Here is a 57112-nt window from a genome sequence, read left to right on the forward strand (position 1 = left end):
GCCAGGGCCAGGAAGGGGTCCCAGATCGTCCAGGCATCGATGTCGCCGCGCCCGAAGGCGGCCGCCGCATCCGCCGGCGGCAGCAGCACCGGGGTGATGTCGCCATAGGCGAGACCGGCCTTCTCCAGCGCCGCGACGGTGAGGTTGTGCGAGCTGGAACCGCGCGTGAAGCCGACGCGCCGGCCCTTCAGCTCCGCCAGCGAGCGGATCGGCGAGGATTCGCGCACAATGATGGCCTCGCCCAGCCGGGTGGGCGGGGTGGCGGCGACATAGACCAGCTCGGCCCCGGCGGATTGCGCGAAGATCGGCGGCGCGTCGCCGGTATAGCCGAAATCGATGCTGCCGGCGTTCAGCGCCTCCAGCAGCGGCGGCCCGGCGGCGAATTCGGACCAGGTAACGGGAATCCTCGGCTCGGCCAGCCGCTGCTCGATCAGGTGCTGTTGCCGCGCGACGACGAGGAGGCCGATCTTCTGGTAGCCGATATGGAATCCGGCGGGCGGCGCGGCCTGGGCATGGCGTGGCAGGGCGGCCAGGCCCGCGCAGCCGAGCGCGGCCAGGGAAAGAAGCGTATGGCGGCGTGTCGGCTGCATGGCGGAACCCTTGTCGGAACGCCGGGGTGGCCTGTCAGGCCGCGCCCGTTTCTGCCGCCGATGAAGCACGCGGTCGGAACGTTGGTCAATTTTATGCACGTAGTCAATTCGTGCAATCTTTCGCCGGCTGGGAGAATAAACATCTCCATCTTTCGCAACGGATGACGCCGCGGTCATGGACAGCGGGGCGGGCGGGTGATGCACTCGCACCGCTGGACGAACCGCCTGGACCCCGCCGATGACCCTTTCCCGCCGTGCCGCCGCCCTGCTGGCCGCAGCGCCCCTGGCCCTTTCCCTGGCCTTTCCCGCCGATGCCCAAACCGGGGGAGCCCAGGGCGCGTCCGACAAGGTGCTGCGCGTGGCGCCGCATGCCGACCTGCGCACGCTGGACCCGGTGGTGGCCTCGATCCTCATCACCCGCATCCACGGGACGATGATCTACGAGACCCTCTTCTCCTGGGATTCGCAGCTCCAGCCGAAGCCGCAGATGGTGGACCGGTTCGAGACCTCGGCGGACAACCTGACCTGGAGCTTCCATCTCCGCGACGGGCTGAAGTTCCATGATGGGCAGCCGGTGACCTCGCGCGACGTGGTGGCCTCGCTGAACCGCTGGATGACGCGCGACACGGCCGGCGCCAAGCTGCGCGAGTACACCGCCTCGCTGGAGGTGGTGGACGACCGCAGCTTCACGCTGAAGCTGAACAAGCCGACCGGCAGCGTGCCCTTCATGCTGGGCTCCGCGGTCGGGCAGATCCCCGCGATCATGCGGGAGGCGGATGCGAAGACCGACCCCACCACGCCGGTCACCACCGCCATCGGCTCCGGCCCCTTCCGCTTCAACAAGGAGGCGTGGCGGCCCGGCGCGCTGGTCGTCTACGACCGCAATCCGGACTATGTGCCGCGCGCCGAGCCGCCGGACGGGCTGGCCGGCGGAAGGGTGGTGAAGGTGGACCGCGTCGAGTGGCACATCATGCCCGACCCGGCCACGGCGGCCTCGGCCCTGCAGACGGGCGAGATCGATGTCTGGGAGCAGCCGGCGCAGGACCTGCTGCCGATGCTGCAGGGCGCCCGGGGGATCGTGGTGGACAAGTACACCACCAACCAGGCGATGCTGCGGCCGAATCACCTCTTCCCGCCCTTCAACGATCCGCGGGCGCGGCTGGCCATGGCCTATCTGGTGAACCAGGAGGACGCGCTGGCCGCCGGGGTGGGCGACGAGAAGTGGTGGAAGACCTGTGGCAGCTATTTCGTCTGCGGCAGCCCGAACGGCACGGAGGCCGGTTCCGAGGGCTATGCCAGGCCGAACGTCGCGCGGGCGAAGCAGCTCCTGGCCGAGGCCGGCTACAAGGGGGAGAAGGTGGTGCTGATCACCACCAACGACATCCCCGCCATCGGCCGCATGGCCGAGGTCGCCGCCGCCAACCTCAAGGAAGGCGGGATGAACGTGGATGTCCAGTTCCAGGACTGGGGCACCGTGACCTCCCGCCAGCCGAAGAAGGATCCGCCGGACCAGGGTGGCTGGAACCTCTTCGTGACCTTCGCCTCCGCCGCCACCATGCAGTCGCCGATCACCAATATCGGCACCAACATGGCCTGCGACCGCGCCTGGGCCGGCTGGCCCTGCGACGCGGAGGCCGAGCGCCTGCGCAACGCCTATGTCGAGGCGATCGGGCCGGAGGCGCAGCAGAAGGCGGTCGTCGCCCTGCACAAGCGGCTGACGGAGGTGCAGCCCTACCGGCTGCTCGGCCAGTTCGACCAGCCCTATGCCCGCCGCAGCAATGTCACCGGCTTCGTGCCGGGGCCGGTGCTGACCTTCTGGAACGTCGAGAAGAAATAAGGCCGGCCGTCACCGGGAATCCGGGTCCGCCGCCTCCGCCGGGGCGGCCCGGAGCGGGGCGAGCAGGGCCTCCACCCGCCGCGTTTCCGGAGCGAGGTCGTGGCGCTCCAGCGGGGTGCGGTGCCGCAGCACCGGGCTGGCCGCGGCCACGGCCTCCCAGGCCCGGCCGAAATCCGGCTGCGCCAGCAGGGCCGCCAGGGCAGGGCCTTCCAGCCCGAATCCGTCGGCCTCCACCGCGGCGTCCTCCACCGGGGCGCGGAACAACCGCCGCGCCAGTGCCCGCAGCCGGTAGCGCCGGGCGGCGTCCAGGGCCGGTTCCAGCCGCCCCTCGATCGGGGCGTCGGTGGCGCCGATCAGGAAGCGCATCGTATCCGCCATGCCCCCCTGGGCACGGCCATGGAGGCGGCAGGACACCTCCACCACCACCTCCGGCGCGTGGCGCAGGCGCGCATCGATCCGCCGCAGCGCGTCGCAGAAGGCCCGGTCCTCGCCCAGCGCCTGGGAGGGCAGGCCGCCGGCGCGGCGATAGGCGGCCAGGGTCACCGCCATGCTGGCCCCCGATTCGCAGTCGTGCCGGGGCCAGGGATCGGCCGGGTCGGGGTCCAGCCGCGCTGCCAGCTCCACCAGCAGGGCGTCGTAGCGCTCCTCCTCCGCGCTGCGCTGCCGCAGGGCGGCGGGGAGGGCGCGCTCATGCTCCTCCGGGTCCACGGTGATCAGGCCCAGCACCGCATCGGCCCCGGCCTCCAGCGCCAGGAGGTTGCGCGCCACCCAGTCCCGCGCCGGGCGGCCATCGGCATCCGTGGTCAGCAGCACGGCACCCGGCACGGCATCCCGTTCCAGCCAGAGGGCGGCCGCTTCCATGGCACGGCGCCGTGCCTCGCCCGCATGGGCCAGTTCGGGCGGCAGGCTTTCCTCCAGCACTAGCAGCGGGAAGGGCAGGCGCCCCGCCATGTCCCGCGCCAGGGCGGCGGTGCCGTCGCTGGTGTTGTTGACCAGCAGCACCACGCCGAAGCGCCCCGGGGCCAGCGGGGAGCCGCCGGGCACAGACTGGGCGGCCAGGGCGGCGAGACAGAGGGGGACGGCCTCGGCCTCGTCGCGGGCCGGGATGGCGACCAGGGCGGCAGGGGGCGGACCGGGCGGCAGGCGAAGCCGCAGGCTCTCGCGGAAGGCAGGCAAGGGTTGGTCCCCGACAGTGGCGGGCGCGGAACGCCCGGGTTTTCCGCTGCGTTTCATGACCGATGCGACAGGCGCCGGAAAGCGCCTTTCCGCCGTTGCGGAAGGGGGCCCGGGTGCGGTCATGCCGCGGGGCGGATCGCGGTCATGGGCCAGGGTGATTGGCGCGGGCCGGACAGGGAGCCTAACCTATCCCGCAGCGCCGTTGCCCGGCCACCTGCCCCGATCGCGCGATCCCGGCCCGTCCCTGCCGGCGGTCGCCCTGCCCTGGAGTGACATATGCCCGATACGATCGACACCGCCGCGCTGGACCGGCTCTTCCGCGCCGCCCGTTCGCAGAACAAGTGGCAGGACCGCCCCGTTTCCGAGGCGCAGCTGCGCGAGATCTATGACCTGCTGAAGCTGGGGCCGACCGCCGGCAACAGCTCGCCCGCCCGCTTCGTCTTCGTCACCTCCCCGGAAGGCAAGGAGAAGCTGCGCCCCGCCCTTTCGAGCGGCAACCTGGAGAAGACGATGAGCGCCCCGGTCGTGGCCATCGCCGCCTATGACCTGGACTTCACCGAGCAACTGCCGAAGCTGTTCCCGCACATGGATGCGCGCCCCTGGTATGCGGACCCCGAGGTGCGGCAGGTCAATGCCTTCCGCAACGGCAGCCTCCAGGCCGCCTATCTGATCATGGCGGCGCGCGCCGTCGGGCTGGATGCAGGGCCGATGAGCGGCTTCGACAACGCCCTGGTGGACGAAGCCTTCTTCGCCGGCACGCGGATCAGGTCCAACATGCTGGTGAACCTGGGCTATGGCGACCCCGCCGGGGTGCGGGAGCGCCTGCCGCGCCTGAGCTTCGAGGAAGCCTGCCGCATCGCCTGATGCTGCGGCGGGGGAGGGGTCCGGCCCTTCCCTCGCCCGGCTCCGCCACTGGCCCCTTGGAGGCTGGCGGGCGGGGCAGGGGGCCGAGGCAGGATGGCCGGGCTTCCGGCCACCCCCACCCGGGATCAGGCCGCGAGGCGCCCCGCGGCCGGGTCGAGGCGGTAGCCGCCGCCCTCGGTCAGCAGCAGGGAGGCATTGGCCGGGTCCTGCTCGATCTTCTGGCGGAGGCGGTAGATATGGGTTTCCAGCGTGTGCGTGGTCACCGCCGCGTTGTAGCCCCAGACCTCGTTCAGCAGCACCTGCCGCGCCACCGGACGGCCGCCGGCGCGGTAGAGGAACTTCAGGATCGAGCATTCCTTCTCGGTCAGCCGGATGCGGCGGTTCTTCACCGTGTCCTGCAGCACCTTGGCGGCCGGGCGGAAGGTATAGGGGCCGACCACAAAGACCGCGTCCTCGCTGTTGTCGAAGACCCGGAGCTGGGCCCGGAGACGGGCCAGCAACTCGTTGATCCGGAAGGGCTTCGCGATGTAGTCGTTGGCCCCCGCATCCAGGCCGCGCACCACGTCGCTCTCCCCGTCCGCGCCGGTCAGCATGATGATGGGCACGCGCACCCCATCACGCCGCAGCTTGGCGCAGAGGTCGCGGCCATTGCCATCCGGCAAGCCGATATCGAGCAGCACCGCGTCATAGCGCGCGCTGGGCTCCAGCAGGGCATGCTCCGCCTGCTCGGCCGTCCCGGCCTCATGCACCGCGAACTCCCCGTCGAGGGATAATTGTTCGCTCAGGGTGGCGCGCAGCGCCGGGTCATCATCCACGATCAGGACAGGCCGGGGGCCGGACATGCCATCCTCATTGTCGCAACTGTCAAGATTCCCAAGATGCTACAACCGCAGCGTTCCTGGATTGTGCCGACCGGGAACCGGCCATGCAAGACTTCGCCTCGCGATTTCGTGGCTATTGGAAGATTGGCAAGACCGCAAGGACCGCCATTTTGTCATCACCCGGGCACGCTGTGTCCATTCCGCATCAGGTCCTCTTTTCATTCCGGCCGAACAAGAGAAGCGACAGACCCATGGATCCCTTGCCCCGGCCTGCTCCGGGACGCCCTGACGCCGCCACAGAGAGCGGGGCTGGCACGGCTCTGCACGTCCAGGCTTTGCGCGGCGTGCACCGTGCCCTGGGGGAGCTCCGGCGCGGGACGCCCGTCCTGCTGCGCGGGCCGGATGGAGACGGCCTGCTGGTCGGAGCGGCCGAAACGCTCTCGGGCCGGGGCCTGACGGAATTCGCGCCGGACCAGCGGGCAGGGGAGCGGACCGGGGGCGGGGAGCCGCCGGTCCTGTTGCTGGAGGCGACGCGCGCCGCCGCCATCCTGGCCAGCGGTTCCGGTTCCGCCCTGGCGGCCGGGCCCGTCGCCCTGCGGACCTCGCCCGCCCTGATGAATCCGGCCGCTCTCCGTCACCTCGCGGACCCGACGGCGGAGCGCCTGCTGCCCATGCCGGCCGAGCCGGTGCCGGTGCCCCCGCTGGCCAGGGCCGCGCTGGCCCTGGCCAAGCTGGGGCGGCTGCTGCCCGCCCTGCTCGCCATGCCGTGCCGGACCCTGCCGGACGGGCTGCTCGAGGTGCCGGCGGCGGATGTCGTCGCCTATCCGGAGACGGCCGCCACCACCCTGACCCCCGTGGCGGAGGCCCGCGTGCCGCTGGAGGATTCGGCCGAGACGCGGATCGTCGCCTTTCGCCCGGCGGATGGAGGGATCGAGCACCTCGCCATCCTGGTGGGGGAGCCCGAGGCCCTGGCCGCCCGCGGCGGGGCGCCGCTGACCCGGGTGCATTCGGAATGCTTCACCGGCGACCTGCTCGGCAGCCTGCGCTGCGATTGCGGCCCACAGCTGCGCGGCGCCATCGCCCGCATGGCGGCGGAAGGCAGCGGCGTGCTGCTCTACCTCGCCCAGGAAGGGCGCGGCATCGGGCTGGTGAACAAGCTGCGCGCCTATGCGCTGCAGGATGGCGGGCTCGACACGCTCGATGCCAACCGGGCCCTGGGCTATGGCGCCGACGAGCGGAACTTCCTGGTCGCGGCGGAGATGCTGCGGGCCCTGCACATCCCCCGCGTGCGGCTGCTGACCAACAACCCGGAAAAGATCGCCGGCCTCGCCGCCTGCGGCATCGAGGTGGTGGACCGGGTGCGGCATGCCTTCGTGGCCAATGGGGTCAATGACGGCTATCTGGAAACCAAGGCGCTGCGCTTCGGCCATCTGCTGAAGTAGCCGGCGCGACCAACCGATCTGAGGAATGCCCCCGACGTGATGGGCCTCGTCCTGCCGGATGGCCGAACCACCGGCCATCTGATCCTCGGCCGCGACCGCTGGCCCTGCGCCCTGGGCAAGGGCGGCATCCGCGCCGACAAGGCGGAAGGCGACGGCGCCACGCCGGCCGGCCCCCTGCCGCTGCGCCGTGTCCTCTACCGCGCCGACCGGCTGCATCCGCCGGCCTGCGCCGTGCCGGTGGAGCCGATCGCGCCGCAGGACGGCTGGTGCGACGATCCGGGGCACGCGGACTACAACCGGCCCGTCGCCCTGCCGCATCCAGCCCGGCACGAGGAACTGTGGCGGCAGGACGGGCTTTACGACGTGGTCGGCGTGCTGGGCTGGAACGACGACCCGGTGGTGCGGGGGCGCGGCAGCGCCATCTTCCTGCATGTCGCCCGGCCGAACTTCGCGCCCACCGAGGGCTGCGTCGCCCTGCCCCTCCCCGACCTGCTTTTCGTGCTGTCGAAGGGGCTGACCGGGATCGAGGTCCGTCCCGGCTGAGCCATGCTCCTCTCGCCCGCCGCCTGAACCCCCGGGCGGCATCACGTCCTTGCGGCGGGCGATTGCGCCGGGCCGGTTTCGGGGCCATTCAGGGTTCCGGCGGCCGCTGCGGCCCCTGTCCTTTCAACCCTCTGTCTTTCATGGCTGGCAACTGCCCATGGCCCGACGCCCCCGTGGGCTGAGCGATGCCGACCGCCGCCTGTGGCGGGCCTGGGTCGCGATCAACCATGTCGCGGCCCTGCCCGGGCACGCGCCGCCACCGGCCGAACCCGCGTCACCGCCCGCCCCGGCCGAAACGGCCGCCGCGCCGCCTCCGGAACCCGCCGCCAGGCCGGCCGCGAAGCCCGCGCGCCCGACCATGCCGGAGCTGCAGATCGGCCAGCCCGGCCCGGGATTGGACGCGAAGCGGTGGAAGGAGCTCCGGAAGGGCCGCATCAAGCCCGAGCGGGTGCTGGACCTGCATGGGCGCCGGGTGCAGGACGCCCATGCCGCCGTGCTGTCCTTCATCCTGGCCGCGCATGCCGACGACCTGCGCTGTGTCGCCATCGTCACCGGCAAGGGCTCGGGCGAGGGGGGCGTGCTGCGCCGGGAACTGCCGCACTGGCTGAACCTGCCGCCCCTGAGGCCGCTGCTGCTCGGCATCAGCCATGCCCATGCGGCGAATACCGGCGCCGTGCATCTCCTGCTGCGGCGGCGGGAACGGGTGAGGGGATTCAGGTAGCGCCGCTGCTGTGGCCAGCCCCGGGCTGAGGCTCCGCCTCCCCCGGTCCCCCTCCGCTGGGGAGATGGTATCTCCCCAGACCCCGCCTTTCGTTGGCACTGGTGGGCAAGGTCAGTCCCGGACCCGATCCCTGAGCGCAGGTGGATCGGCGGGGCTCCCAGCGGACCGAAGGACCCCAAAGAAAAACGCCCGCCGCATTGCCGCGGCGGGCGCCTGTTTTCCGATGGGGCGGGGAAAGCCGCTGCGTCAGCGGTTCACCAGCTTGGCCGGAACCATCAGCACGATGGCCGCGCCGAGCACCAGGAAGCCCGCCAGCACGTACATGCCCATGGCCGAGGACTGGGTCATGTCACGCAGCGTGCCGATCAGGTAAGGGCTGGCGAAGCCCGCCAGATTGGCCACCGAGTTGATGAGGGCGATGCCCGAGGCCGCCGCCGCGCCGGACAGGAAGGCGGTGGGCAGCGACCAGAAGAGCGGCGCGCAGGCCAGCACGCCCGCCGCGGCCATCGAGAGGAAGATGATCGCGATGGTGGTGCTGGACGCCGTCGCCGCGATGATGAAGCCTACGGCCCCCAGCAGTGCCGGGACCACCAGGTGCCAGCGGCGCTCGCGCCGCGCATCGGCGCTGCGGCTGAAGCCCACCATGGCGATGATGGCGCAGATGAAGGGGATGGCGCTGAGCAGGCCGATGTTGAAGTCGCCCGACACGCCGGAGGCCTTCACCAGCGTCGGCATCCAGAAGGTCAGCCCGTACTGGCCCATGACGAAGCTGAAGTAGATCAGGCACATCACCCAGATGCGCGGGTCGCGCAGCACGACGAAGACGGACTGGTGCTCATCCTTGCCGCTGCCATCGGCCGCGATGTTGCGGGCGAGGATGTCCTTCTCGTCCTCGTCCAGCCACTTCGCGCTCTTCACGCCATTGTCGAGATAGGCGAGCAGGACGAGGCCCAGTACGACGGCGGGCACGGCCTCGATCAGGAACATCCACTGCCAGCCGCTCCAGCCCTTGATGCCGTCGAAGCTCTGCATGATCCAGCCGGAGAGCGGGTTGCCGAGGATGCCGGCGGCCGGGCTGCCCGCCTGGAAGATGGCGAACATCTTGGCGCGGCGGTTCGAGGGGAACCAGTAGGTGAGGTAGAGGATGACGCCCGGATAGAAGCCGGCCTCCGCCACGCCGAGCAGGAAGCGCAGCACATAGAATTGCCAGGCATTCTCCACGAACATGAAGAGCGCGGAGAGGATGCCCCAGGTGATCATGATGCGCGCCATCCAGATGCGCGCCCCCACCTTGTGCAGGATGATGTTGCTCGGCACCTCGAAGAAGAAATAGCCGAGGAAGAAGATGCCGGCGCCCAGGCCGAAGACGGTCTCGCTGAAACCCAGTTCCTGCGACATCTGCAGCTTGGCGAAGCCGACATTGACGCGGTCCAGATAGGCCACGACGTAGCAGAGCATCAGCAGAGGCATGATGCGGAAGGCGACCTTGCGGTACAGGCCGTCCTCCGTCGCCGCCGGAGCAAGGCTCGCGGCGCCGGCATGTGCGCTCATAGTGTTCCTCCAGATCGGCCGCGCCGGTGCAACGGGGGCGCGGCGGACCGTGTCTCTCTCAGTTGAAGGTGCGGAGAAGATCCTCGACCTGCTCCGTGGACAGTTCCCTGGCCCCGCGCCCCTGCAGGAGCAGCGCGAGCTTGGCCGATTCCTCCAGCTCCTCCGCGGCATAGACCGCGTCGGTCAGTGTCTTGCCGGACACCACTGGCCCGTGATTGGCGAGCAGCACCGCGCGGGCCTCGCGGGCGGCTTCGTGGATCTCCCGCTCCATCGCCGCGTCGCCGGGGCGGTAGTAGCGGATCACCGGCAGCACCCGGCCCACGCGCATGACGAAATAGGGCGTCAGCGGCGGGATCGGCGCCGTATCCTCCGGCCCGGCGAGGCAGCCGATGGCGGTGGCGTAGGTGGAGTGCAGATGCACCACCGCCCCCGCCTCCGGCCGCGCGGTCAGCACGGCGCGGTGCATGAAGACCTCCTTGGAGGGCTTGTCGCCGCCCACATGCCTCCAGTCCGGGTCGAGCTTGCTGATGCGCTCCGCCTTCAGCCGGCCGAGGCAGGAGTTGGTCGGCGTCATCAGGTAGCCGTCGGGCAGGCGCACGCTGATATTGCCGGCGCTGCCGACGGAATAGCCGCGTGCGAAGAGACTCGCGCCGAGTTCGACGAGAAGTTCACGCAGTTCGGACTCGGTCATGTTCGCATGTCCCTGCAGCAGAGGTCGGAGGTCAGCGGACGAATTCGTCCTTGTATTGTTGCACCACGGCGTCGAAATCGCCGTCGCGGGTGAAGCCGAGGGCGAGCGGGCGGCCCACCTCGAAATCGCCGGGCCAGGAACAGACGATGTCGATCACCCGCTGCTCCGGCTCCTGCGTCACCAGGGCGCGCGGGGCGGGGCCGCCGACGCGCTCCAGGCTTTCCAGCATCTGGCCGACGGTGACGCAGATGCCGGGCAGGTTCAGCACCCGCCAGCCGCCGATGCGCTCGCCCGGCACGGCCAGGGCATGGACGAGGTTGGCCACCACCACATCCGGGGAGGAGAGCCACATCCTCGTTTCCAGCGGCACCGGGCAGTTGGAGGCGATGCCGGCCAGGGGCTCGCGGATGATGCCGCTGGCGAAGGAGGAGGCGGCGGAGTTCGGCTTGCCCGGGCGCACCACGATGGTCGGCAGGCGGCAGACGCGGCCATCGACGAAGCCCTTGCGGGAATAGTCGTTGACCAGGATCTCGCCGATCGCCTTCTGCGCGCCATAGGAGGAGGCAGGCATGGTCGCCATGGTCTCGGGCACCACCGCCGGCATCTCCCCGCCGAAGACGGCCAGCGAGCTGGCGAAGACAAAGCGTGGCGCCTTGCCGGTGGCGCGGGCGGCCTCCAGCAGGGCACGGGTGCCATCCACGTTCACCCGCATGCTGAGGTCGAAATCCTGCTCCGACTGCCCGCTCAGCACCGCCGCGAGGTGATAGATGCCGGCCGTCTCCGCCGTGACCAGGCCGCGCACGAAACCCGGGTCGGCGATGTCGCCGGTGACGGAGGAGACGCGCGCATCCTCGACCGGGCAGGGGGCGAGATCGACCGAGACGATGCGGTCGAAGGCCGGCAGGCCCTCCTTCGTCCCGGCGCCGGCCAGGAGGGCGCGGATCACGCGGCTGCCGAGGAAGCCGGCGCCGCCGGTGACGATGATCTGCATGGGCATGCTCCTATCCCTCCGCCCCTGGCACGGCGATGTGCAGGGCGAGGCCCCGGTGGATGATCGCGTCGCGCACATCCTCGGGCAGGTTGGAATCGGTGATGATGGCGGAAAGCGCCTCGAGCGGCAGGGCGTTGAAGGTGCCGATGCGCCCGTACTTGCTGCTGTCCGTCACCAGGATGCTGCGGGAGGCGCTCTGCGCCACGGCCCGCTTGACCGCCACCTTGTTCTCCGACGGCGTGGAAACGCCGCGCAGGCCGAAGGAGGAGGTCGAGATGAAGGCGAGGTCGAAGTTGAAGCGGCGGATCGCCTCCGCGGCGGGGTCGCCGACGCAGGACTGGTTCTCGCGCTCCACCTGCCCGCCGGTGTGGTAGAGGCGGCACCCCGCCTCCCGCATCAGGAAGGCGGCGATGACGAAGTCGTTGGTGACGACGGCGATGTCGCTGCGCCCGGCGAGGCCCTTGGCGATCTCCAGCGTCGTGGTGCCGGCATCGAGGTAGAGGATGCCGCCGCGCGGGATGAAGTCCAGCGCCATGCGGCCGATCGCCACCTTCGCCGCATGGGCCATCACCGCCTTGCTGACATGCGACGGCTCGAAGGAGATGCGTTCCGGCAGGCGGAGGCCGCCGGCCACCGACATCACCTGGCCTTCCCGCTCCAGCTGCTGGATGTCGCGCCGCACGGTCATGTGCGAGACGTCCAGCAGCTCGGTCAGTTCGCTGATGCTCAGCACGCCGCGCTCGGCGAGGCGGGCGAGGATCAGCTTCTGACGCTCGGCGGGAATCATGCTGGCCTCAGCGGGTCCCGGAGGCAGGCGTCTTGTAGGGGGCGAACCAGCCCAGCCCGGCCTCGGTCTCGCCGCGCGGGTTGTACTCGCAGCCCACCCAGCCCTTGTAGCCGACGCGGTCGAGCACGGCGAAAAGATGCGGGTAGTTCAGCTCGCCCTCGTCCGGCTCGTGCCGCTCGGGCACGGAGGCGATCTGCACATGGGCGAACCTGCCGTCCATCTTCTCGATCAGCTTCGTCAGGTCGCCATCCATGATCTGCGCATGGTAGAGGTCGAGCTGCACGGAGACGTTCGGCCGCCCGACGCGCTCCACCAGCGCCACCGCCTCCAGCTGATGCGCGATGAAATAGCCGGGCATGTTGCGGCTGTTGATCGGCTCCACCAGCAGGGTGATCCCTTCCGGCGCCAGCATGTCGGCGGCGTGGCGGAAATTCTCGACGAAGGCGTTCTCGCAGGCCGCGCGGTCCATGCCGGCGGTGATGCCGGACATGCCATGCAGCGTCTTGCAGCCCAGCGCCTTGGCATAGCGCAGGGCGATGGCGACGTTGTCGCGGAATTCCTGCTCGCGGCCCGGGATGGCGGCCATGCCGCGCTCGCCATTCGCCCAGTCGCCCGGCGGCATGTTGAACAGCGCCTGGGTCAGCCCGGCGGCCTTCAGCCTCTCCGCCACAACCTCCGGCGGGTGCTCGTAGGGAAAGAGGAACTCCACCGCCTGGAACCCCGCCCTGGCGGCCGCGGCGAAGCGGTCGAGGAAAGGAACCTCGGTGAACATCATCGAGAGATTGGCAGCAAAACGCGGCATGTCGTCCGTCTCCTTAGCCCGCCAGGTCCTGCGCTTCGAAGAAGAAGCGCTCGCCTCCGAAATTCCCCGACTTCAGCGCCAGGGAGAGCGGCTTCCCGACCGCCTTCACCCAGGGCACGCCCGGCGCGATCTGCGGCCCGATATGGAAGCCGCCGATGCCCAGCGACTGGGTGACGATGCCGGAGGTCTCGCCGCCCGCGACGATGAACTGGTCGAAGCCCGCCGCCTCCAGCTTCCGCGCCAGGGCGCCGAAAACGCGCTCCACCGCCTCGCTCGCCTCGGCGGCGCCGAAGCGGGCCTGGATCTCCTTCAGCTTCGCCGGTTCGGTGGTGGCATAGACCAGCGGCGCCCATTCGCCCTTCGGCTGCGCCAGCACCCAGTCCGCCAGCTCCTGCGCATAGGCTTCGGCATCGCCCAGGCTGCGCTCGACCTCGACGAAGAGCGACGGCGCGGCGGCGCGATAGGCGGCCACCTGGGCATTGGTCATCTGCGAGCAGGAGCCGGAGAGCACGATGGCGCGGCCCCTGGCCGGGCGGCCCTCGGCGGCGGCGCTGGCCGCGTCGCCTTCCGTCTTCCAGGCCCGCGCCATGCCGTCGGCGAGGCCGGAGCCGCCGGTGACCAGTCTCATCTCCGCCACGGCCTGGCCCATCACCACCAGATGCGCGTCGCTCAGCGCGTCCAGCACGGCATAGCGGAAGCCCTTGGCCTTCAGCGCCGCCAGCGCCGCGCGCACGGCATCAGCGCCCTGGTCCATGACGCTGCTCGGCACGTTGCCCGTCCTGCCACGGGACTGCGCGTCCATCAGGCGCATCAGGTTGCTGTCGGTCATCGGCGTGACGGGATGGTGCCGCATGCCGGATTCCTCCAGCGGCACGCCGTTCACGAAGAGATAGCCGTTGTAGATGGTGCGCCCGTTCACCGGCAGGACCGGGCAGATCACCGTGAAATCCTCCCCCAGCGCGTCGAGCAGCGCATCCGTCACCGGGCCGATATTGCCCCTGGGCGTGCTGTCGAAGGTGGAGCAGTACTTGAAGAAGAACTGCGGGCAGCCCCGCGCCTGCAGCCACTTCAGCGAGGCGAGGCTCTGCGACACCGCCTCCTCCACCGGGCAGGAGCGGGTCTTCAGGCTGATGACCACGGCATCGGCCTCGACCGCCAGATCCTCCGGCGGCACGCCGTTGAGCTGCACGGTACGCAGCCCGTTGGCCACCAGGAAGCCGGCGATGTCGGTCGCGCCGGTGAAGTCGTCGGCGATCACGCCCAGACGCATGGTGGCGGCCATCACTTGGTCTTCCCTTCCACGCCCGGCAGCTCGATGCCGGCGAAGGTCTTGATCACCGCCGCATCGTCCTCGCGGCCATGGCCCGCATTGCTGGCATTGGCGAACATCGTATAGGCGGTGCTGGCCAGCGGCAGCGGGAAGCCCAGCGACAGCGCCGTTTCCGTCACCAGCCGCAGGTCCTTCACGAAGATGTCCACCGCCGAATGCGGCGTGTAGTCGCCATCGACCACATGCTTCATCCGGTTCTCGAACATCCAGCTGTTGCCGGCGGCGTTGGTCACCACCTCGTACATCGTGCCGAGCGGGATGCCCGCCCTGGCCGCCAGCGCCATGGCCTCGGCCCCCGCCGCGATATGCACGCCGGCGAGAAGCTGGTGGATGATCTTCACCGTGGCGCCGAGGCCGATCTCGGCGCCGATCTCATAGACCTTGCCCGCGACCGCATCGAGCACGGGGCGCAGCCGGTCGAAGGCCGGTTTCGGCCCGGCGGCCATCACCGTCATCTGCCCGGCCGCCGCCTTGGCGGCGCCACCGGAAACCGGCGCGTCCAGCATCAGCAGGCCCATCGCTTCCAGCTCCGTGGCCAGGGCGCGGGCATCGGCGGCGGAGATGGTGGCGGAGACCATGACGCCGGTGCCTGGGCGCAGCCTCCGCGCCAGCCCGTTCTCGCCCAGCAGCACCGCACGGCACTGCGCGGCGTTCACCACCAGCAGCAGCACGGCATCCAGCTCCCCGGCGAAGGCACCGGCATCCGGCCCCGCCGCGACCGCGCCGGCCTCGGTGAGCGCCTGGCAGGCCGCGGGGTTCAGATCGGCGCCATAGGTCGCCAGCCCAGCCGCGAGGCAGGAGCGCGCCGCGCCCATGCCCATGGAGCCGAGGCCGACCACACAGACCCGGTACCGGTTGTCGCTGCTCATCGGTCCTCCGATGTGAATTTCTGATCGCCCGCTTGCGCGTGGCCGGGGTTATAGCCCCGATCCAGGCGCCGTTAAGAGCAAAAAGCACAAAAATTCACACGAAGGAGATAGATTTTCACATCAGCGCCGCTTCCCCTGGGGAAAACCGGCTGGCGCGCGGGCCGGGGGAGGCCTGCGGCCTTCCCCCGGCGGAAGCGGCGCCCCGCGGCTCAGGCCGCTTCGTAGGTGACGGTTTCCTTGCCGGAATCACCCACCACCAGGAAGAGGGTGGCGTCGCTGAAGTCGTCGTTGCGGAAGTAGTGCGGCCGGCCGGCGGGGGTCTTCACCACGTCGAGCGGGCCGAGCTTCGATTCCACGACCTGGCCGTCATCGCCGACCCAGCCGACGGTGACGCAGCCTTCGAGCACCAGATAGGCGTCCTCGACATCGCGCACATAGGGCTTCACGCCGACGCCGCGGGGGATGCCCAGCATCTCCTTGCGGGCGGTGGTGGACTGCACGCCGCCCTCCCCGACATAGATCTTGCGGAAGAAGCCCGCCTTCTCACGGATCACCGGCTGCTGGGTGAAGCGGATGACGTGGTGGGCCATGAGCTGCTGCAACGGGTGCGTGCCCTCGGTGGACAGCATCTCCGTCTGCCCCGGCTTCGCGCCGAAGGCACGGGCGAGCGCGGCATCGGTGTCCTTCGGGTGGTAGACATAGCGCGGCGGCTCGGGCTTGCCGACATCGACGCTGATGCTCATCAGCACGGGCTTCACGCCCTCGTTGCGGAAGCCGTGCGGCACGTCGCGGGCGTTCAGGATCATGTCCTTGGGGCCGAGCTTGACCTCGACCACCTGCCCGTCCTGCTCCCAGCCCACGGTCAGCACGCCGTCGATGATGAGGAAGCTCTCCTCGATCTCATGCGCGTGGCAGGCCGCGTACTTGCCTGGCTCCTTGTGGATCAGGCTCAGCGTGAAGTTGTCGGCCTTCATGGTGGAGGTGTCGCCGACCTTGGGCGAGCCGCCGGCGCCGATATAGCGCATCTGCGCGCGGGACAGTTCCGGGAAGCCGCGGTTGGAGGGGAAGGCGTCCCAGTCGAAGGCCTTCTGCGCGTGGCGGCCGATATGGCGCTGCAGGTCCACCTCCAGCGAGACCGCGGCGGGGGGGGCGATGACGTTCATCCGGAACTCCTTCCTTGCAGGTGCGGCCGTGCCGTCCGGAGTCCGGTGTAGCCAGGATTGTGTTGGCCTGCTATACACTGTTTTATGGGCAAACAAATTTCCGATGCGGACGCCTCCCGCGCGGCGGCGGGCGAGGCGGATGACCGCTACCTCGTGCCCGGCCTGGTGCGCGGGCTGCAGGCGCTGCAGGCCTTCACCCCCGAACGCCGCCGCATGACGCTGGTGGAGATCGGCGCGGCGCTGGGCATCACCCGCTCCGCCGCCTACCGGCTGGTCTATACGCTGGACCAGCTCGGCTTCCTGGTGCACGACCCGCAGACGCGCACCTACGCGCTGGGCCCGGCCGTGCTGCGGCTGGGCTATGGCTACATCGCCTCCCGCGACCTGCTGGAGGTCGCCGCGCCGCATCTGGAGGCGCTGCGCGACCGCACCCATTGGTCCGCCCATCTGGGCGTGCTGGAGGGACGGGACGTCGTCTACCTGATGCGGATGCCGACGCGGCGCGCGGTGTCCTCGGTGGTGCAGGTCGGCTCGCGCCTGCCCGCGCATGCCACCGGCATGGGCCGCGTGCTGCTGGCGGGGCTGGAGGATGCGGCGATCGAGGCGCTCTACCGCGATGCCGGGCTGGAATCCTACAGCGGCCGCACGCCGGCCACCCTGCCCGCGCTGCTGAAACAGGCGCGGCTGGACCGGGCCTCCGGCACCGTCACCAATGTCGCCGGCTATGAGGCCGGGGTGACGAGCATCGCGGCACCGGTCCGCGACGTCTCGGGCCGTGTCGTGGCGGCGATCAACATCTCCACCGTCGCGCTGCTGGTGACGGAGGCGGAACTGCGCGGCCCCCTGGCGCAGGAGGTCGCGGCCAGCGCCGCCGCGATTTCCCGGGCGCTGGGCCACGCGCCGGCAGAGACCGCATCCCAGCCCCGCAAGGCAGGCGGCTGAGGCCGCCCCGCCAACCCCCCCGCCTCCCCCCATGCCCCCCGGCCGGGAATTCCTCCGGCCGGGACCGGGAAAGCCGGAAGCGGAGCCACCCCTCCGCTTCCCAACAGGCCGAAACGCCGGCCACGCGTCCCAACAAACGATCCTGAACGGGAGTCCCTCATGTTCCCCCCCATCACGGCCTATGCCCCGCTGGGCCGCCGCGCCCTGCTCGGCGCCACCGCAGCCCTCGCCGCCGCCTCCTGGCCTTCGCGCCCGGTCACCATCGTCGCCCCCTTCACGCCCGGCGGGCCGGTGGACGTGCTGGCGCGCGTGGTGGCGCAGGGGCTGCAGACGGGCAGCGGCCAGAGCACGGTGGTGGACAACCGCGTGGGCGCGCAGGGCAATATCGGCATCGACGCGGTGCGCCGCGCGGCGCCGGACGGGCACACGCTGCTGCTGGTCCCGGCGGGCAACCTGACCATCAACCCCACGCTGATGCGCGACCTGCCCTTCGATGTGGAGCGGGACTTCCGGCCGCTGAACCTGCTGGCCACGGCGCCGAACGTCCTCGTCTGCGACCCGCGCCTGCCGGTGCGCGACATCCAGGAACTGCTGGCCTATGCGAAGGCGCAGAAGGATGGCGTGACCTATGCCAGCCCGGGCTTCGGCAGCCAGTTGCACCTGGCGGGCGAGCTGCTGGCGCAGAGGACCGGCATCCCCATGCTGCATGTCCCCTACAAGGGCTCCAGCCAGGCGGCGACGGATGTGATGTCGGGGCAGGTGCAGCTTCTCTTCACCAACCTGCCGGCGGTGCTGGAGGCGGTGCGCGACGGCCAGCTCCGCGCCCTGGCCCTCACCACGGCGCAGCGCACCCCGGTGATGCCGGAGATCCCGACGCTGGGCGAGCTGGGTGTGGAGGGCTTCGACATCACCTCCTGGTACGGGCTGCTGGCCCCGCGCGCCGTGCCGCCGGCCCTGGCGGAGGAGATCCACGGCACGGTCGCCCGCATCCTGCACGAGCCGCGGACGAGCGGTGCCCTCGCCGCCCAGGGCCTCAGCCTGTCCGATGAATCCATGGCGGATTTCGCCGCCTGCATCCGGTCGGAAACCGCGACCTGGGCCCAGGTGATCCGGGAGCGGAAGATCGAGCCGCAGCTCTGACCGTCCCTGCGGCGATCCGGCCACCAGCGAACCGGGTCCCGGGCGCGCAGCGTCCTGGCGGATGGCCCCCGGGGAAAGTGGAACCTTCCCCGGGGACCAAGCGGATCAGGGGCGCCCCTCAGGCCGGCAGGCTGGCCGCGATCAGCGCATGGGCGGAGCTTTCCAGCGAGCGGGAGGCCGCCTCATTGCCCAGAGCGGGGGCGACGGCGAAGGCCCCCTCGATCAGCAGTTGCAGGGAATCGCCCAGCGTGGCGGGGGCGCCGGCCTCGGTGCAGAGGCGGCGCAGCGTCTCGCGCATCGCCTGCTTGTGGTGGTCCGCCACCTGCCGCGCCGGATGCCCGGGATCGGGGAATTCCGCGATGGCGAGGCCCAGCGGGCAGCCCCGGAAACCCGGCGTCAGCACCGTCGCCGCGGCCATGTTGACGAAGGCCAGGAGCCGTTCGCGCGGGGAGAGCGAGTCATCCCCGGTGACGCAGGCCAGCTTCTCCTGCGCCTCGCAGCGTTCCTGCAGGATCGTCTCGATCAGCGCGTCCTTGGAGGGATAGGCGCGGTAGAGACCCATCTTCGTGGTGCCGGCGACCCGGCAGATCTCGTCCACGCCGGTGGCATGGATGCCCTGGCGATAGAACAGCTCGCGGGCCGCCTCGCGGACACGTTGCGCCACGGGGCGCTTGTCCGGCGGTCCCGCATTCCCGGCAGCATCCCTCTCGGGTTCCCCTTTCGGGGTCTGGCCGGTCCTGGCTTCGCTCACGGCTTCCTCCTTGCCTCCTGCACCTGAACGGGCCGGGCCTGCGAGGGAAGAGAACGACCGAGCCTCGCCGCCGGGCTCCTGGATTGCGCCCCGGGCCGAGCCATCCCACGGGCCCGACCCCTTGCAATGAGACTGACCGGTACGTATCAATAGGTGACGAACCGGTCGGTATCACCCGACCAGGAGATAGGTCATGCACCCTCCCGAACGCAAGCCTCTGGTCGCCCTCCTCCTTCTCACCCTGGCGATGGCGGCTCCTTCCCTGCCGCATGCCACCCTGGCGCAGCAGCCGGGCACCGCACCCCCCGCCGTCACCGTCGCCCAGCCGCTGCGGCGGCAGGTCACCGAGTGGGACGAGCACCTCGCCCGGCTGGAACCCTCCGCCCGCGTCCAGCTCCGTGCCCGCGTCTCCGGACAGGTGGAGGCGGTGCATTTCCGCGACGGGCAGGTGGTGCGGCAGGGCGACCTGCTCTTCACCCTCGACCGCCGCCCCTTCGAGATCGCGGTGGACAGCGCCCAGGCCGAGCTGGCCCGCACCCAGGCCCAGCTCGTGCTGGCGCAGCAGGAGGTGGACCGCACCCTGCCGCTGGTCGGCAGCCGCATCGCCCCGGTGGCGCAGCTCGACGCCCGCCGCGCCGCCCTGGCGGAGGCCGTGGCGCAGCGCGACGCCGCCCAGGCCGCGCTCCGCAAGGCGCAGCTCGACCTGGAATGGAGCGAGATCCGCGCCCCGATCGGCGGCCGCATCTCCGATCGCCGGGTGGATGCGGGGAACCTGGTGCAGTCGGGCGAGACGCTGCTGACCACGATCCTGCGGATCGACCCGATCTATGCCGTCTTCGACGCGCCGGAATCCGACTATCTCCGCCTCGCCCGGCTGGCGCGCAGCGGCGCGCGGCCCAGCGACCAGCCCACCCGCGCGGACCAGGGCAACCCGGTGGAGATCCGCCTCGCCGACGAGGACGGCTGGGATCACCAGGGGCGCATGGATTTCACCGACGTGGCGCTGGACCCGCGCAGCGGCACGGTGCGCGCCCGGGCGCTGCTGTCGAACCCGGACCTGTTCCTGACCCCCGGCGTCTTCGCCCGGCTGCGGCTGCGGACCGGGGCCTCCGACTCCCTGCTGCTGCCCGATGCCGCGGTGGCGGCGGACCAGGCCGAGCGCATGGTGCTGACCGTGGCGCAGGACGGCACGGTGGTGCCGAAGCCCGTCTCGCTCGGGCCCCTGGTGGACGGCCTGCGCGTGATCCGCAGCGGGCTGGCGCCGGAGGACCGGGTGGTGGTGGCGGGGCTGCACCTCGCCCGCCCCGGCAGCCGCGTCACCGCCGAGGCCGGGCGCATCGGCCCCGCCAACGCGCAACTCACGCAGAACCAGACCCAGGCGCGATAGCGCCGCCAGTGCCGCAGGAGCCGCGCCATGCGCTTCGCCCGCTTCTTCATCGACCGGCCGGTCTTCGCCGCGGTGATCTCCATCGCCATCACCCTGGTCGGCGGCATCGCCCTGCTGCGCCTGCCGATCAGCGAGTATCCCGACATCGCGCCCCCTACCGTGACGATCACGGCGAACTATCCCGGCGCCTCCGCCGCCACGGTGGCGGAGACCGTGGCCACGCCGATCGAGCAGGAGGTGAACGGCGTGGAGGGGATGCTCTACCTGAACTCCCAGTCCACGGGCGACGGCAAGCTGTCCATCAACGTGGTGTTCCGCCAGGGCACCGACGTGGATGCGGCGCAGGTGCTGGTGCAGAACCGCGTCGCCATCGCCGAGCCGCGCCTGCCGGAGGAGGTGCGGCGGCTGGGCCTCGTGGTGCGCAAGGCCTCGCCCGACCTGATGATGGTCGTGCACATGTATTCGCCGGACGGGTCGCGCGATCAGCAATACGTCTCCAACTACGCCACGCTGAACGTGCGCGACCGGCTGGCGCGGCTGGACGGGATCGGCGACGTGCAGGTCTTCGGCGCGCGCGACTATTCCATGCGCGTCTGGCTCGACCCGGCCAAGGTGGCGGCGCGCGGCCTCACCGCCGGAGAGGTGGTGGAGGCGCTGCGCCGCGCCAACCTCCAGGTCGCGGCGGGCGGGCTGAACAAGCCGCCCACCGGCGGGACGGGCGCGGGCTTCGAGCTGAACATCCAGGCGCTGGGGCGCCTCTCCACGCCGGAGCAGTTCGGCGAGATCGTGGTTGCCACCAATGCGAGCGGCGCCCCGGTGCGGGTGCGCGACATCGCGCGGGTGGAACTCGGCAGCCAGGACTATTCCGTCTCCGCCTATCTGGACAATGCGGTGGCGACGGCCATCCCGATCTACCAGCGTCCCGGCTCCAACGCGCTCGCCACCGCCGAGGCGGTGCGCCACACCATGGAGGAGCTGTCGCATTCCTTCCCGCCCGGCATCACCTATGGCGTGGTCTATGACACCACCCGCTTCATCGAGCAGTCGATGGAGGCGGTGGTGCACACCTTCGGCGAGGCGGTGCTGCTGGTCGTCGTGGTGGTGGTGCTCTTCCTGCAATCCTGGCGGGCGGCGCTGATCCCGCTCCTGGCCATCCCCGTCTCGATCATCGGTACCTTCGCCGCCATGGCGGCGCTGGGGCTGTCGCTGAACACGCTGTCCATGTTCGGGCTGATCCTGGCCATCGGCATCGTGGTGGATGACGCCATCGTGGTGGTGGAGAATGTGGAGCGGCACCTGGCCCAGGGCGCCACGCCGCGCGATGCCGCCCGCCGCACCATGGACGAGGTGGGCATGGCGCTGGTCGCCATCGCCCTGGTGCTCTGCGCCGTCTTCGTGCCGACCGCCTTCATCTCCGGCATCGCCGGCGCCTTCTACGGCCAGTTCGCGGTGACGATCGCGGTGGCGACGCTGCTCTCGGCACTGGTCTCGCTGACCCTCTCGCCCGCCCTGGCGGCGCTGCTGCTGCGCCCGCATGCGCATGCGGCGCCGCGCGGGCCGCTGTCCTGGATCGGGGCGCCCTTCCGCTGGTTCTTCCGGGGGTTCAACCGCGTCTTCAACGCGCTGTCGCTGGGCTATGGCGGGCTGACGCGGCGGCTGGTGCGGCTGCCGGTGATCCTGCTGCTGCTCTATGCCGGGCTGCTGCTGGCCACGGGGCAGATGGTGCGGACCACGCCCACCGGGCTGATCCCGCCGCTCGACCGCGGCTACCTGATCGCCGCCTTCCAGCTTCCGCCCGGCGCCGCCCTGTCGCGCACCGACGCGGTGATCCGCCGCGCCTCGGAGACGGTGCTCTCCGTGCCCGGGGTGGAGCATGCCATCGCCTTCACCGGCTTCGACGGCGCCACCTTCACCAACGCACCGAACACGGGCGTGATCTTCGTCGGCCTGAAATCCTTCGAGGAGCGGGCGAAGGAGAGCGTCTCCTACGGCGCCCTCATCGGCCAGATCCAGGCCAGGCTGGCGCAGGACCGGGAGGCTCTGGCGCTGGTGATCCCGCCGCCCTCCGTGCCCGGCATCGGCACGGGCGGCGGGTTCAAGCTCTATGTGCAGGACCGGGCCGGGCGCGGGCCGAGGGCGCTGGAACAGGCGACCCAGGCGGTGCTGGCGGCGGCGCGGAAGCATGGCGAGGTCGGCTTCGCCTTCTCGCTCTTCAACACCGCCACGCCCACCCTGCGGGCGGAGGTGGACCGCACCAAGGCGGAGATGCTGGGCGTGCCGCTGGACCGGGTGTCGGAAACGCTGTCGGTCTATCTCGGCTCGGCCTTCGTGAACGACTTCAACATCCTCGGCCGCACCTACCGCGTCACCGCCCAGGCGGAGGAGGCGCAGCGCCGCACCCCGCGCGACGTGGCGCTGCTGCGCACCCGCAATGCCGACGGGCAGATGGTGCCGGTCGGCGCGCTGGCCAGCTTCCGGGACGACAGCGCGGCCTATCGCGTGCCGCGCTACAACCTCTATCCGGCGGCGGAGATCCAGGGCACGCCCGCGCCCGGCGCCTCCACCGGCCAGGCCATCGCCGCGATGCAGGCGGCGCTGGAGGAGGCCCTGCCGGACGGCTTCTCCTACGAATGGACGGAGCTGGCCCTGCAGGAGACGACGCAGGGCAACACCGCGCCGCTCGCCTTCGGGCTGGCCGTGGTCTTCGTCTTCCTGCTGCTGGCCGCCCTCTACGAGAGTTGGCTGCTGCCGCTGGCGGTGGTGCTGATCGCGCCGATGTCGGTGCTGGCGGCGCTGCTCGGCGTGGTCTGGCGCGGGCTGGACAACAACGTGCTGGTGCAGGTCGGGCTGGTGGTGCTGGTCGGGCTGGCGGCCAAGAACGCCATCCTGATCGTGGAATTCGCCCGGGCGGCGGAGCGCGACGGCATGAGCCGCTGGCAGGCCGCGGAGGCCGCGGCGCGCACGCGGCTGCGGCCGATCCTGATGACCTCGCTGGCCTTCATCCTGGGCGTGCTGCCGCTGGCCGTGGCGACGGGCGCGGGCGCGGAGATCCGGCAGAGCCTGGGCACCGCCGTCTTCGCCGGCATGCTGGGGGTGACCCTGTTCGGCCTGCTCTTCACCCCGGTCTTCTATGTCGTCGCCAGCGCCATGGCACGGCGCCAGGACCGCCGGGCGGCCGGCGCCGTGGCACCGGCGGAATGACGCGCCTCCGGCAGGCCCGTCCCCCCCGGACGGGCCTGCGGGACGGGCCTGCCGGAAATCGTGATCGCCCTCACCCCCGGCGGCGGTCTGGCGCGACACCGCCCCGCATGGGCAATGTCACGGAACCTGGCTGGAGCGTGACGATGCCGAGACGGATGCTGGCGATCCTCCCCGCCCTGTTCCTCTGCGCCGGCCTGGTGCGGGCGGAGGCGGCGGTGCTGGACGGGGTGACCTTCCCCGACACCCAGACGGTCGCCGGCCGCAGCCTGGTGCTGAACGGCACCGCGCTGCGCACCTATTCCATCCTGCATGTGCATATCTACGTGGCCGCCCTCTATCTGGAACGGCCTTCCTCCAATGCCGCGCAGATCCTGGGCTCGGACCAGGTGAAGCTGGTCCAGTTCGTCTTCTCCCGCAACATCGACGCCCCGGATGCCCGCAAGTCCTGGGAAGAAGGGCTGGCCGCCAATTGCCACGCCCCCTGCCGCCTTCAGCCGCAGGACGTGGCCCGCTTCCTCGACGCCGTCCCGGCCGTGCACCAGGGGGAAAGCGGCTCCCTGCTCTTCACCCCGGACGGGCTGGACGTCTTCACGGATGGCCGCTTCATCGGCCGGATCACCGACCCCAACTTCTCCCGCGTCGTGCTCTCCACCTTCATCGGGCCGCAGAGCCTGCTGCCGGATGTCCGCGCCGGGCTGCTCGGACAGCGCTGATCCCGCACGGCAGGCGGAAGCGACGGCACCGGACGGTTTCGGCCGGTTGCCAAAATGTCACCCGATCGTCACCTGAGTATCACGGCCGCGTCGTGCTGGGCGACTAAGCCGCCCGCCGAACACGTTCGGATCGGCTCATGGCGTCTCAGCGTAATGTCCTTCTCATCGTGGTGGATCAGTGGCGGGCGGATTTCATGCCCGTGCTCGGCGCGGATTTCCTGCGCACGCCGAATCTCGACCGGCTGTGCCGCGAGGGCGTCACCTTCCGCAACCATGTGACCACGGCGGTTCCCTGCGGCCCGGCCCGCGCCAGCCTGCTGACCGGCCTGTACCTGATGAACCACCGTGCGGTGCAGAACACCGTGCCGCTCGACGCGCGCCACATGAACCTGGGTAAGGCGCTGCGCGGCGTGGGCTACGACCCGGCGCTGATCGGCTACACCACCACCACGCCGGACCCGCGCACCACCAGCCGCAACGACCCGCGCTTCTCCCTGTTGGGCGACCTGATGGACGGGTTCCGCAGCGTCGGCGCCTTCGAGCCCTCGATGGACGGCTATTTCGGCTGGCTGGCGCAGAAGGGCTATCCCCTGCCGCCGAAGCGCGATGACATCTGGCTGCCGGAAGGCATGGACGACGTGCCCGGCGCCACCGACCGGCCCAGCCGCATCACCGCCGATCTCTCCGACACCGCCTATTTCACCGAGCGCGCCCTGACCTATCTCAAGGGCCGCGGCGGCAAGCCCTGGTTCCTGCATCTCGGCTACTACCGCCCGCATCCGCCCTTCATCGCGCCGGAACCCTACAACCGCATGTACCGGCCGGAGCAGATGCCCGCCCCGGTGCGCATGCCACACTGGCGGGAGGAAGCGGCGCAGCACCCGCTGCTCGATTTCTACCTGCATGGCGTCCAGCGCGGCTCCTTCTTCCACGGCGCCGGCGGCGCGGCGAACGAGATGGAGGAGGCGGAGATCCGCCAGATGCGCGCCACCTATGCCGGGCTGATCTCCGAGGTCGATGCCGCGCTGGGCGAGGTCTTCGCCCATCTCGACGCCACGGACCAGTGGAGGAACACACTCATCATCTTCACCTCCGACCATGGCGAGCAGCTCGGCGACCACTACCTGCTCGGCAAGATCGGCTTCCATGACGAGAGCTTCCGCATCCCCCTGGTGGTGGTGGACCCGGACGCCCCGGAACAGGCCGGCCGCATCGAGAGCGCCTTCACCGAGAGCGTGGACGTGCTGCCCAGCATCATCGACTGGCTGGGCGGCGAGGTGCCGCGCGCCTGCGACGGGCGCTCGCTCCTGCCGCTGCTGCGCGGCCGTCGCCCCGCCGACTGGCGCGAGCATCTCTTCTACGAATACGATTTCCGCGATGTCTACTACTCGCACCCCGAGGCGCCGCTGGGCCTCGGCATGGATGACTGCTCGCTCTGCGTGGTGCAGGACGAGCAGTGGAAATACGTCCACTTCGCGGCGCTCCCGCCCCTCCTCTTCAACCTGGAGGAGGACCCGAACCAGTTCGTGAACCTGGCCGACGATCCGGCCCATGCGGCCATCGTCGCGGATTACGCGCAGCGCGCCCTGTCGCACCGCATGCGCCATGCCGAGCGCACCCTGACGCATTACCGGTCCACGCCCCAGGGCCTGGAGGAGAGACGCCGATGATCCTGTCCCGCCGTTCCACGCTGCTCGGCGCCGCCGGCCTCGGCACCGCCAGCCTGCCCCGCTTCGCCATCGCGCAATCCACCAGCGTGGGCGACCAGCGCCGCAGCATCGACATCGCCGTGCAGAAGATCAGCAACTCCAACACGCTGGAGGTGCTGCGCGAGCAGTCCAATGTCGGCGAGCGCATCTTCTTCTCCTCGATCTGGGAAGGGCTGATCGGCCGCGACTGGCTGGGCGAGCTGCGCGCCGTGCCGCTGCTGGCCACGGAATGGAAGCGGCTGAGCGACAGCGCGGTGGAGCTGAAGCTCCGCCCCGGCGTGCGCTTCCACAACGGCGACGAGATGACGGCCGAGGATGTCGCCTTCTCCTTCGGCCCCGAGCGCATGTTCGGCGACACGCCCGCCACGGCGCAGGGCCGCACCATCACGGTGAAGGGCGAAGGCATCCCGACCCGCGCCGGCCGCGAGCTGCCGCCCGAGGTGCCCGCCGTCGCGCGCCGCTCCTGGCCGGCGCTGGAGCGCGTGGAGGTGGTGGACCGGTACACGGTCCGCTTCCACAACGCATCCCCCGACGTGACGCTGGAGGGCCGCCTCGCCCGCTACGGCAGCGAGATCATCTCCCGCCGCGCCTATGTCGAGGCGCCGAGCTGGTTCGACTGGGCGCGCAAGCCCGTCACCACCGGCCCCTACATGGTCGCCGAGTTCAAGCCGGACCAGTCGCTGACCCTGGTGGCGCATGACGCCTATTGGGGCGGGCGGCCGCCGCTGAAGCAGATCCGCTTCCTGGAGGTGCCGGAGGTCTCGGCCCGCATCAACGCGCTGCGTTCCGGCGAGGTGCAGTTCGCCTGCGACATCCCGCCCGACCAGATCCCCGGCATCGAGCGCGACGCGGCCTATGAGGTCCAGGGCGGCACCATCCTGAACCACCGCCTGACCGTCTTCGACAAGAACTTCCCCGCCCTGCGGGACGCCCGGGTCCGCCGCGCCTTCACCCATGCGATCGACCGCCAGGCGATCGTGGACAGCCTCTGGAGCGGCCGCACCGTGGTGCCGCGCGGGCTGCAATGGGAATACTACGGCGACATGTTCATCGCCGACTGGTCGGTGCCGGCCTACGACCCGGCCGAGGCGAAGCGCCTGCTGAAGGAGGCCGGCTACAAGGGCGAGCCGATCCCCTATCGCCTGCTGAACAACTACTACACCAACCAGACCCCGACGGCGCAGGTGCTGGTGGAGATGTGGAACCAGGTCGGCCTGAACGTCCAGATCGAGATGAAGGAGAACTGGACCCAGATCCTGGAACGCAGCCCGGGCCGCGCGGTGCGCGACTGGTCCAACTCGGCGCCCTTCAACGACCCCGTCTCCTCCCTCGTCGCGCAGCACGGGCCGAACGGACAGCAGCAGCAGGTTGGCGAATACAGCAACGAGGAGCTGAACCGGCTCTGCGTGGAGCTGGAGACCAGCACCGACCGCCCCCGCCGCAAGCAGGTCTTCCGCCGCCTGCTGGAGATCGCCGAGCGCGAGGACCCGGCCTATACGGTGCTGCACCAGAATGCGACCTTCACCGCCAAGCGGAAGGATATCCGGTGGAAGGCCGCGCCGGCCTTCGCCATGGAGTTCCGCGCCAACAACTGGCCGGCCTGAGCGGATCATGCCCGGACTGACCCGACGCGCCGCGCTGGCCTCGGCCGGCGCGGCCCTGTGCCTGCCGCACCTCGCCATCGGCCAGACCACGCGCCCCGCCATCACCGTGGCGGTGCAGAAGATCAGCAACAGCAACTCGCTGGAGATGCTGCGCGAGCAGTCGAATGTGGGTGGCCGGATCTTCTACTCCTATGCCGAGCCGCTGATCGACACGGACTGGACCGGCGACCTGTCGCTGCGTCCGGGCCTGGCGAGTTCCTGGCGCCGCCTGGACGCGCGGCGGCTGGAGCTGACGCTGCGCGAGGGCGTGCGCTTCCATGACGGCCGGATGATGACGGCGGAGGATGTCGCGCATTCCTTCGGCCCGCGCATGTGGGGCGCCGAGGGCAGCCCGCGCAACCCGCCGCCCGAGGCGGTGGCCGTGGCGCGCCGTTCCTTCCCCGGCTTCGACCGGGTGGAGATCGTCGATGCCCGCACGGTCCGCTTCGTCAACCGCACGCCCGACGTGACGCTGGAGGGCAAGCTCAGCCGCTCCCTCGCCACCATCCATTCCGCCGCCGCCTACGAGGCGGTCGCGGACTGGTCGCAATGGTCGCGCCGGCCCGTGGGCACCGGCCCCTACCGCGTCGTGGAATTCCGCCCGGACCACCATCTGGTCCTGGAGGCTTTCGACGACTACTGGGGCGGCCGCCCGCCGCTCTCGCGCATCCGCTTCCTGGAGGTGCCGGAGGTGGCCGCCCGCATCGCCATGCTGCAATCCGGCGAGGCGGACTTCGCCTGCGACATCCCGCCCGACCAGATCGCCGAGATCGAGCGCAATCCGCGCCACGAGGTGGTGGGCGGGCTGATCGGCAACCACCGCATCCTCGTCTTCGACAAGCATCATGCCGTCCTCGCCGATCCGCTGGTCCGCCGCGCCCTGACGCATGCGATCGACCGCGAGGCCATCGTCCAGGCGCTGTGGTCCGGCCGCACCCGCGTGCCGCCCGGCCTGCAGTTCGAGTTCTTCGGCGACATGCTGGTGCGCGACTGGACCGTGCCGAAATACGACCTGGCCGAGGCCCGGCGCCTGCTGAAGCAGTCCGGCTACAAGGGCGAGCCGATCCCCTACCGCGTGCTGAACAACTACTACACCGCGCAGACCTCGACGGCGCAGATCCTGGTCGAGGGCTGGCGCGAGGCCGGGGTGAACGTGCGCATCGAGATGCGGGAGAACTGGTCCCAGATCACCGAACCGGGGCCGGACCGCGCCATCCGCGACTGGTCCAACGGCGCCTCCTTCGGCGACCCGGTGTCGCAGACGCCGCCGAATTTCGGCCGGCAGGGCTCGGCCTGGGTCGGCGGCGAATGGCGCAACGAGGAGTTCGGCGACCTTTCCGCGGTGCTGGAGAACGGCAGCGACGCGGCGCAGCGCCGGCGCGCCTGGGCCCGCATGCTGGAGATCGCCGAGCGCGAGGACCCGGCCTGGACGGTCCTGCACCAGACCGCGAACTTCACCGGCAAGCGCCGCGACATCCGCTGGAAGCCGGCCCAGGCCTTCGTGATGGATTTCCGCGCCGGGAACTGGGGGGCCTGATGCGGGCGACCGAAGCACCCGCCCCCGGCACGCCGCTCGTCGAGATCCGCAACCTCGCCGTCAGCTTCGACGGCACGCCCGCGCTGCGCGGCGTGGACCTCACCATCGGGCGCGGCGAATCCCTGGCCCTGGTGGGCGAGTCCGGCTGCGGCAAGTCCGTCACCTGGCTGGCGGCGCTGGGCCTGCTGCCGCCCAGGGCACGCGTCACCGGCAGCGTGCGGCTGGACGGCGCCGAGCTCCTCGGCGCCGCGCCGGCGGTGCTGGACCGTGTGCGCGGCGGCCGCGTCGCCATGATCTTCCAGGACCCGGCGAGCAGCCTGAACCCGGTCCACCGGATCGGCCGGCAGATCACCGAGGCGCTGGCGCTGCATCGCGGCCTGTCGGGCGAGGCGGCGCGGGCCGAGGCGAAGCGGCTGCTCGACCAGGTCGGCATGCCCGATGCCCGGCGGCGCCTGGATGCCTATCCGCACGAGCTGTCGGGCGGGCAGAACCAGCGCGTGATGATCGCCATGGCCCTGGCCGGCCAGCCGGAGCTGCTGGTGGCGGACGAGCCGACCACGGCGCTGGACGTCACCATCCAGGCGCAGATCCTGGAACTGCTGACGGAGATCCGCCGCGACACCGGCATGGCGCTGGTGCTGATCAGCCACGACCTCGGCGTGGTGGGGGAAACCTGCGATCGCATCTGCGTCCTCTATGCCGGGCAGGTGATCGAGGAGGCCGCCACGGAGCGCCTGCTCAACGCCCCGCTGCATCCCTATGCGGACGGGCTGCTCGCCGCCCTGCCGCCGATCAGCGGGCCGCGCCGCCCGCTCGCCGCCATTCCCGGCGCCGTGCCGGAGCCCTGGGCCATGCCCCCCGGCTGCCCCTTCGGGCCGCGCTGCCCCCGCCACGTGGCGGCCTGCGATGCTGCCCTGCCGCGCCTGGCCACGGTGGAGCCCGGCCATCGCGCCGCCTGCTTCCGCCCGGTGCCGCCGCGCGGCATCCCGCCACTGCCCATCCCCCGGCAGCAGGAGATGCACTCGGCATGAGCCTTCTCCTCCAGGCGCAGGGGCTGGTGCGCCGCTACGCCATGCGGCGCGGCCTGCTGGGCCGGGTCGCCGAGGTCCGCGCCGTGGACGGCGTGTCGCTGGAGCTGCGCCCGGGCGAGACGCTCGGGCTGGTGGGCGAATCCGGCTGCGGCAAGTCCACCACCGGCCGCCTCGTGCTGGGGCTGGAAAGCCCGGATGAGGGCATGGTCCGATTCGAGGGCGCGCCGATGCCGGTGCCGGGCAGCCCGGCCTGGCGCCGCCAGCGGGCCCGGATGCAGATGGTGTTCCAGGACCCGCTGGGCGCGCTCGACCGCCGGCTGACGGTCGCCGCGCAGATCGCCGAGCCGCTGGAGATCCACGGCCTCGGCGGTGCCTCCGAACGGGCGGCGAAGGCCGAGGCGCTGCTGCGCGCCGTGGGGCTGCGCCCCGACCAGGGCGCGCGCTATCCGCATGAACTGTCCGGCGGGCAGCGGCAGCGCGCCGTGCTGGCCCGCGCCCTGGCCACCGGCCCCGCCCTGCTGGTCTGCGACGAGCCGATCAGCGCGCTGGACGTCTCGATCCAGGCGCAGGTGATGAACCTGCTCGGCGAGGTGCAGGAGCGCACCGGGATCGCCATGCTCTTCGTCAGCCACGACCTGCGCGCGGTGCGCCAGGTCAGCCGCCGGGTGGCGGTGATGTATCTCGGCCGCATCGTGGAGGAAGGCGATCCCGACGCGGTGCTGCACGACCCCGCCCACCCCTATGCCCGGGCCCTGGTCTCCGCCATCCCGCAGCCAGGGCGGCGCGGCGCCCGCATCGTGCTGCGCGGCGATCCGCCCAACCCGGCGGCGCGGCCCGCCGGCTGCGCCTTCCATCCCCGCTGCCCCGTGGCCGGCCCGCTCTGCGGGCGGGAGGCGCCGGCGCTGAAGCTGCGCGGCGACGGCCGCCTCGTCGCCTGCCACGTGGCACAGGGCGACATGCCCGCCGGCACCGGCCTGCCGGACACACCCGTGCTGGAAGCCGCCTGAATGCTCCGTTTCCTCGGCATCCGCCTGTTCCGCGCGCTGTTGACCCTGCTGCTGGTGGTCAGCTTCGCCTTCATCGTGCTGCGCCTGTCCGGCGACCCGGCGCTGTTGATCATGAGCGCCGATGCGCCGCCCGAGGCCATCGCCGCCTTCCGCCGCGCCTGGGGCCTCGATGACCCGCTCTGGGTGCAGTACCTGCGCTATTTCGGCGCCATCCTGCATGGCGATCTCGGGCAGTCGATGCGCGACGGCCGCTCCGCCATCGAGCTGGTGGCGGAACGTGTCCCGGCCACGCTCGCCCTCACCATCCCGGCCCTGCTGATCAAGCTCTGCCTCGGCATCCCGGCCGGCGTCTATGCCGCCCTGCACCGCAATTCCTGGATCGACCGGGGCGTGATGTTCCTGGCCGTGGCCGGCTTCACCGTACCCTCCTTCGTGCTGGGCCTGGTGCTGGTGCTGGTCTTCGCCGTGCAGCTCGGCTGGCTGCCCTCCGGCGGCCAGGACAGTTGGCGCCACGCCATCCTGCCGGTGATCACCCTGGGCCTGGGCGGCGCCGCCGTGCTGGCGCGCTTCACCCGCTCCGCCATGCTGGAGGTGCTGGGCCAGCCCTATATGCGCACCGCCCTGGCCAAGGGGGTGCCCTGGCCCGTCGCCGTGCGCCGCCACGCCCTGCCCAACGCCGCCATCCCCACCGTGACCATCGTGGGCTTCATGGTGGGCAGCCTGCTGGCCGGCGCGGTGGTGGTGGAAAGCGTCTTCTCCTGGCCCGGCGTCGGCCGCCTGCTGGTGGTGGCGGTGGCGAACCGGGATCTCGCGGTGGTGCAGTGCATCCTGCTGCTGGTGGCCGCCACCATGGTGGCCGCGAACCTCGCCGTGGACCTGCTCTACGGCACGCTCGACCCGCGGCTGCGGGCCGGCGCCGCCGGCGCGCATTGAGGCCCCGCCGCATGTCCGACCTCGCCCTCCCCACGGCCCCGGCCACCCTGGCCCCACCCGCGCCGAAGCGCGCCCCGGTCCCCTGGCCCGTGCGGCTCGGCCTGGGCTGGGTGGCGCTGATGCTGGCGGTGGCCCTCACGGCGGAATGGATCAGCCCCTTCCCCATCACCGCGCTCGACCTGCGCGCCCGCCTCGCCCCGCCGGTCGGGCTGGGGGGCACCTGGCTGCACCCGCTGGGCACGGACGAACTGGGCCGCGACGTGCTGAGCCGGCTCATCGCCTCGATCCGCATGAGCCTGCTGATCGCCTTCGGCGCCACCGCCATCTCGGCGGTGCTGGGCACGGCCCTGGGCTTCCTGGCCGCGCATTTCCGCGGGCTGGTGGAACAGGCGGTGATGGCGCTGGTGGATTTCCAGGCGGCCATGCCCTTCCTGATCCTGGCCCTCGCGGTGCTGGCCTTCTTCGGCAACAGCCTGCCGCTCTTCATCTGCCTGCTCGGCCTCAACGGCTGGGAACGCTATGCCCGCATCGCCCGCGGCCTCGCCATCAGCGCCGGCGCGCAGGGCTACGCGGCGGCGGTGCGGCAGCTCGGCGCCTCGCCCTGGCGCATCTATGGCCGGCACGTGCTGCCCAACATCGCCTCCACCCTGATCGTGTCGATGACCCTGGCCTTCCCGGAGATCATCCTGCTGGAAAGCGGGCTCTCCTTCCTCGGCCTGGGCGTGCAGCCGCCCATGACCTCGCTCGGCAACATGGTGGGCTATGGGCGCGAATACCTGACCCGCGCGCCCTGGATCCTGCTCGCCCCCTCCGTCGTGATCGTGCTGACCACCCTCTCGGTCAGCCTGGCCGGCGACTGGCTGCGCGACCGGCTGGACCCGACGCTGCGGTAGGCTTCGCGGCCGGCCCCGGGAGAGAGGCCCTGCCTCTCCCCTAGGGCCACGCACCCTGCCGCCCGCGCCCGAACACCTCTTGCATCCCGAAGCTCACCCGGGATATGGGAATATAATCAGAATCCGCTCATGCGACCCGCACCACCCCTCTGCCAAGTTGAAAAAGCCCGGAAACCGCCCAGGCGGCTAAAAGATTAAAATCCTAAAATCCTAAAGGAACCCGTCCGGTAGGCCCCGGCCCACAAAGGCGATGGGTGGACGGCGTGTGGCACCTCCAAGGGTCCAGCATTCCGCTGTTCGTATGATACGTTCCGTCCCGCCCCGCGGGAGGCAGCCCTGCGAATCCGCCAAGCCGGCGCAATCCGGCACGGCCCGCCCTTTCCCTTCGCCTTGGCGCGGGGCAAGGAGGGCATTATGGGTTCGCCGGATATCATGACCGACCTGCCGTCGCCCGATCTGTCATCGCCCGACCTGGCGTCGCTCCGTGCCGAGATCGATTCGATCGACGACGCGATGCACGACCTGCTGATGCGCCGGGCGGCCCTGTCCGCCCGCATGGCCGCCAGCCGGGTGAAGAACGGCAGCTTCCCCTATCGCCCGGGCCGCGAGGCCGGAATCCTGCGCCGCCTCCTGGCCCGCCACCATCCCCCCTCCCGGCCGGTACGGTGGTCCGGGTCTGGCGGGAGATCATCGCCGCCTCCCTGTCGCAGCAGGGGCCGCTGTCCCTCGCGGTGCTGCAGCCGCAGCGGGAGAATCCGGGGGAAGCTCTGCTTTCCGCGCTGGCGCGGGCGCATTTCGGCGAGGGCAGCACGCTGCGCCTGCACGCGACGGCGGGCCGGGTCCTGGCCGCGCTCTCCGCCGGGGAGGCGAATCTCGCCATCCTGCCGATGCCGGACGAAGGCGACCTGACCGAGGCCGCCTGGTGGCTGCGGCTGGAGGCGCCGCGCCTGCATGTGGTGGCGGCGCTGCCCTTCCTCGCCACACCGGGGCAGCGGCCGCAGGCGCTGGTGGTCGCCGCCATGGCGCCGGAGGCCACGGGGCGCGACCGCTCCCTGCTGCGCGTGGCCCATGCGCCGGACATGTCGCGCGACGCGCTCGCCGCCGCCCTGTCGGCGGCGGGGCTGAAGGTGCTGCGGCTGATCCCCTTCCGCGACCTGCCGCACCCGCATGAGACGGGTGCCGCGCGCGGCGCCGACAGGGGGGCCGAAGGCTGTGCCCTGGCCGAGATCGAGGGGTTCCTCACCCCCGACGACCCCCGCCTGAAGAATCCACGCGCCGATCTGCTCGGCGCCTATGCCGAGCCGGAGAGCCTGCCATGACCGTGATGCCCCGCCCCTCCATCCTCGCCGTCGAACCCTATGTCGGCGGCGAATCCAGGATCCCGGGCGTGAACCGCATCGTGAAGCTGTCCTCCAACGAGGGCGCCTTCGGCCCGCCGCCCAGCGCGGTCGAGGCGATCCGGAAGATGGCCACGGAGGCGCACCGCTATCCCGATGGCGGGGCGAAGGCACTGCGCGAGGCGATCGGCGCGGCGCATGGGCTGGACCCGGCGCGCATCGTCTGCGGCAACGGATCGGACGAGCTGATCGCGCTGCTGATCATGGCCTATGGCGGCGAGGGCACGGAGCTCGTCATGTCCGCCTACGGCTTCCAGATGTATGAGCTGACCGGGCTCTGGGCCGGCTGCCGCGTCATCAAGGTGCCGGAGCGCGACCTGACCGCCGATGTGGACGCCATGCTGGCCGCGGTCGGTCCGCGCACGAAGCTGGTCTTCCTCACCAACCCGAACAACCCGACCGGCACGCTGCTGCCGCAGAGCGAGGTCGAGCGCCTGCGCGCAGGGCTGCGCGGCGACATCCTTCTGGCGCTGGATTCCGCCTATGCGGAATACGTCACCGCGCTGGGCTACGACGCCGGCGCGAAGCTCGTGGATGCCAGCGACAACACGGTGATGCTGCGCACCTTCAGCAAGATCTACGGGCTGGGCGGGATGCGGCTGGGCTGGGCCTATGCCTCGTCCGCCATCGTCGATGTGCTGGGCCGCGTGCGCGGGCCGTTCAACGTGAACGCCGCCGCCGCCGCCGCCGGCATCGCCGCCCTGGCCGAGCCGGGCTGGATCGAGAGGAACGTCGCGCACAACAGCGCCTGGCGCGCGAAGCTCAGCGCGGCGCTGGAGGCGGCCGGCCTGCCGGTGCGGCCGAGCGAGACCAATTTCGTGCTGGTGGATTTCGGCAGCCCCGAGCGCGCCAAGGCCGCCGACGCGCATCTGCGTGCGCGCGGGCTGATCGTGCGCGCCATGGGCGGCTATGGCCTGCCGCGCTATCTCCGCGTCACCATCGGCAATGCCGAGGAATGCGAGATGGTGATCGAGGCGCTCACCGGCTTCGCGCGCGGATGAGCGACCCTCTCTTCCGCCGCCTCTGCATCATCGGCGCGGGGCTGATCGGCTCCTCCCTCGCCCGGCTGATCCGGGAACGGGGCGACATCGCCCGGCACCTGGTGGTGCATGACAGTTCCGCCCCGGTGATCGGGCGGGTCCGGGAACTGGGCCTCGCCGATACGGTGGAGCCCAACCCCGTGCGCGCCGTGGAAGGCTGCGACGCGGTCATCCTCTGCGTTCCCGTGGGCGCCTATCACGGGGTGATGTCGGTGATCGCGCCGCATCTCGCCCCCGGCTGCGTGCTGAGCGATGTCGGCAGCACCAAGAGCAGCGTGCTGCGCGACCTGGTGCCGCTGCTGCCGGAAGGGGTGCATCTGGTGCCGGGGCATCCCATGGCGGGCACCGAATTCTCCGGCCCCGATGCCGGCTTCGCCGCGCTGTTCCAGGGCCGCTGGGTGATCCTGACGCCGCCGCCCGGCACCGATCCGGCCGCGGTGGAGAAGGTCGCGGAGATGTGGCGCCGCGCGGGTTCGACGCTGGAGGTGATGGACGCCGCCAAGCACGACAAGGTGGTGGCCATCGTCTCCCACCTGCCGCACCTGATCGCTTTCACCATCTGTTCCACCGCCGACGATCTGGCGCAGGAGACGCAGGACAACATCCTGCGCTTCGCCGCCTCTGGCTTCCGCGACTTCACCCGCATCGCCGCCAGCGACGTGGCCATGTGGCGCGACATCTTCCTGAACAACCGCGAGGCGCTGCTGGAAATGCTGGCGCGCTTCACCGAGGACGCCCAGGCCCTGGGCCGCGCGGTGCGCTGGGGCGAGGCGGAGTTCATCGAGGACCGCATCCAGCGCGGGCGCAAGGTCCGGCGCTCGCTGATCGAGATGAAGCAGGCCTGAGGCGGGGGTCTGGCGGATGCCCCGGGCGGAGGCTCCGCCTCCCCCGGCCCCCCTCCGCTGGGGGGATGGTATCCCCCCAGGCCCCGCCTTTCGTTGGCACGGGCGGCAAGGTCAGCCCCCTGGCCCGATCCCTGGGAGCAGGCGGATCAGCGGGGCTCCCAGAAGCAGAAAAACCTTGTCCACGCTGGTGGCGCCCGCAGTCGCCGGAGAGCATCGCTCTCCGGCGTGACCCCGCATCAGCAGGAACCAGCGAACCGGGTCCAGGGCCCGCAGGGTCCTGGCGGATGGGGGGCCGGGGGAAGGCAGGGCCTTCCCCCGGGAGGGAGGCCGCCGGGCAAAGCCTTTGGACCCCCACCCTGGCCCGGAGGGCGCGGAGGGCCTATCTAGGGGCTCCCACCTTCCAGCAGGCGAGCGATCCGATGCGCGACAGCGGCTACACCGGCTATACCCCCCATATCGTGCCCGGCGTGACGCCGGAGGATAAGGTCACGGTGGAAAGCCGGGTGGTGGCCTGTGACGGCGGCAAGGGCGCGCTGGGGCACCCCACCATCTACATGCGGATCGAGGACCGGGAGGTCACCTGCCCCTACTGCTCGCGCACCTATGTGCTGGCCGAGGGCGCCGGGGATGACGGCCACCACTGAGGCGTCTGGCAGGAACGAGGACGGAAGGGGCGGCGATGACCGAGGATGCGCCCTCCGGGACCCCCCATGACAGCACGGGTCCGGAGCAGGAAGCGGCCACGGCCGCCGTCACCAACATGCCGGGCGCGGCGGGCGACGTGCCGGCCACGCCCCGGGGCGAGCGGCACCTGATCCTGGTGGACGGGGCCGGCTACATCTTCCGGGCCTTCCATGCCCTGCCGCCGATGACCAATCCGGAGGGCGTGCCAGTGAACGCCGTCTTCGGCTTTTCCGGCATGCTGTCGAACTTCCTGTCCAGGCATGTGGGCAGCCACATCGCCGTGGTCTTCGACGCCTCCCGCACCACCTTCCGCAACGAGATCTACCCCGACTACAAGGCGCACCGGCCCGAGCCGCCGCCGGAACTGGTGCCGCAGTTCAGGATGATCCGCGAGGCCACGGCGGCCTTCGGCGTCGCCTGCGTGGAGCAGCAGGGCTATGAGGCGGACGACATGATCGCCTCCTATGCCACCGCCTTCGCGCGGGATGGCGGACGGGTGACGATCGTCTCCTCCGACAAGGACCTGATGCAGCTCGTGGACGAGCGTGTCGAGCTGCTGGACCCGATCAAGCAGAAGCCGATCCGCGCCGCCGAGGTGATGGAGAAGTTCGGCGTGCCGCCGGAGAAGGTGGTCGAGGTGCAGGCGCTGGCCGGCGATCCCACCGACAACGTGCCGGGCGTGCCGGGCATCGGCATCAAGACCGCCGCCCAGCTCATCGAGACCTATGGCGACGTGGAGACGCTGCTCTCCCGCCTATCCGAGATCAGGCAGCCCAAGCGCCGCCAGACGCTGGAGGAGAATGCGGAGAATGCCCGCATCAGCCGCCGGCTGGTGGAGCTGGACCGCAACGCTCCCCTGCCACATCCGGTGGAGGAATTCGTCACCCGGCCGCCCGAGCCGGCGCGGCTGAGCGGCTTCCTGGAGCGCAACGGCTTCCGCTCGCTGCAGCACCGGCTGGGGCTGAATCAGGACGGGCTGCGCGACAGCGGGGCGCGCCGCCCGCCAGCCGCGCTGGAGGCGCCTGTGCCGGCGGAGCCGTTGGCGGTGCCGGCCGAGGCCGCGCCCTTCGGCCCCTATGAGACGATCACCGACCTCGCCACGCTGGAGGGCTGGATCGCCCGGGCGCGCGAAGCCGGGGTGGTGGCGGTGGACACGGAGACGGACAGCCTGGACGCGCTGGCGGCCAATCTGGTGGGCGTCTGCCTCGCCGTGGCGCCGGGACAGGCGGCCTATCTGCCGCTGCGCCATGCCTCGGGCGACCTGTTGCAGCCGGCGCCGCAGCAGGTGCCCTTCGAGGAGGCCATCGCCCTGCTGCGCCCGCTGCTGGCCGAGCCCGGCACGCTGAAGGTGCTGCACAACGCGAAATACGACACCGAGGTCCTGGCGCGCCCCGAGAATGGCGGCCTCACGGTCGGGCCGGTGGACGACACCATGCTGCTCTCCTACAGCCTCGATGCCGGGCGGCATGGGCATGGGATGGATGAGCTGTCCCGCCGGCACCTCGCGCACCAGCCGATCACCTATGACGAGGTGACCGGCACGGGCCGGGCGCGCAAGCCCTTCGCCCAGGTGCCGCTGGACCAGGCCACCGCCTATGCCGCCGAGGATGCGGATGTCACGCTGCGCCTCTGGCTGGCGCTGAAGCCGCTCCTGCGCGAGCGCAAGGCGCTCGCCCTCTACGAGCAGGTCGAGCGCCGCATGATCGCCGTGCTGCGCGACATGGAGACGGCCGGCATCAAGGTGGACGGCGTGGAGCTGGCGCGGATCGGCGAGGATTTCTCGCAGCGCATGGTGGCGCTGGAGGCGGAGATCCATGGCCTCGCCGGCCGCGCCTTCAATGTCGGCTCCCCCAAGCAGCTCGGCGAGATCCTGTTCGGCGAGATGGGCCTGCCCGGCGGCCGCAAGGGCAAGACCGGCGCCTATTCCACCGATGTCTTCGTGCTGGAGGAACTGGCGGCGCAGGGCCACGAGCTGCCCCGCAAGGTGCTGGACTGGCGGCAGCTCTCCAAGCTGAAATCCACCTATGTGGAGGGGCTGCAGGCGCAGATCGCCGCCGATGGCCGCGTACACACCGATTTCAGCATGGCCATCACCTCCACCGGCCGGCTGTCCTCCACCGAGCCCAACCTGCAGAACATCCCCATCCGCACGGAGGAAGGCGCCAGGATCCGCCGCGCCTTCGTGGCGGAGCCGGGCCATGTGCTGCTGGCGGCGGATTATTCGCAGATCGAGCTGCGGCTGCTGGCCCATATGGCTGACGTGCCGACGCTGCGCGAAGCCTTCAGCAAGGGCGAGGACATCCACACCCGCACGGCGCGGGAGATCTTCCGCCTGCCGGAGGGGGCGCCGGTGGACCGTGAGTTGCGCCGCCGGGCCAAGACGGTGAATTTCGGCATCATCTACGGCATCTCGGCCTTCGGCCTGGGGCCGCGGCTGGGCATTTCCCCGGGCGAGGCGCGGGGGATCATCGACGCCTATTTCGCGCAGTATCCGGGCATCCGCGACGCGATGGAGGCAATCAAGGAGGAGGCCCGGATCAACGGCTTCGTCCGCACCTCCTTCGGCCGGGCGCTCTGGATTCCCGACATCACCGCCAAGCAGGCACAGATCCGCGCCAATGCCGAGCGGCAGGCGATCAACGCCCCCTTCCAGGGGGGCGCGGCGGAGATCATCAAGCGCGCCATGGTCCGCATGCCGCTGGCGCTGCGCGAGGCCGGGCTGTCGGCGCGGATGCTGTTGCAGGTGCATGACGAACTGCTCTTCGAGGTGCCGGAGGGCGAGGTCGAGGCGACCGCGACGCTGGTGCGGGAGGTGATGGAGGGCGTGGCGACCCTGCATGTCCCCCTCTCCGTGGAGGTCGGCACGGGGCATTCCTGGGCCGAGGCGCACTGATGACGGCCGGCGGGCGGGCGTGGGTTCCCCCCGACCCGCTGCCGCATGGCCTCAACGGAGCGATGCGGCCCCTCTGAATCTGGAGGCGGCGTGACACCGGTGTAGGCACAGCGTCCGCCGGGTGCCTGCGAGCGCCTCATTTTCACCCCAGGTTGTGTTTTTCCTCCATCGCCTCGGCCATCGGGCGCAGGCGACCCCCTGATGTCATGAGTGACTTGTTGTTGATTTGGAAGGAAGAATCCCGGCGGGCAGTTTGTTCTCCAGAACAACCCCTGGCTGAATATTTTATAATCGTATCGCAACGACAATCCGTGCCACGGTCGCCCCGTCCTGTCAGCCGGGGTTATAACCGTGCCGGGAGGAGGGTTTCCCCGGCTCTCCGACGTTCTGGATCGTACCCGTGGCCTCACCTTTACGCTGGGTCGTTGCCCGGCTCCGCCGCCGTCCCGACAAGGAACACGAGATCGCCCTGAACCGGGTGGCGATCGCCCTTTGCGCGCTGGTGTACTTCTTCCTGGTGGTGCCCTCCGACGCCTCGCTGGAGGAGGCGCGGCGGCTCTGCGCCGTCTTCGCCGTCGCGACCTTGCTGATCTTCGGGCATCTGATGCTCCGCCCCGGGGTTTCCGTGCTGCGGCGCCTGGCGGGGATCGTGCTGGATCTCGGCATCCTGTCAGGTGGGCTGCTCACCGGCGGGGTCTATGTGGCCGCGCTCTACCCGCTCTATCTCTGGGTGATCTTCGGCAACGGCTTCCGCTTCGGCATCGCCTATCTCGGCTTCGCGGCGGGCCTGTCCATCCTGGCCTTCGGCACCATCATCCACGTCTCGCCCTATTGGCAGGCCAATTATCCCCTGGGCCTGGGCCTGCTGGCGGGGCTGATCGTCCTGCCCGGCTATGCCGCCATGCTGATCCGCAAGCTGTCCCTGGCGCGGGACCAGGCGGAACAGGCCAGCCAGGCGAAGAGCCTCTTCCTGGCCAGCGTCAGCCACGAATTGCGCACGCCGGTCACCGCCATCATCGGCATGAACGACCTGCTGCGCCGCACGCCGCTGCAGCCGGAACAGCGGGAGATGACGGGGACGATCCAGACCTCCACGCGCGCTCTGATCTCGCTGATCGACGACCTGCTGAACCTGTCGCGGCTGGATGCGGGCCGCGTCAGCTTCGAGCAGGTGGTCTTCGATCCGGTGGCGGTGCTGCGCGATGCGGCACGGCTGGTCACCGCCCAGGCGCTGGAGAAGGACCTGCGGCTCGGCTTCCATGTCACGCCGCGCAGCACCGGCCTGCTGCGCGGCGATCGGCGGCGCCTGGGCGAGGTGCTGCTGAACCTGACCGGCAACGCGGTGAAGTTCACCCATCAGGGCGGGGTGGTCCTGGCGCTGGACATGCAGGAGCAGGCGGGAAACATCCTGCTGCGGCTGGAGGTGTCGGATACCGGGATCGGCATCGCGCCCGAGGCCCAGGAGCGGATCTTCGAGAGCTTCACCCAGGCGCATGAGCGGATCGCCAATGATTTCGGTGGCACGGGGCTGGGCCTGTCCATCTCCCGCCGCCTGGTCCGGGCGCAGGGGGGCGAGATCGGGGTACGCAGCCGCCTGGGCCGCGGCAGCACGCTCTGGCTCATCCTGCCCATGGAGCGTGTGGGCGCCGAGGACCTTCCTCCGCCCACCCCCTGGCATGCGGTGGTGCTGGTTCACGATGCCAGCCTGCTGCCGGCCCTGGAACAGGCGGCGGGGCCTGCCGGTCTGTACCTCGCCGTGGCGTGGAGCCGCGACGAGGCCCGCCGGCTCCTCGCCGCCTCCCCCTTCGGCCCTTCCATGGTTCCTCCGCTGGCATCGCCGGGCGATGGGCCGCGGATGCTGATCCTGCTGGGCGAGGAGTCCGCCACCCCGGCGGAACAGGCCCTGGAGGACCCGGCGCCGCCGGCCTTTCCCGATCTGCCGCCGGAGGCTGCGCGCCTGCCTGTCCTGCTGATCCGGCCCGATACGCTGCCCGGGCTCCCGGAACCTTCGCGGCGCTTCGGGGCCTTCGCCATCCTGTCGGCGCAGCGCCTGGCCACGGAACTGCCGCCCGTGCTGCGCGCCGCCCATACGCTCTGGCGGGTGGGGACGGAGGAGGAGCAGGCGCTGGCCAGCCGGCGTGTGCCCGGCCGGCATATCCTGGTGGTGGACGACAACCGGGTGAACCAGAAGGTGCTCTCGCGGATGCTGGAAACCGGCGGCCATGTCGCCACCCTGGCCAGCAACGGGGAGGAGGCGCTGGACCTGCTGGAGCGGGACAGCTTCGACCTCGTCCTGATGGATATCAACATGCCGGTCATGGGGGGGCTGGAGGCGACCAAGCTCTACCGCATGGCCTCGCTCGGCCAGCCGCACCTGCCCATCGTCGCCCTGACCGCCGATGCCACCAGCCAGGCACGGGAGAGGGCGCTGGAGGCCGGCATGGATGCCTGCCTGACCAAGCCGATCGATCTGGAGACCCTACTGGATCTCGTGGAACGCCTTCTGGACGACAAGCCGCCCGCAGCGTCGCCGGCTGGGCGCCGGGCCGCTCCGTTGGCCCTGGTCCCGCCGGACGGAGCCCCGCTCCGGCCCGCCGCGGTTGCGCCGCCCTGGACCGTCTATGAGAATCCGAGGCCGCAGGCGGAGTCCACACCGGCTCCGGCCCCGCCCCCTGTTCCTCCTGCCCATGGAGGAGGGCCCGCTGTGGCCGGCCTGCCGCTGCTCGATGAAACGATGCTGGACAATCTGGAGACGCTGGGCGGCGCCGGCTTCGTCGCTGACGTGGTTGCCTCCTTCGTCACGGAAGCGGCCGCCCATCTGGAGGAGGTGCGGAAGGCCGTCCTCCGGGATGACGGCGCGGCATTCCGGGACAGGGTGCATGCCCTGCGCAGCAGCGCGGCCAATGTCGGCGCGCTGGTTCTGCCGGAACTCTGCCGCGACTGGCAGTTCGCCAGCGACGAGACGGTGCGCCGGAACGGCACGGAGATGGCGGCGCGGCTCGTCGCCGAGTTCGAGGCGGTGCGGGCGGCGCTGCTGCGGCGCCAGGCCATGCCGCCCGTGCTGGTGACCCGGCGGGACTGACCCCGCCGCCGCAAGCCTTGTCCCGGCTGACAGCCTGGAAGGGCGGAGCCGCCGGGGAGGGCCTCCCCGCCGGTCCTTCTCCTTTGCCCGGTGTCATGGGCATGGGACGGGTCGTCACTCGGCCGCGATGCCGATCCCCCGGTCCCGGCTGGTCCGGCGCTCCTGTGCCGCGGCGAGGCGCTCCATCTTGCGCAGGTCCGCCGGGGTCAGGCGCATCGCCGCGTCCACCCAGACATCGACGATGTCACGCAGCTCCTTCAGCGTCACCGGGGCGGCGATGTGGCGGGCACGGAACACCGCCTGCATCGCGTTGTGCCGGCGGCCCTGCCCGGCGATGTACTGGCGCAGCTCCTCGTCGCCCTGGCCCGGGGTCAGCAGCATGTCCACCAGGCCCAGCTCATGCAGCTCCTCGGCGGTGTAGATGCGGCCGCTCAGGATCATGCGCTCGGCCTGCACGGCGCCGATGCGGCGGGCGATCAGGCTGTAGGCGCCCATGCCGGGGAAGAGGTTGAACAGCACCTCCGGCAGGCCGAACTTGGTGCCCCGTTCCGCCGCGATCAGGTTGCAGGACAGCGCCGTCTCAAAGCCGCCGCCCAGGGCGTCGCCCTGCACCAGCGCGATGGTCACGACCGGGGCGCCGTAGCTGACGAGGTTGTTGTAGACCACATCGATGCAGCGATGCGCGTAGTGCTGCAGCAGCACCCGCTGCTCCTTGCGCACCGCATCGGCGAAGAGCTTCAGGTCCCCGCCCATGTTGAAGATGCCGGGGATGCCCGAGGCGACGACGAAATAGTCGAAAGGACGCTTCTCCTCGCCGGCCTGGGCCAGCCAGTGGGCGACATCCGCCTGCATCTCGGTCAGGTCGCGCAGCACACCCGGGGAGACGCAGGGCCGGCCCTGCGGGGTCAGGCGGCACCAGAAGGTGCGGGCCTCGGCATCCAGCCGGACGCGGATATCGGCGAAGTCCTTGTCCAGGACCAGGCTGCCATCCCTGGCGACGGGGCTGAGGCCCTGGACCTCCATACGGGCGGACACCAGCTGGTGCTGCACCGGCGAGCTGGAGAAGGAGGCCGGGTTGGAGAAGGAAGTGGTGGGGAAGTAGGTCATGGGGAAGCCTTTCCAAAGGAACGCGGACACCTCTTTCGCCCGGCGAGCGGGCAGGGAGGCATCGGCATTCTGAATAAGGCCCTCCTCGCCGTCTTTGCCCGCAATGCTTCGTGCGAAAGGAATTGTGTGACAGGGGAAGAAGCAGGAAGCGCCGATATTTGTTTCCTATAGGAAACAAAATGGCGAATGCTTCGTGTTCCCCCGTGGATGCCGGTGCCAGGTGCTTCGGGGGCCATGGGGCCCGATCCGGCCGCAAGGGGGACGCAATCCCCGGCACCGGGGTTCCGCTTCGATGTCGGAGCTCTTCCCGTGCGCTCCATCTCGGCGCTCTTTCGCTCGATGGCTGGCGGATGGTGCCGGGCCGCCGTCTTGGCCGGGCCTGGATGTCCCCGGACGGCGGGTGACGGTGGCGCCTGTGGGCATCACCGTCGGAGATGGCTCAGGCCCCTGTCCCGAACGGGGCCCAGGCCAGATCCTTCTCGGCCACCAGGCTGGGGGCGGCGGGCCATTCGATGGCGAAGCCCGGATCGTCATAGCGGAACCCGTCCGCGAAACCCGGGGCGAAGGGTGTGGACATGCTGTAGGTCACTTCCACATCGTCGGTCAGGGTCAGGAAGCCATGGGCACAGCCGGTGGGGATATAGAGGCTCAGATCCTCATCCTGCCCCAGGTGGAACCCCTGCCACTTCCCGAAGCTTGGCGAATCCCGCCGGACATCCGCCACCACGTCGAAGATCGTGCCACGGACGCATCGCACGAGCTTCACTTCCTCATAGGGCGGACGCTGGTAGTGCATGCCCCGGAGCGTCCCGGCCCGCCGCGTCACGGAGGTGCTGCTCTGCACGAAGCGGCCGTTGAGGCCCCGCTCGGTGAACTCCTTCTCGCAGAAGGTGCGGCCGAAGGAGCCCCGCTCGTCGCGGTGGCGCTCGATCACAATGGCCCAGAGGCCTTCGATCCTGGTAGATTGGAAGATCATTTTATTGTCTTTATACCAATATTGAGATGAAGCGAAGGGTTTTCCGATGAGCGGGCTGGGTCAGGAAATGCAGGGGCATGTGGAGGCGCTGTTCCCGATCTGCCGGAGCATCACCGGGGCGGGCCTCCGGCAGACGCTGCGCTACATCTCCGACCGGATCGGACTGGAGATCCACGAGGTGCCCAGCGGTACGCCGGTGCTGGACTGGGAAGTGCCGGAGGAGTGGACGGTGCGGGGCGCCCGGATCGAGCGCCTGAACGGCGAGACCGTGGTGGATTTCCGCGACAACAACCTGCATCTCGTGCAGTACAGCCTGCCGGTGGACCGGGTGGTGCCACGGGATGAGCTGGAGCGGCACCTGCACAGCCTGCCGGAGCAGCCCGGCCTCATCCCCTACCGCACCGGCTACTACGCCCGGAGCTGGGGGTTCTGCCTGTCGCAGAACCAGCGCGACGCGATGCGGGACGAGGCCTATCGCGTCGTGGTGGACACCACCCTGGCGCCGGGCGCGCTCAGCTATGGCGAGCTGTTCCTGCCGGGCGAGAGCGGGGAGGAGTTCCTCTTCTCCATCCATTGCTGCCACCCCTCGCTGGCCAACGACAACCTTGCCTCCATCGCCGTGGCCATGGCGCTGGCGGATTCGCAGAAGCGGCGGAACGGCCGGAAGCTGGGCCTGCGCTTCGTCTTCCTGCCCGGCACGATCGGCGCCATCACCTGGCTGGCGCGCAACCGCGACACGGTCGGGCGGGTCCGGCACGGGCTGGTGCTGAGCTGCCTGGGTGATGCCGGGGGGCTGACCTACAAGCGGTCCCGCCGCGGCGATGCACGGGTGGACCGTTACGCCACGCATGTGCTGGCGGAGGAAGGCTTCGCCGAGCGCGTGCTGCCCTTCATCCCCTATGGCTATGACGAGCGGCAGTACTGCTCGCCCGGCTTCAACCTGCCGGTCGGCTGCCTGATGCGCTCGCCCAACGGTACCTTCCCGGAATACCACACCTCCGCCGACAACCCTTCTCTGGTGAAGCCGGAATCACTGGAGCATTCGCTGATGGCGCTGGAGCGGATCGTGGCGATGGCGGAGGCGGACTACATACCGCTGAACACCCAGCCCTATGGCGAGCCGCAGCTCGGCCGGCGCGGCCTCTACAAGGCCATCGGCGGCCAGCACGACCAGGAGGATGCACGCGCCCGCTTCGACCAGATGACCGTCTTCTGGGTGCTGAACCTCGCCGACGGCACGCACTCCCTGCTGGATATCGCGGAGCGGGCGGGCAAGCCCTTCCCGGCCGTGGCGGCGGCGGCACGGGCCCTGTCGGAGGCCGGGCTGCTGGTGCCGGCAGAAGGCCGGGTGATCGGGCAGGACACGGCAGGCTGACGGCCGGCCGCACGTCCTGGCCGTTGCGCGTCATGGCGGCCTGTCGTGGGAGAGGCAGGGCCTTGCCCCCCGGGGGCCGCCATCAGGAACCGGGCCGGGCTGCTCAGGAATGGTCACCGCCCGCGAGGAAGCGCCGCAACCGCTCCGAACGTCCGGCGCCGAAGATCTCCGCCGGCTTGCCTTCCTCCTCGATCAGCCCCTGGTGCAGAAAGACGACACGCGAGGAGACGTCGCGGGCAAAGCCCATCTCATGCGTCACCACCAGCATGGTGCGTCCTTCCTCCGCCAGGGAACGCATGACGCGCAGGACCTCGCCCACCAGTTCCGGGTCGAGGGCCGAGGTCGGCTCGTCGAAGAGCATCACCTCCGGCCGCTGTGCCAGGGCGCGGGCGATGGCGGCGCGCTGCTGCTGACCGCCGGAGAGATGCGCCGGATAGTGGTCGCGCTTGTCGGCGATGCCGACGCGTTCCAGCAGTGCCTCCGCCTCGGCGATGCATTCCGCGCGCGGGCGCTTCTGCACATGTACCGGCACCTCGATCAGGTTCTCCAGCACCGTGCGATGGGACCAGAGATTGAAGCTCTGGAAGACCATGCCGATGCGCGTGCGCAGGCGGTTCACCTGCCGCATATCCGCCGGGCGTGTGCCATGCCGCGTGTGGCGCAGGGCGATCGCCTCGCCCGCGATGCTGACCTCGCCGCTGTCGGGCACCTCCAGCATGTTGATGCAGCGGAGCAGGGTGGACTTGCCGGAACCGGAGGAACCGAGGATCGACAGCACCTCGCCCCGCCTTGCCTCCAGCGAGATGCCTTTCAGCACCTCCAGCGGACCGAAGCTCTTGCGCAGGTCCCGCAGCCGGATGACGGGCACCTTGCTCATGCGGTCCCTCCCTTCCCGATGGTGAGCGCCAGGGATGCGGGCCGTCCGGGATTCAGCCGGCGCTCCAGCGCATGCACGAGGCGCGTCAGCACGAAGTTGATGGCGAGGTAGATCGCCCCCGCCACGGCGAAGACCTCGATGGTGCGATAGCTCTGCGCGATCAGCTTCGCCGCGATGCCGGTGATCTCCATCAGCGTGATGATCGAGGCGAGCGAGGTGGCCTTCACCATCAGGATCAACTCGTTGCCATAGGCGGGCAGGGCCTGCCGCAGCGCCAGAGGCATCACCACGCGCCGCAGCAGCAGCCAGCGCCCCATCCCGGCGGCCCGCGCGGCCTCCATTTGCCCTTGCGGCACCGCGGCGAGGCCGCCGCAGATGATCTCTCCGCCATAGGCGGCGGTGTTCAGGGTCAGCGCGATCACCGCGCACCAGGTGGGATCGCGCAGAACCGGCCAGAGGAAGGTCGAGCGGATCTCCCGGAACTGGCTGAGGCCGTAATAGATCAGGAAAAGCTGTACCAGCAGCGGCGTGCCGCGAAAGACGAAGATGTAGAGGCGCGCCGGCCAGTCCAGCCAGCGCCGGCCGGACCGCCGCATCGCCGCCAGCAGCAGCGCCAGCACCGCGCCGAGGGCGACCGAGCTCGCCGCCAGTTGCAGCGTCAGCGGCACCCCGGCCAGCAGGCGCAGGAAGGTGTCGGCGAGGAAGGGCAGGTCCATCAGCCTCTCCGCAGCCCGCGCAGGGCCTGCCGCTCGGCACGCCGCAGGCCCCAGCCGGAGAGGGAGGAGATGACAAGATAGAGGATCGCCGCCCCCAGGAAGAAGCTGAAGGGCTGCCGTGTCGAACCGGCGCCGATCTGCGCCTGCCGCATCAGCTCCACCACGCCGGTGACGGAGATCAGGGCGGTGTCCTTCAGCACGATCTGCCAGACATTTCCCAGCCCCGGCAGGGCATGGCGCAGCACCAGCGGCGCGACGACGCGGCGCAGGCGCAGCAGGCGGGGCATGCCGGCGGCCAGCGCGGCCTCGATCTCGCCAACGGGCACGGCGCGGAAGGCGCCGCGCAGCACCTCGGTGTGATAGGCGCCGCAGACCACTCCCACCGCCAGCGTGCCGGCGAGGAAGCCGGGCAGGCTGAAAAAGCCTCCGGCGCCCAGGAGATGCGCGAGCGGCGTCAGCACGGCGGAGGAGCCGAAATAGAAGAGGTAGATCACCAGCAGCTCAGGAATGCCGCGCAGCACCGTCGTATAGGCATCCGCCAGGGTCCGCAGCAGCCTTCCGCCACCGAGCTTGGCCCAGGCACCCAGCGCCCCGATCGCCAGCCCCACCAGGAAGCCGGACAGGGCGACCGCGAGCGTCACCAGTGCGGCCAGCAGCATGGCGCTGCCCCAGCCCTGCGGGCCGAATCCCATCAGATCGAGGAAGCCCGGGGGGGTCATGTGGCTCCTGTTCCTGCGCCATCAGGCCGCAGACGGAGCCTGGGAGCAAGAATCAAGCGGGAGGGGCGGCCTGGGACACCCTCACCACCAGCGCCTCCGTTCCGCGGTGTCCAGGGCCGTTTCCAGATCGGGCAGGTCGCGATGCCAGAGGCGTTCCCATTCCAGGCTCAGCAACCCGGCATAGCCATCCGCCCGCAGGGCGGCCATCAGCGCCTGCATGGGGAATTCTCCCTCCCCCGGCAGGACATAGCTGTAGTCGAAGCGCTCGCTGGGCCGCGAGAGGCTGTCCTTCACATGGATATGCGCGACATGCGGGCGCAGCATCCGCCAGAGTTCGGCCGGATGCGCGCCGCCCTTGCGCCAGGTGTGATGGGAGTCCCAGAGGATCGGGCAGCCGGGCTCCATCTCCAGGAAGCGGCGCAGCGCCGTGGGATCGGCCAGCGCATCATGCGTCTCGACGGCGATCTCCGCCCGCCTGCCCCGCTCCCGCCGTAGTCTCCGCCACCAGGACAGGGCCTCCCGCGCCTCCTCCAGCCCCGCCACATCCCCGATGCGGCCGCCATCGAAGACGCGCAGGCTGTCCACACCCATCGCCTCGGCCCAGGGCAGGAAACGGAGGAAGGCCCCCCGGTCCTCCAGCGTGTTGCCGATCAGGCGCAGAGAGGTGCCGATCGACACCACCCGTGCCGGCGCCTCCGCCAGCCGTGCCGCGAGGCGCTCCGGGCTGCCATAGCGTCTCTCGAACAGGGTGGGCAGCTTCACCGTGCCCTCCAGCGCCCGCAGCTCCACGCAGGGGATGCCGTGCCGCGCGGCGAGGGCCAGGACTTCTTCCAGCGCCAGCTCCGCGCAACCCAGCGTGGAGAAGGCGCGCCGCATCGTGGGCTTCCCGGGTTCCGCCATGGTCAGGGCAGTGCCGGGCCGTGGGGCGGCAGGCCGCGCCGGGTGATGCAGGATGCCTGCATGACGTTCTCCCTCGCGGTTCTGGCCGTCTTTTCCCCAGGCCGATGCCCGGCGCGGCCGTTTCCGCCGAAGTAACCGTAGGGTTACCTATCAACCCGGTCAATGAAGCGCCGGCCCCTGCAACAGGCCGCCCACACGCCCTGCCCCTATCCCGGCAGGAACTGCACCAGCAGCCGCCCATGCAGGGCCGAGACCCCCACCCGCGCCCGCACGCCGAAGACCTCCTCGATGCGCTCCTCGGTCAGCACCGCCTCGGGCCTGCCGGCGGCGACCACGCGGCCACCCTGCATCAGCGCCAGCTCGTCGCAGAACATGGCGGCGAGGTTCAGGTCGTGCAGCGCCACGATGCTGGTCACCGGCAGCCGCGCCACCAGCCGCAGCAGGTCGAGCTGGTGCCGGATGTCCAGATGGTTGGTCGGTTCGTCCAGCAGCAGCTCGGTCGGTGTCTGCGCCAGGGCGCGGGCGATCTGCGCGCGCTGCCGTTCGCCACCGGAGAGGGTCTGCCAGCGCTGCTCGCGCAGCGCCTCCAGCCCCACCTGCCGCAGCGCGGCGTTCACCGCGGCTTCGTCCGCCTCCGTCCAGCCGGACAACGGGCCGCGATGCGGCACGCGGCCGAGCCGCACCACGTCGAGCACGGTGACCGGCGCCTCGGTCACGGCATGCTGCTCGACGAAGGCGGCGCGCCGGGCGATCGCGGCGCGCGACAGGCGTGCGATATCCTCGCCGCCCAGCGTCACCACGCCGCTCGCCGTGTGGCGCAGCCCGGCGAGCAGGCGCAACAGGCTGGACTTGCCCGAGCCATTGGGGCCGAGCAGCCCCAGCATGCGACCCGGCCGGGCGGCCAGCGTCACGCCATCCACGATCATCCGCCGACCGCTGCCCCAGGAGACGCGCTCCGCCACGATGCTCACCGGTGGGGCACCCTTGTCAGGCCCCGGGGGAGGCTCCGCCTCGCCCCGGCCCCCCTCCGCTGGGGAGATGGTATCTCCCCAGACCCCGCCTTGAGTGGGCGCCGGGTGACAAGGTCAGCCCGTGGCCTGATCCCGGAGGGCAGGTGGATCAGCGGGGCTCCCGAAAAGAAGAAAAACATCTTGTCCGCGCTGGCGGCACCGGCAGTCGCCGGAGAGCGATGCTCTCCGGCGCGCTCCGGCGTCAGCAGGCGCCAACGAACCGGGTCCAGGGCCCGCAGGGTCCTGGCGGATAGGGGGTCCGGGGGAAAGGCGGAGCCTTCCCCCCGGGATGCCCGACGCAGCACCACCGGTTTCATGCCGAACGGCGCGACCGGCAGAGGATCACGGCGAAGGCCGGGGCGCCGAACAGGGCCGTCACCACGCCGATCGGCAGGGTCTGCTGCGGCACCAGGATACGCGACAGGATATCCGCCATCACCGCCAGGATCGCCCCCATGATCAGCGAGGCCGGCAGCAGCCGCGCATGGGAGGGGCCGACCAGGAAGCGCGCGGCATGCGGCACCACGAGGCCGACGAAGCCCACCGTGCCGGTGATGCTCACCAGCACCGCGGTCATCGCCGCCGTCACCGCGAAGAGCAGGGCGCGCACCCGCCCCACCGGGATGCCCAGCGTCATCGCCGCATCGGCGCCGAAGGTGAAGGCATCCAGCGCCCGGGCCTGGAACAGGCAGACGAGGCTCGCCGCCAGCACGGCGGGCGCCGCGAGGGCGAGGTCGGGCCAGCGCACGCCGCTGAGATTGCCGAGCAGCCAGAACATCACCCCGCGCGCCTGTTCCGCATTCGCCGCGGTGGTGACGACATAGGCGGTGATGGCGTTGAAGAGCTGCGAGGCGACGACGCCGGCCAGGATCACCCGCTCCGCCCCGCCGCCGGAGGCCGAGGCCAGGGCGGCCACGGCCAGCAGCGCGGCCAGCGCCCCGAAGAAGGCGCCGCCGGAGAGCGAGACCAGCCCGCCGCCCAGGCCGAGCACCACCACCGCCACGGCCCCGGTCGAGGCCCCGGCGGAGATGCCCAGCACATAGGGCTCCGCCAGCGGGTTGCGCAGCAGCGCCTGCAGCACCGCCCCCGCCACCGCCAGTCCGCCGCCCAGGCAGGCCGCCATCAGGGCGCGGCTGAGCCGGTAGTCCCAGATCACCCCCTCCTGGATGCGGCTGACCTCGTAGCCCGCGCCGAGGAGCCGGTTGGCCAGCGCCTTGAACGTGGTGGCGAGAGGCACCGGCATTTCGCCCAAGGAGACGGCCAGGGCGACGCAGAGGCCGAGCAGCAGCAGCGCCAGCAGGGCCAGCACGAGCCGGGCGGCCTGGCCGGTGGTGCCGGGCCGGGCCGTCACCAGGCCGCGGATCGCCGGCCGGGTGGCCTCCAGCGGCAGGCCGTCGCTGGCCAGGCCGCTCACGGCTTCGTCCCGCTTCCCTGGGATGGGGCTCCTGCGCCCTGGCCGGCCGGGCCCTGCTCTCCCAGAGCCTGGATGCCCCTGGCCACGGCCTCGATTCCGTCGATGGTGCGCAGCGTCGGGTTCATCGACTGCGCACCCACCACCACGAAGCGCCTCGCCCGCACCGCCGGCATCTGGCTGGTGACCGGGTCCGTCTCCAGGAAGTGCCGCTTGACGTTCACGTCATCGGCGGGGAAGCGGCGGCGCGTCATCTCGCCCATCACGATCACCGAGGGGTTGGCGGTGGCGATGGCCTCCCAGCTCACGGTCGGCCATTCCTCGGTCGTGTGGATGACGTTGCGCAGGCCCAGCAGCCGCGCGATGTAGCCCGGCGCGCCATTGGCGCCGGCGACGAAGGCATCGCCCTTCACGTCGCGGCTGGAGAACCAGAAGACCACCGGCAGGCCCTGCGCCTTCACCGAGGCGACGGCTGCCACGGCATCGGCCTCGCGCTTCCTCAGTTGCGCCACCAGCGCGGCGCCGCGGTCCTGCACGTCGAAGATCGCGGCGAGCTCCTCGATCTCCTGGTAGAGCAGCTCCATCGTGTAGGGCTGGCTCCGCACCCCGTCGCCGCTGCCGGAATTGTCCTTGCCCGTGCAGTCCGAGGGCGAGATGTAGGTGGGAATGCCGAGATCGGTGAACTGCTCCCGCCGCCCGACCCGGCCACGCGGCCCGACATGCCATTCGAGCTGCACGGTGACGAGATCCGGCTCCTGGCCCACCACGGATTCGAAGCTCGGATCATTGTCCGCGAGGCGGCGGACCTTGGCGTCCTCCCCGGCGAATTGCGGCAGCACCGGCTCCACCCAGAGCGCGGTGCCGGCGATCCGGTCGCCCAGGCCGAGGGCGTAGAGGATCTCCGTCTCCGACTGGCCGATGGAGACCACCCGGCGCGGCGCCTTCGGAAAGGTCAGGTCCAGCCCGCAGTTGCGGATGTGCAGCGGGTAGCGGGTCGGCTCCGCGTCCGCCGGACGCACCATGGCGCCGGACAGGGCAAGGCCCACCCCGACGGCGAGGGCGGCCAGGCGCCGCAGCGGCCTGCCCCGGCGCGTACCGGCCTGGGCGGAAAGCATCGGAAAGGACGGCATGAATCAGGCTCCCGCCTCCGGAGCACCCCGCCCGGCGGCCTGGTGAAGCGACGACGGCAGGTCTCCTGGCTCGCGGCTTCCGGCAGCGGCGCGGGGCGCCATGCCGGCTTCGCCAGCCCTGTCTTCCCGGGCCCCGGCCTCCTCGCGGAGGGACGAAGGCTCAGTGACCCGCCAGGCCGCATCCGGAAGGGGCGGCAGGGCGGACGGGCCAGCGGAGAACCGCTGACAGTTGCGGGGGCAGCGGCCGACTTGCTCCCGGGCGCGAGGCCCGGCCGGAGCGCACGGCCTTCCCTTTTCACCCGCTCGCGCGGGACCGTCGACGGGCCAACCTATCCCGCGCAGGGGCCGGCGGGCAAGGCGAAGCCGCGTCGGCCGTGGCGCGCCATTCCCCGCTCCTTCATGCCTCGTGCCATCGCGCAGCACGGGCACGCCGGCCAGCACATGCGGCAGGCCCGTGCCATAGCGCTGCCGGTGCGCGGCGTCGAAACCCGCGCGCTCCAGCGCCTCGCAACGGTCGAGATGACGCAACAGCAGGCGCTCCGCCCGTTCCGAGGAGGCATGGCGCCGCCGCCACAGCCGCCAGAGGAGATGCGCGTTCACCGCCCAGGCATCATAGGCATGCTCCCGCATCCGCCGGCGCACGGCGGGCGGCAGGGCATCGAAGCAGGCCCATCCGTCGCCATCCCAGCGGCGCCAGACCGCCTCCCGGACGGTGTTGTCGTTCCCCGCCACGCCGCTCAGCCCCCACTCAGTTCCAGGCCGGGAAAGGGTCCGGCAGCCGCGCCCAGGCGCGCGAACCACCCCGCATCTCCGCCTCCGTCAGCAGGCAGGCATCGAGCCGCCGGCGCAGTGCCGCCTCATCCATGCCGGCGCCGATGAAGACCACCTCCTGCCGCCGGTCGCCGAAAGGCTCCTGCCATTGCGCGCGGATACCGTCCCGCCATGGCGGATCGTCCGGCCAGCGGGATGGGTCCACCGCCGCGAACCAGTAGCCCGCCGCCTCGTGCCGCCCGACCTGCCCGGCCAGTTGCCAGGAGCCCGCCCAGTTCATGCGCGTGGCCAGCCAGAAGAAGCCCTTGGCCCGCACAACGCCCGGCAGGTCGGATTCGATGAGGGCCTTCCAACGTGCCGGATGCAGCGGCCGCCGCGCCCGCCAGACGAAGGAGCGGATGCCGAATTCCTCGCTTTCCGGCAGATGCCCGCCCGCCAGGGCCTGGGCCCAGCCCGCCGCGCGCTGCGCCCGCGCGAAGTCGAAACGCCCGGTCCCCAGCACCTCGGGCAGCGGGACGCGGCCGTGGTCGGCGGCGATGATGGCGGCCCCGGGGTTGAAGGTGGCGAGCAGCGCGGCCAGCCGCTCCCGCTCCGCCATGTCCATGCGGTCGGTCTTGTTGATCACCAGCACGTCGGCGAACTCGACCTGCTCCACCAGCAGGTCCACCAGCAGCCGGTCATCCTCCTCGCCCGCCGTTTCCCCCCGGGCGCGCAGCGTGTCGGCGGAGCCGTAGTCGCGCAGGAAGGCCGGGCCATCGACCACCGTCACCATCGTGTCCAGCCGCGCCAGGTCCCCCAGGCCGCGCCCTTCCTCATCGCGGAAGTCGAAGGTGGCGGCCACCGGCATGGGCTCCGCGATGCCGGTGCTCTCGATCACCAGCGCGTCGAAGCGCCCTTCCCGCGCCAGGCGCGCGACCTCCACCATCAGGTCCTCGCGCAAAGTGCAGCAGATGCAGCCGTTGCTCATCTCCACCAGCTTCTCGCTGGTGCGGGTCAGCATCCCTTCCGCCGAGGGCGCACCGGCGACGAGCGCGGCATCGATGTTCACCTCGCTCATGTCGTTGACGATGACGGCGACACGCTTTCCCTCGCGGTTGGCGAGGATGTGGTTCAGCAGCGTCGTCTTGCCCGCGCCCAGGAAGCCGGACAGCACGGTGACGGGGAGGCGGGTGTCAGAGGTCATGGAGCGGAATCCGTCCGGCTTCGTCGAGGCAGAGGAGCAGCCGGGGCACGGGAGCGCCGTCCATCGGCGGGGAGCGGTGCACCAGCCCGCGGCCGGGTGCGGCGGGATGCGCGTCGCCCTTGAGGATCGCGGCATCGCCGGTGCCCAGGCGTGCGGGAGCAGGGCCACAGCATGGATCATGGGCACGCGCGGCCTCCGCCCCGAACAGGGGGAGCCATTCCGTGCCCGCCCCGGCATAGGTGCAGAGCAGGCGCAGCCCCACCGCATCGGCATGGAAACGGCGGCAGGCATCGCCGGTGATGCCCTCCAGCCTCGCCTGGAGGCGCTTCCGGCCCAGGATCACGGAGAAGCTGACGCAGAGCCAGCGGATGTCGCGCAGCAGGGCGGACGGCAGGGCTGTTGGCAGCTTCGCGGCGAGGCGAAGGGCGCAATCCTCGGCCAGATCCTCCACCGCGACGCGGAAGGGAGCGAGGCGCAGCAGGGGCTGCAGGCCGCCGGGTTCGGGCGGCGGCCGCTGCCAGATGGCGAGCGGCACGTCAGGCCGGCGCACCTCCATCAGCACGCCAGGATCGGCGGCGGCCAGGATGCGGAAGGCGCCTTCATCGGGCGCGGTCAGGGCTTCGCTGAGGAACACGCCCTGAGGTTTATACAGAACGTTATAACATTACAATACCCGGAACGCCGAGCCGTTCCCCCGGCTCGCTCGCTGCCCGCTACCAGCTCCGCAGGCGGCGCAGGCGCGGGGTCTTCTTGTGCTGGTGCTCGCCCATGCGCCCGAGCAACGAGTCCAGCTCGGCGATGGCACGGTGCAGATAGGGGCCCTTGTTCAGCATGACGCATTCGGCCCGCGCCGCCATCGCCGCATCGGTCATCTCGCCGCGCGAGGGGGCGCCCTTCTTGATCAGCCGTTCCAGCACCTGGGTCGCCCAGATCACCGGCACATGCGCGGCCTCGCCCAGCCAGAGGATTTCCTCCTGCATCTCGGCCATCCGGGCGAAGCCGATCTCCACCGCCAGGTCGCCGCGCGCGATCATGACCGCCGTCGGCTGCTGCCCGGCGGCGCGGGTCAGGATGGAGGGCAGGGCGCGAACGGCCCGCGTGGTCTCGATCTTCAGGATCAGTGACAGGCTCCGCCAGTCATCGGGCCGGCGGCGCTCCAGCTCCTCCTGGAGCAGGGCCACATCCTGGGCCGACTGCACGAAGGAATAGCCGATGCCGTCGGCATGCTGCGCGACGAAGTCCAGATCCCGCCGGTCCTGGTCGGTCAGCGCGGCACAGTGCAGGTCGGTGTCGGGGAAGTTGATGCCCTTTTCCGTCTTCAGTTTGACGCTGCCGCCCGCCGCGGCGGTGACGCGCGCCACCAGCCCCCAGGGCTCCACCCGCTCGATGCTGGCGCCGAGCTTGCCGTCGTCGATGAACAGCCGCTCCCCCGGCCGGGCCATGGCCAGCACCTCGCCCAGGGTGCATTCCACCGCCGCATGGGGCCCTTCCAGCGCGACCGCCCCGAGGCCGCCGGGCGCGGTGACGGCCAGCCGGTCGCCTTCCGCCACGCGGTGCGAGCCGGCCACCCGCACCTCACCGGTACGGATCTTCGGGCCGCCCAGATCCATCAGCACCTTCATGCGCCGGCCGGTGGCGGCCTCCGCCGCATGGACATGCGCGATCATGCGCTGCCAAGCCTCGCGGCCATCATGGGCGCAGTTGATCCGCACCGCCTCGACGCCACGCTCGGCCAGCCTCCGCATGAAGGCGGGATCGTCGGCGGCCTCGCTCGGGCAGGTGACCAGCAGATGCACCGGCCGCTGCGGCGAGGCCGGGCCGAGCACCGTCCGCGTCCGTTCCGCCAGCCGGCGCTCCCCCTCGAAGAAGGCCGCCGGCGACACCGGCGGCTCCTCGGGCGGCCGTCCGGCCAGCGCCGCCAGGGCGCGCTC

48 protein-coding genes, 2 pseudogenes and 1 riboswitch (2 of these 51 running past the window's edge) are annotated in these 57112 nt (G+C 70.9%); of the genes and pseudogenes, 25 read left to right on the forward strand and 25 right to left on the reverse strand.

Annotated features, from left to right (window positions below; genetic code table 11):
• Positions 1 to 590, reverse strand: the 5' portion of a protein-coding gene (locus MVG78_RS03695; protein ID WP_247558294.1) for an aliphatic sulfonate ABC transporter substrate-binding protein. It extends 373 nt beyond the left edge of the window; only the first 590 of its 963 coding nucleotides appear in the window; its start codon is at positions 588 to 590; its stop codon lies beyond the left edge, outside the window.
• A gap of 238 nt (positions 591 to 828) precedes the next feature.
• On the opposite strand from MVG78_RS03695, the gene MVG78_RS03700 reads away from it, so the two are divergent.
• The gene (locus tag MVG78_RS03700; protein WP_247558296.1) at positions 829 to 2427 is read left to right on the forward strand and encodes an ABC transporter substrate-binding protein; all 1599 of its coding nucleotides are present in this window, start codon (positions 829 to 831) and stop codon (positions 2425 to 2427) included.
• A gap of 9 nt (positions 2428 to 2436) precedes the next feature.
• On the opposite strand, the gene MVG78_RS03705 is transcribed toward MVG78_RS03700, so the two are convergent.
• On the reverse strand, positions 2437 to 3603 hold the full coding sequence (locus MVG78_RS03705) for a glycosyltransferase family 2 protein (protein WP_247558298.1): 1167 nt from the start codon (positions 3601 to 3603) through the stop codon (positions 2437 to 2439).
• A 276-nt stretch (positions 3604 to 3879) separates the two neighbouring features.
• Here MVG78_RS03705 and MVG78_RS03710 point away from each other — a divergent pair, with 276 nt between their 5' ends.
• Positions 3880 to 4467, forward strand: a complete 588-nt coding sequence (locus MVG78_RS03710) for a malonic semialdehyde reductase (RefSeq protein WP_247558300.1) — start codon at positions 3880 to 3882, stop codon at positions 4465 to 4467.
• A gap of 125 nt (positions 4468 to 4592) precedes the next feature.
• Here the strand turns inward: MVG78_RS03710 and MVG78_RS03715 are convergent, their stop codons facing one another.
• A complete protein-coding gene (locus MVG78_RS03715; protein WP_019460976.1) occupies positions 4593 to 5309 on the reverse strand; it encodes a response regulator transcription factor in 717 nt (238 codons plus the stop codon).
• Between the two features lie 323 nt (positions 5310 to 5632).
• Here MVG78_RS03715 and ribA point away from each other — a divergent pair, with 323 nt between their 5' ends.
• From ribA to MVG78_RS03730, 3 genes are all read left to right on the forward strand, one after another.
• Positions 5633 to 6730, forward strand: coding sequence for a GTP cyclohydrolase II (ribA, locus tag MVG78_RS03720; protein WP_345892856.1), 1098 nt, complete (start codon positions 5633 to 5635; stop codon positions 6728 to 6730).
• A gap of 39 nt (positions 6731 to 6769) precedes the next feature.
• Complete coding sequence (locus MVG78_RS03725; protein ID WP_247560293.1) at positions 6770 to 7273, forward strand: L,D-transpeptidase family protein; 504 nt, start codon at positions 6770 to 6772, stop codon at positions 7271 to 7273.
• A gap of 157 nt (positions 7274 to 7430) precedes the next feature.
• Positions 7431 to 7994: a Smr/MutS family protein gene (locus tag MVG78_RS03730; protein ID WP_247558304.1), complete on the forward strand. Its 564-nt coding sequence runs from the start codon at positions 7431 to 7433 to the stop codon at positions 7992 to 7994.
• A gap of 246 nt (positions 7995 to 8240) precedes the next feature.
• Here MVG78_RS03730 and MVG78_RS03735 read toward each other — a convergent pair whose 3' ends face one another.
• The 8 genes from MVG78_RS03735 to MVG78_RS03770 all read right to left on the reverse strand — a co-directional run bounded on the left by MVG78_RS03735 (position 8241) and on the right by MVG78_RS03770 (position 16178).
• Complete coding sequence (locus tag MVG78_RS03735) at positions 8241 to 9545, reverse strand: MFS transporter (protein ID WP_247558306.1); 1305 nt, start codon at positions 9543 to 9545, stop codon at positions 8241 to 8243.
• 58 nt (positions 9546 to 9603) lie between these two features.
• Positions 9604 to 10236 carry a 3-oxo-tetronate 4-phosphate decarboxylase gene (gene otnC / locus MVG78_RS03740; RefSeq protein WP_247558308.1) on the reverse strand — a complete coding sequence of 211 codons (633 nt, stop codon included), beginning with the start codon at positions 10234 to 10236 and terminating at the stop codon, positions 9604 to 9606.
• Between the two features lie 31 nt (positions 10237 to 10267).
• Positions 10268 to 11233 (reverse strand): D-erythronate dehydrogenase, encoded by a 966-nt coding sequence (gene denD / locus MVG78_RS03745; protein ID WP_247558310.1) that lies wholly within the window; start codon positions 11231 to 11233, stop codon positions 10268 to 10270.
• A gap of 4 nt (positions 11234 to 11237) precedes the next feature.
• The gene (locus MVG78_RS03750) at positions 11238 to 12014 is read right to left on the reverse strand and encodes a DeoR/GlpR family DNA-binding transcription regulator (protein ID WP_247558311.1); all 777 of its coding nucleotides are present in this window, start codon (positions 12012 to 12014) and stop codon (positions 11238 to 11240) included.
• 7 nt (positions 12015 to 12021) lie between these two features.
• The gene (gene otnI / locus MVG78_RS03755; protein ID WP_247558312.1) at positions 12022 to 12816 is read right to left on the reverse strand and encodes a 2-oxo-tetronate isomerase; all 795 of its coding nucleotides are present in this window, start codon (positions 12814 to 12816) and stop codon (positions 12022 to 12024) included.
• A gap of 13 nt (positions 12817 to 12829) precedes the next feature.
• A complete protein-coding gene (gene otnK / locus MVG78_RS03760; protein WP_247558313.1) occupies positions 12830 to 14098 on the reverse strand; it encodes a 3-oxo-tetronate kinase in 1269 nt (422 codons plus the stop codon).
• A complete protein-coding gene (ltnD, locus tag MVG78_RS03765; RefSeq protein ID WP_247558315.1) occupies positions 14098 to 15015 on the reverse strand; it encodes an L-threonate dehydrogenase in 918 nt (305 codons plus the stop codon). The genes otnK and ltnD overlap by 1 nt, the downstream gene beginning before the upstream one ends.
• A 209-nt stretch (positions 15016 to 15224) precedes the next feature.
• Positions 15225 to 16178: a cupin domain-containing protein gene (locus tag MVG78_RS03770; RefSeq protein ID WP_247558316.1), complete on the reverse strand. Its 954-nt coding sequence runs from the start codon at positions 16176 to 16178 to the stop codon at positions 15225 to 15227.
• Positions 16179 to 16262: 84 nt separating this feature from the next.
• On the opposite strand from MVG78_RS03770, the gene MVG78_RS03775 reads away from it, so the two are divergent.
• Positions 16263 to 17120 (forward strand): IclR family transcriptional regulator, encoded by an 858-nt coding sequence (locus MVG78_RS03775; RefSeq protein ID WP_247558318.1) that lies wholly within the window; start codon positions 16263 to 16265, stop codon positions 17118 to 17120.
• A 159-nt stretch (positions 17121 to 17279) separates the two neighbouring features.
• Entirely contained in the window at positions 17280 to 18260 is a 981-nt protein-coding gene (locus MVG78_RS03780; RefSeq protein WP_247558320.1) for a tripartite tricarboxylate transporter substrate binding protein, read from the forward strand.
• A 118-nt stretch (positions 18261 to 18378) separates the two neighbouring features.
• On the opposite strand, the gene MVG78_RS03785 is transcribed toward MVG78_RS03780, so the two are convergent.
• Complete coding sequence (locus MVG78_RS03785) at positions 18379 to 18924, reverse strand: TetR/AcrR family transcriptional regulator (RefSeq protein WP_247558322.1); 546 nt, start codon at positions 18922 to 18924, stop codon at positions 18379 to 18381.
• Positions 18925 to 19204: 280 nt separating this feature from the next.
• Here MVG78_RS03785 and MVG78_RS03790 point away from each other — a divergent pair, with 280 nt between their 5' ends.
• The 17 genes and pseudogenes from MVG78_RS03790 to MVG78_RS03870 all read left to right on the forward strand — a co-directional run bounded on the left by MVG78_RS03790 (position 19205) and on the right by MVG78_RS03870 (position 43006).
• The gene (locus MVG78_RS03790) at positions 19205 to 20398 is read left to right on the forward strand and encodes an efflux RND transporter periplasmic adaptor subunit (RefSeq protein ID WP_247558323.1); all 1194 of its coding nucleotides are present in this window, start codon (positions 19205 to 19207) and stop codon (positions 20396 to 20398) included.
• A 27-nt stretch (positions 20399 to 20425) separates the two neighbouring features.
• Positions 20426 to 23599, forward strand: a complete 3174-nt coding sequence (locus MVG78_RS03795; protein ID WP_247558324.1) for an efflux RND transporter permease subunit — start codon at positions 20426 to 20428, stop codon at positions 23597 to 23599.
• A 143-nt stretch (positions 23600 to 23742) separates the two neighbouring features.
• Positions 23743 to 24312, forward strand: coding sequence for a chalcone isomerase family protein (locus MVG78_RS03800; RefSeq protein ID WP_247558326.1), 570 nt, complete (start codon positions 23743 to 23745; stop codon positions 24310 to 24312).
• A gap of 137 nt (positions 24313 to 24449) precedes the next feature.
• Complete coding sequence (gene pehA / locus MVG78_RS03805) at positions 24450 to 25982, forward strand: phosphoric/sulfuric ester hydrolase PehA (protein ID WP_247558328.1); 1533 nt, start codon at positions 24450 to 24452, stop codon at positions 25980 to 25982.
• A complete protein-coding gene (locus MVG78_RS03810; RefSeq protein WP_247558330.1) occupies positions 25979 to 27625 on the forward strand; it encodes an ABC transporter substrate-binding protein in 1647 nt (548 codons plus the stop codon). Before pehA ends, MVG78_RS03810 begins: the two co-directional genes overlap by 4 nt.
• Before the next feature lie 7 nt (positions 27626 to 27632).
• The gene (locus MVG78_RS03815) at positions 27633 to 29201 is read left to right on the forward strand and encodes an ABC transporter substrate-binding protein (protein ID WP_247558332.1); all 1569 of its coding nucleotides are present in this window, start codon (positions 27633 to 27635) and stop codon (positions 29199 to 29201) included.
• Positions 29201 to 30232 carry an ABC transporter ATP-binding protein gene (locus MVG78_RS03820; RefSeq protein ID WP_247558334.1) on the forward strand — a complete coding sequence of 344 codons (1032 nt, stop codon included), beginning with the start codon at positions 29201 to 29203 and terminating at the stop codon, positions 30230 to 30232. The genes MVG78_RS03815 and MVG78_RS03820 overlap by 1 nt, the downstream gene beginning before the upstream one ends.
• Positions 30229 to 31239: an ABC transporter ATP-binding protein gene (locus MVG78_RS03825; RefSeq protein WP_247558336.1), complete on the forward strand. Its 1011-nt coding sequence runs from the start codon at positions 30229 to 30231 to the stop codon at positions 31237 to 31239. The genes MVG78_RS03820 and MVG78_RS03825 overlap by 4 nt, the downstream gene beginning before the upstream one ends.
• The gene (locus tag MVG78_RS03830) at positions 31240 to 32172 is read left to right on the forward strand and encodes an ABC transporter permease (protein WP_247558338.1); all 933 of its coding nucleotides are present in this window, start codon (positions 31240 to 31242) and stop codon (positions 32170 to 32172) included.
• Between the two features lie 11 nt (positions 32173 to 32183).
• Entirely contained in the window at positions 32184 to 33065 is an 882-nt protein-coding gene (locus tag MVG78_RS21930) for an ABC transporter permease (RefSeq protein ID WP_428480742.1), read from the forward strand.
• Positions 33066 to 33593: 528 nt separating this feature from the next.
• Positions 33594 to 33650: pseudogene (locus tag MVG78_RS21935) on the forward strand (hypothetical protein); the annotation flags it as partial.
• Positions 33651 to 33730: 80 nt separating this feature from the next.
• Positions 33731 to 34384: a hypothetical protein gene (locus tag MVG78_RS03845; RefSeq protein ID WP_247558340.1), complete on the forward strand. Its 654-nt coding sequence runs from the start codon at positions 33731 to 33733 to the stop codon at positions 34382 to 34384.
• Positions 34381 to 35463, forward strand: coding sequence for a histidinol-phosphate transaminase (gene hisC / locus MVG78_RS03850; protein WP_247558342.1), 1083 nt, complete (start codon positions 34381 to 34383; stop codon positions 35461 to 35463). The genes MVG78_RS03845 and hisC overlap by 4 nt, the downstream gene beginning before the upstream one ends.
• On the forward strand, positions 35460 to 36347 hold the full coding sequence (locus tag MVG78_RS03855; protein WP_247558344.1) for a prephenate/arogenate dehydrogenase family protein: 888 nt from the start codon (positions 35460 to 35462) through the stop codon (positions 36345 to 36347). The genes hisC and MVG78_RS03855 overlap by 4 nt, the downstream gene beginning before the upstream one ends.
• A 419-nt stretch (positions 36348 to 36766) precedes the next feature.
• Entirely contained in the window at positions 36767 to 36991 is a 225-nt protein-coding gene (locus tag MVG78_RS03860) for a zinc-finger domain-containing protein (protein WP_247558346.1), read from the forward strand.
• 35 nt (positions 36992 to 37026) lie between these two features.
• Positions 37027 to 39924, forward strand: a complete 2898-nt coding sequence (gene polA, locus MVG78_RS03865; protein WP_247558348.1) for a DNA polymerase I — start codon at positions 37027 to 37029, stop codon at positions 39922 to 39924.
• A gap of 400 nt (positions 39925 to 40324) precedes the next feature.
• The gene (locus MVG78_RS03870; protein WP_247558351.1) at positions 40325 to 43006 is read left to right on the forward strand and encodes a hybrid sensor histidine kinase/response regulator; all 2682 of its coding nucleotides are present in this window, start codon (positions 40325 to 40327) and stop codon (positions 43004 to 43006) included.
• Between the two features lie 114 nt (positions 43007 to 43120).
• On the opposite strand, the gene MVG78_RS03875 is transcribed toward MVG78_RS03870, so the two are convergent.
• Together MVG78_RS03875 and MVG78_RS03880 are read right to left on the reverse strand one after the other, a co-directional pair.
• A complete protein-coding gene (locus tag MVG78_RS03875; protein ID WP_247558353.1) occupies positions 43121 to 44113 on the reverse strand; it encodes a crotonase/enoyl-CoA hydratase family protein in 993 nt (330 codons plus the stop codon).
• A gap of 439 nt (positions 44114 to 44552) precedes the next feature.
• Positions 44553 to 45089, reverse strand: coding sequence for a dTDP-4-dehydrorhamnose 3,5-epimerase family protein (locus MVG78_RS03880; RefSeq protein WP_247558355.1), 537 nt, complete (start codon positions 45087 to 45089; stop codon positions 44553 to 44555).
• 46 nt (positions 45090 to 45135) lie between these two features.
• Between MVG78_RS03880 and MVG78_RS03885 the strand changes: the two genes are divergently transcribed.
• Complete coding sequence (locus MVG78_RS03885) at positions 45136 to 46464, forward strand: DUF4910 domain-containing protein (protein WP_247558357.1); 1329 nt, start codon at positions 45136 to 45138, stop codon at positions 46462 to 46464.
• Between the two features lie 103 nt (positions 46465 to 46567).
• Here the strand turns inward: MVG78_RS03885 and MVG78_RS03890 are convergent, their stop codons facing one another.
• The 11 genes and pseudogenes from MVG78_RS03890 to MVG78_RS03940 form a co-directional block, all read right to left on the reverse strand.
• Positions 46568 to 47341, reverse strand: coding sequence for an ABC transporter ATP-binding protein (locus MVG78_RS03890; RefSeq protein WP_247558359.1), 774 nt, complete (start codon positions 47339 to 47341; stop codon positions 46568 to 46570).
• Positions 47338 to 48057: an ABC transporter permease gene (locus tag MVG78_RS03895; RefSeq protein ID WP_247558361.1), complete on the reverse strand. Its 720-nt coding sequence runs from the start codon at positions 48055 to 48057 to the stop codon at positions 47338 to 47340. Before MVG78_RS03895 ends, MVG78_RS03890 begins: the two co-directional genes overlap by 4 nt.
• Complete coding sequence (locus MVG78_RS03900) at positions 48057 to 48776, reverse strand: ABC transporter permease (protein WP_247558363.1); 720 nt, start codon at positions 48774 to 48776, stop codon at positions 48057 to 48059. The genes MVG78_RS03895 and MVG78_RS03900 overlap by 1 nt, the downstream gene beginning before the upstream one ends.
• Positions 48777 to 48857: 81 nt before the next feature.
• A complete protein-coding gene (locus tag MVG78_RS03905; protein WP_247558365.1) occupies positions 48858 to 49652 on the reverse strand; it encodes a sugar phosphate isomerase/epimerase family protein in 795 nt (264 codons plus the stop codon).
• Positions 49653 to 49882: 230 nt separating this feature from the next.
• Entirely contained in the window at positions 49883 to 50647 is a 765-nt protein-coding gene (locus MVG78_RS03910) for an ABC transporter ATP-binding protein (protein ID WP_247558367.1), read from the reverse strand.
• A 352-nt stretch (positions 50648 to 50999) separates the two neighbouring features.
• Positions 51000 to 52100 (reverse strand): FecCD family ABC transporter permease, encoded by a 1101-nt coding sequence (locus MVG78_RS03915; RefSeq protein ID WP_247558369.1) that lies wholly within the window; start codon positions 52098 to 52100, stop codon positions 51000 to 51002.
• Positions 52097 to 53227, reverse strand: coding sequence for an ABC transporter substrate-binding protein (locus MVG78_RS03920; RefSeq protein ID WP_247558371.1), 1131 nt, complete (start codon positions 53225 to 53227; stop codon positions 52097 to 52099). The genes MVG78_RS03915 and MVG78_RS03920 overlap by 4 nt, the downstream gene beginning before the upstream one ends.
• 38 nt (positions 53228 to 53265) lie before the next feature.
• Positions 53266 to 53560: riboswitch (cobalamin riboswitch) on the reverse strand.
• A 219-nt stretch (positions 53561 to 53779) separates the two neighbouring features.
• Positions 53780 to 54028 (reverse strand): annotated as a pseudogene (locus MVG78_RS21695) (DUF6525 family protein); the annotation flags it as partial.
• On the reverse strand, positions 53976 to 55181 hold the full coding sequence (gene zigA, locus MVG78_RS03930) for a zinc metallochaperone GTPase ZigA (RefSeq protein ID WP_247558373.1): 1206 nt from the start codon (positions 55179 to 55181) through the stop codon (positions 53976 to 53978). The pseudogene MVG78_RS21695 and the gene zigA, both read right to left, overlap by 53 nt.
• Complete coding sequence (locus MVG78_RS03935) at positions 55171 to 55815, reverse strand: DUF1826 domain-containing protein (protein WP_247558375.1); 645 nt, start codon at positions 55813 to 55815, stop codon at positions 55171 to 55173. The genes zigA and MVG78_RS03935 overlap by 11 nt, the downstream gene beginning before the upstream one ends.
• Before the next feature lie 79 nt (positions 55816 to 55894).
• Positions 55895 to 57112 carry the 3' portion of a pyruvate kinase gene (locus tag MVG78_RS03940; RefSeq protein WP_247558378.1) on the reverse strand. Its footprint extends 318 nt past the window's final position, so only the last 1218 of its 1536 coding nucleotides appear in the window; its start codon lies beyond the right edge, outside the window; its stop codon occupies positions 55895 to 55897.

Source organism: Roseomonas gilardii subsp. gilardii (genome assembly GCF_023078375.1).
Taxonomy (GTDB): domain Bacteria; phylum Pseudomonadota; class Alphaproteobacteria; order Acetobacterales; family Acetobacteraceae; genus Roseomonas; species Roseomonas gilardii.

Coding starts and splice junctions, on each gene's coding strand:
- MVG78_RS03810 (WP_247558330.1), top strand. CDS start 25,979: ATGATCCTGTCCCGCCGTTCCACGCTGCTCGGCGCCGCCGGCCTCGGC.
- MVG78_RS03895 (WP_247558361.1), bottom strand. CDS start 48,057: ATGGACCTGCCCTTCCTCGCCGACACCTTCCTGCGCCTGCTGGCCGGG.
- MVG78_RS03780 (WP_247558320.1), top strand. CDS start 17,280: ATGTTCCCCCCCATCACGGCCTATGCCCCGCTGGGCCGCCGCGCCCTG.
- MVG78_RS03885 (WP_247558357.1), top strand. CDS start 45,136: ATGAGCGGGCTGGGTCAGGAAATGCAGGGGCATGTGGAGGCGCTGTTC.
- MVG78_RS03880 (WP_247558355.1), bottom strand. CDS start 45,089: ATGATCTTCCAATCTACCAGGATCGAAGGCCTCTGGGCCATTGTGATC.
- pehA (WP_247558328.1), top strand. CDS start 24,450: ATGGCGTCTCAGCGTAATGTCCTTCTCATCGTGGTGGATCAGTGGCGG.
- hisC (WP_247558342.1), top strand. CDS start 34,381: ATGACCGTGATGCCCCGCCCCTCCATCCTCGCCGTCGAACCCTATGTC.
- MVG78_RS03700 (WP_247558296.1), top strand. CDS start 829: ATGACCCTTTCCCGCCGTGCCGCCGCCCTGCTGGCCGCAGCGCCCCTG.
- MVG78_RS03820 (WP_247558334.1), top strand. CDS start 29,201: ATGCGGGCGACCGAAGCACCCGCCCCCGGCACGCCGCTCGTCGAGATC.
- polA (WP_247558348.1), top strand. CDS start 37,027: ATGACCGAGGATGCGCCCTCCGGGACCCCCCATGACAGCACGGGTCCG.
- MVG78_RS03830 (WP_247558338.1), top strand. CDS start 31,240: ATGCTCCGTTTCCTCGGCATCCGCCTGTTCCGCGCGCTGTTGACCCTG.
- MVG78_RS03775 (WP_247558318.1), top strand. CDS start 16,263: ATGGGCAAACAAATTTCCGATGCGGACGCCTCCCGCGCGGCGGCGGGC.
- otnI (WP_247558312.1), bottom strand. CDS start 12,816: ATGCCGCGTTTTGCTGCCAATCTCTCGATGATGTTCACCGAGGTTCCT.
- MVG78_RS03725 (WP_247560293.1), top strand. CDS start 6,770: ATGGGCCTCGTCCTGCCGGATGGCCGAACCACCGGCCATCTGATCCTC.
- MVG78_RS03875 (WP_247558353.1), bottom strand. CDS start 44,113: ATGACCTACTTCCCCACCACTTCCTTCTCCAACCCGGCCTCCTTCTCC.
- MVG78_RS03770 (WP_247558316.1), bottom strand. CDS start 16,178: ATGAACGTCATCGCCCCCCCCGCCGCGGTCTCGCTGGAGGTGGACCTG.
- MVG78_RS03710 (WP_247558300.1), top strand. CDS start 3,880: ATGCCCGATACGATCGACACCGCCGCGCTGGACCGGCTCTTCCGCGCC.
- MVG78_RS03855 (WP_247558344.1), top strand. CDS start 35,460: ATGAGCGACCCTCTCTTCCGCCGCCTCTGCATCATCGGCGCGGGGCTG.
- MVG78_RS03890 (WP_247558359.1), bottom strand. CDS start 47,341: ATGAGCAAGGTGCCCGTCATCCGGCTGCGGGACCTGCGCAAGAGCTTC.
- MVG78_RS03715 (WP_019460976.1), bottom strand. CDS start 5,309: ATGTCCGGCCCCCGGCCTGTCCTGATCGTGGATGATGACCCGGCGCTG.
- MVG78_RS03790 (WP_247558323.1), top strand. CDS start 19,205: ATGCACCCTCCCGAACGCAAGCCTCTGGTCGCCCTCCTCCTTCTCACC.
- otnK (WP_247558313.1), bottom strand. CDS start 14,098: ATGGCCGCCACCATGCGTCTGGGCGTGATCGCCGACGACTTCACCGGC.
- MVG78_RS03735 (WP_247558306.1), bottom strand. CDS start 9,545: ATGAGCGCACATGCCGGCGCCGCGAGCCTTGCTCCGGCGGCGACGGAG.
- ltnD (WP_247558315.1), bottom strand. CDS start 15,015: ATGAGCAGCGACAACCGGTACCGGGTCTGTGTGGTCGGCCTCGGCTCC.
- denD (WP_247558310.1), bottom strand. CDS start 11,233: ATGCCCATGCAGATCATCGTCACCGGCGGCGCCGGCTTCCTCGGCAGC.
- otnC (WP_247558308.1), bottom strand. CDS start 10,236: ATGACCGAGTCCGAACTGCGTGAACTTCTCGTCGAACTCGGCGCGAGT.
- MVG78_RS21930 (WP_428480742.1), top strand. CDS start 32,184: ATGTCCGACCTCGCCCTCCCCACGGCCCCGGCCACCCTGGCCCCACCC.
- MVG78_RS03825 (WP_247558336.1), top strand. CDS start 30,229: ATGAGCCTTCTCCTCCAGGCGCAGGGGCTGGTGCGCCGCTACGCCATG.
- MVG78_RS03730 (WP_247558304.1), top strand. CDS start 7,431: ATGGCCCGACGCCCCCGTGGGCTGAGCGATGCCGACCGCCGCCTGTGG.
- MVG78_RS03815 (WP_247558332.1), top strand. CDS start 27,633: ATGCCCGGACTGACCCGACGCGCCGCGCTGGCCTCGGCCGGCGCGGCC.
- MVG78_RS03900 (WP_247558363.1), bottom strand. CDS start 48,776: ATGACCCCCCCGGGCTTCCTCGATCTGATGGGATTCGGCCCGCAGGGC.
- MVG78_RS03750 (WP_247558311.1), bottom strand. CDS start 12,014: ATGATTCCCGCCGAGCGTCAGAAGCTGATCCTCGCCCGCCTCGCCGAG.
- MVG78_RS03860 (WP_247558346.1), top strand. CDS start 36,767: ATGCGCGACAGCGGCTACACCGGCTATACCCCCCATATCGTGCCCGGC.
- MVG78_RS03800 (WP_247558326.1), top strand. CDS start 23,743: ATGCCGAGACGGATGCTGGCGATCCTCCCCGCCCTGTTCCTCTGCGCC.
- MVG78_RS03905 (WP_247558365.1), bottom strand. CDS start 49,652: ATGCGGCGCGCCTTCTCCACGCTGGGTTGCGCGGAGCTGGCGCTGGAA.
- MVG78_RS03920 (WP_247558371.1), bottom strand. CDS start 53,227: ATGCCGTCCTTTCCGATGCTTTCCGCCCAGGCCGGTACGCGCCGGGGC.
- MVG78_RS03795 (WP_247558324.1), top strand. CDS start 20,426: ATGCGCTTCGCCCGCTTCTTCATCGACCGGCCGGTCTTCGCCGCGGTG.
- zigA (WP_247558373.1), bottom strand. CDS start 55,181: ATGACCTCTGACACCCGCCTCCCCGTCACCGTGCTGTCCGGCTTCCTG.